The organism is Streptomyces fungicidicus (assembly GCF_003665435.1).
Lineage (GTDB): Bacteria > Actinomycetota > Actinomycetes > Streptomycetales > Streptomycetaceae > Streptomyces > Streptomyces fungicidicus.
The window spans coordinates 1,753,042-1,808,925 of sequence record NZ_CP023407.1; the positions used below are offsets into that span (position 1 = coordinate 1,753,042).

The window sequence follows — 55,884 nt, forward strand, 5'->3', positions numbered from 1 at the left end:
GCGAGAAGGGGTACGACCCCGAGCGGAACACCTTCACCCAGTCCTACGGCTCACGCGAACTGGACGCCGCGCTGCTGCTGATCCCCCGGGTGGGGTTCCTGCCGCCGGACGACCCGCGGGTGCTCGGCACCATCGAGGCGGTCCGCGCGGAGCTGGGGCAGGACGGCTTCGTGCGCCGTTACACCCCGGACGCCGCCACCCTCGACGGGCTGCCCGGCGCGGAGGGCACGTTCCTGGTGTGCTCGTTCTGGCTGGCGGACGCCCTGCACATGACGGGGAGGACCAAGGAGGCACGGGAGCTGTTCGAACGGCTGCTGGGCCTCACCAACGACGTGGGGCTGCTGGCGGAGGAGTACGACCCGGCGGCCGGGCGGCTGCTGGGCAACTTCCCGCAGGCGTTCAGCCACATCGGCCTGGTGAACACCGCTCTCGCCCTGTTCGGGGACGAGGAGGCAGGATAGGGCCATGGATCTTGGACTGAAGGACCGGGTGTACGTCGTGACCGGGGCGACCCGCGGGCTGGGCAACGCCTCGGCGCGGGAGCTCGTCGCGGACGGGGCGAAGGTGGTCGTCACGGGGCGGGAGGAGGAGTCCGTCGCGGAGGCGGCGGCCGCGCTGGGGCCGGACGCGGTCGGGGTGGCCGTCGACAACGCCGATCCCGGTGCGGCGGCGCGGCTGATCGCCACCGCGCGGGAGCGGTTCGGGCGCTTCGACGGCATTCTCGTCAGCGTGGGCGGGCCGCCGCCGGGGTTCGTCGCCGACACCACCGACGAGCAGTGGCAGGCCGCGTTCGAGTCGGTGTTCCTGGGTGCGGTGCGGATGGCGCGGGCGGCCGCGGCGGAGCTGGGCGAGGGGGGTGTCATCGGGTTCGTGCTGTCGGGGTCGGTGCACGAGCCGATTCCGGGGCTGACGATCTCGAACGGGCTGCGGCCGGGGCTGGCCGGGTTCGCCAAGTCGCTGGCGGACGAGCTGGGGCCGCGGGGCATCCGGGTGGTGGGGGTGCTGCCGGGGCGTATCGACACGGACCGGGTGCGGGAGCTGGACGCGTTGTCCGCCGATCCGGAGGCCACTCGGCGGGCGGCGGAGTCGCGGATTCCGTTGCGGCGGTACGGGACTCCTGCGGAGTTCGGGCGGGCGGCGGCGTTCTTGATGTCGCCGGCGGCGTCCTATGTGACGGGTGTGATGGTGCCGGTGGACGGTGGGGTGCGGCACGGGTTCTGATGCCGGTGCGGGGCCCTGCGGGGGCGGGTGCCGGTGCCGGTGCTGGTGCTGGGCGGGGGGTGTTGCGCGGCCCGGCGCTTGCGGGGTGCCGTCGCGCCCACCCGTGCCGCCCCAGCGGCACGACTGCCCGCGGAGTGCGGGGGCGGAGGCGTGGAGTGCGGGGGCGCGGAGTGCGTGGTGCGGGGGTGAGGTGGGTCAGGTGACTCGTTCTGGGGGGTGTTTTCGGGTGTGCAGGTGGAGGGTTGTGGGGAGGGCGGGGAGGGTCGCCGAGGTGCGGGCGTGGGTGAGGGGGCCCTCGGCGAAGGTGCGCAGGGCCGTCGCCGGGTCGATGTGAGGTTCCAGATGGAGGAGGATCCTCGCCTTCGGCGTGCCTCTGCGGCCGGTGAGCAGGACGCGGGCCCGGGCGACGCCGTCCAGGTGAGTCGCCTCGTCGGTGAGGGCCTGTTCCAGGGCCCGCCCGCGCAGTGACGCCTCCTCGTCGTCGCCGGTGTCCACCACCACCTCGGCCACTCGCCGCCGGCGGAGCACCGCGAGCAGCCACCACAGGCAGAGCAGCACCAGCACGGCGAGGAAGGCGATCACGGCCGGCCACCACCACCCCTGGTCCCGCCACCGGGTCCGCTCGGAGTCGCTCAGCAGCACGTCGTGCCGCCCGTCGTGCAGCCACCACGAGGGCGCCGGCGCGCCAAGACCGATCGCCAGCACCGACCCGCCGAGGGCGACGAGCACCAGCCCCACGATCCCGGTCAGCACCCGGTTGATGATGCCGAGCACCCCTACCGCCCCTTCCGGCCGGGCCGCCGTACCCGCAGCGACAGCTCGGGCGGCCGGGCCAGGCCCAGCCCCCTCACGGCCTCGTTGAGCACCGCGGCCAAGTCGGCCCGTACGTCGTCCAGTTCACGGAAGTGCGACACCGCGCGGACGTCCGCACGGGCGCGTTTCACCCTGACCCGCACCGCCCGCACGCCGGCCACCTCCATGGCCCGGTCCCGCAGCACCGACTCGGCGGCGTCCCGGTGCAGTCCCGCGCGGACGTCGGGGTCGGCGCGGCTCATGGGGAACACGGAGCGCAGACCGGGCGTGAGCGCGAGCGCCAGCAGCCAGAGTCCGAGCGCGGCCGCGACGCCGGCCCCGGTCAGCACCCAGGGGTCGTCCAGGGGCCGTTCGGCGAGTTGCCGGGCGAGATCCCGGCGCCAGCTCAGCGCGGTACGGCCGGCCCGCACCGCCACGACGTCGTACAGGAACGCGGCCGCGATCACCAGGATCACCAGCGCGACCAGGCCCGCGGGGACCCGGCGCGCCGACCAGAAGCGCCGCCGGCGGCCGGCCTCGCCGGGCACGGCGGTCGCGCCGTCCCCGGCCGGCGGCCTGCCCTCCAGGAGCGTGCCCTCGAGGTCGCTCATCGCGTCCTCCCCCGGGACTCCACCGGCCCGGCCGCCACGTGCAGCCGTTCGACCAGCACGACGACCTCCGGCACGTGCATGTCCGCCAGCGCGCGCACCCGTTCCACCACCCGGCGCCGCACCTGTGCGCACCGGCCGCCGATGTCGCCCGGATAACCGAGTTCGACGTGCACCCGGACGCGGGCGGCGTCGTGCCGTACGACGACGGTGGCGTGCGGTGGCGCCGCGTCCGGCGGCAGGGGGCCGACCGCCTCGCGTGCTGCCTGCGAGGCGATCTTCGCGACCACCCGGTCGGCGATCCTGGTCGCCCCGCGCTCGCCCGGCGCCACGGCGGCCGGACCCCGGCCTGGCTCGGTGACCGTGGTCAACGCCGTCACCGCCGCCGTTCGTCACGGGAGCGGAAGAAGTCGCCGAACTCCAGGTCCCCCTCGAGGAACCGGCCGACGACGAATCCGACCGCACCCAGGGCCGCCACCAGCAGAAATGCCCCGAATCCGCCGAAGTACCCGGCGAAGGCCAGGGCCATGCCGGCGATCATGCCGACCACGGCCATGTTCATGGTGCGCTCCGTTCGCTCGCCGGTTCCTCACTGAAGCCGGGTCTCCGGCTCCTCTTCCTCCTCGTCGGGCAGCTTCACGTCGCTGACCGCGATGTTGACCTCGACGACCTCCAGGCCGGTCATCCGCTCGACCGCCGCGACGACGTTCTCCCGCACGTCCCTGGCGACGTCTCCGATGGACACGCCGTAGTCGACGACGATCTCCAGGTCGAGCGCGGTCTGCAACTCGCCGACCTCGGCCTTCACACCGCGCGTCACCGCCTTGGAGCCACCGGGCACCCGGTCGCGGACGGCTCCGAAGGTCCGCGACAGCCCGCTGCCCATGGCATGCACGCCGAACACGTCCCGCGCGGCCATCCCCGCGATCTTCTCCACCACGCCGTCGGCGATGGTGGTACGGCCACGGGCCCCGGGGGCGCCCGTGCCGCGCCGGGCCTGCCGGCCCTTCTGCGAGGTGCTCTCCGAGAGGGTCTTCTCCGTGTCGGTGGCCCGCGGCGGGCCACCCTCGGTCATGTCGGTCATCGCCGTACATCCCTTCGGTCGTCCCCCAAGGACCACGTTATGCGCGGTTGCCCGGCTTCGCGCCTGAGATGCGTCAGGCTGGAGGAATGACGGCGGACCGGTTGACACGGGCGGTGCGGCAACAGGTGGGGCTGGGCAGGTTCCTGGCCCTCGGCGGACCACGCGACGGCGGGTGGATCGCGGAACGGGCGGCGGAGGTGGTGCTGCGGCGCGCGGTGACGCGGGACGCGCCGGGCGTACGCCTGGACGGGGTGCGGATCGGGCTCGCCGGGCCGGAGGCGGTGGGCCGGGCGGGTGAACCGGCCGTGTCGGTCTTGCCGGCCGTGCCGGCTCCGCCGGGTGCTCTGCCTCCGGAGCCGCTGCGGGTGACGGCGGAGTTCTCGGCCACGGCGGCCCGGCCGCTGCCGGAGACCGCGGAGCGTGTGCGCGCGGTGCTGGCGGAGGGGGCGGTGGAGCGGATCGGGCTGGACGTGGTGGAGGTGGATCTGCGGGTGGCGGAGCTGCTGGAGGTGGAGCCCGTGCCGTCCGCGGAGGGGGGTGGGGAGGCGGGTTCCGGGCCGCCGGAGTCCGGTGAGGGCGGTGTCGGCGGCGACGCGGAGGTGGAGCGGGTGGGGGTGGCGGCGCTTGCCGTGCCGGGGGTGAGTCGGCTCACGGGGGTGCTGGGGAGGTCGGTGCAGGTGAGCGAGCGGGCGTCCGTGGGGGCTCTGCCTCGGCGGCATGTGCGGGTGGATCTCGCGGTTGCGGGGGGTGTGCGTCCGCTGGATGTGGTGCGGGGGGTTCGGGTGGCGGTGGGGGCGGTGCTGCCGGACGGGCCGACGGTGGCGGTGCTGGTCACCGCGGTCGACTGAGCGGTGCCGGGGTGTGCTGGGGCGGGGGTGGGGTGCGCGGCCCGGCGCTTACGGGGTGCCGCTGCGCCCACCCGTGCCGCCCCAGCGGCACGACTGCCCGCAGCTGCGGAGGCTGGCGGGCGGGCGGGGTCAGTCGTCGAGGGTGGCGAGGTCTCGGAGGCGGCGGGTCTGGGCGGCGCGTTCCGCGGTGCGCTGTTCGTCGTAGGTGCGGTGCTGGGCGCCGCGGAGCAGGGACTTGGTCTCGATGACGGCGTCACGCGGGGCGGCCAGCAGCGCCGCGGCGAGGTCCTGGACCGCCGCGTCCAGCTCGGCCGCGGGCACGGCGAGGTTGGCCAGGCCGGTGCTGACGGACTCCTCTGCCGTGACGAAGCGGCCCGTCGCGCAGATCTCCAGCGCGCGGGCGTAGCCGACCAGCCCCACCAGGGGGTGCGTACCGGTCAGGTCGGGGACGAGACCGAGGCTGGTCTCGCGCATGGCAAACTGCACGTCGTCCGCGACGACGCGCAGGTCACAGGCGAGGGCCAGCTGGAAGCCCGCCCCGATGGCGTGTCCCTGGACGGCCGCGATGGACACCACGTCGTTGCGCCGCCACCAGGTGAACGCCTCCTGGTACTCGGCGATGGTCGCGTCCAGCGTGGCGTCGTCGCGGTGCGCGAGGTCGATGAACGACGGCTCGCCCTCGATTCCCTCGGGAGTGAACATCTGCCGGTCGAGACCGGCGGAGAAGGACTTGCCCTCCCCGCGCAGCACCACGACCCGGACGGAGCCGGGCAGCAGCCGGCCCGCCTCGGTCAGCGCCCGCCACAGAGCGGGGCTCTGCGCGTTGCGCTTGGCCGGGTTGGTCAGCGTCACCGTGGCGATCGCGTCGTCGACGGTGAGCCGTACGCCGTCCTTGTCGAGTACCGGACCGAGGTCCTGGGCGGACGAAGCCATGGGGCGCCTCCGATGGGTGCGGTCGTCTAAGTGACTGCACAGTAACCACCCGGCCGGTCAGTCGTCCGACCGGGTGGCCACCATCGGGATCGTGGCGCGCCCGGGTCAGGCCGAAGGGGCCTTTTTGCCCCGTGTCGCCCCGCCACGCCCTCGGAGCGTGACGCCCGACTCGCTGAGCATGCGGTGAACGAAGCCATACGAGCGGCCGGTCTCCTCGGCCAGCGCCCGGATGCTCGCACCGGCGTCGTACTTCTTCTTCAGGTCTGCCGCGAGCTTGTCGCGCGCGGCGCCGGTCACCCGGCTGCCCTTCTTCAGAGTCTCGGCCACCCGTGCCTCCTCATGGGAAGTGCGCTCTGGTCTCCTCATGATCACCCCTCCCGGCCCTCATGGCCACCCATTCGGCAAGGTCGATGAGACAAGGTTGTGACGACGGGAGCGCGTCCCCACATACGGAATGACAGATTCCGCGGGGTGCGAGCGGTACCTCCGAACGGGTTCCTCCGCGAAGTACCAGGTCAGAAAGGTGCGACGGCCGAGCCCCGGTCCACCGGGGACTCGGCCGCGAAATCCGTGTAGGACACACCTCGGGATGAGGAGATCTCACACGAATGATGGATCACCGATGGGCCGAATGATCCATACGCCGTGGATCACGCCTTCGGTCAACCGGTCAGGCGAGGGCGACCAGGTCCGCGTAGTCGGCGCCCCACAGGTCCTCGACGCCGTCCGGCAGCAGGATGATCCGCTCCGGCTGGAGCGCCTCGACGGCGCCCTCGTCGTGCGTGACGAGGACCACCGCGCCCTTGTACGTGCGCAGCGCGCCGAGGATCTCCTCGCGGCTGGCCGGGTCGAGGTTGTTGGTGGGCTCGTCGAGCAGCAGCACGTTCGCGGAGGAGACCACCAGGGTCGCCAGCGCGAGACGGGTCTTCTCACCGCCGGACAGGACACCGGCCGGCTTGTCGACGTCGTCGCCGGAGAACAGGAACGAGCCGAGCACCTTGCGGACCTCGACGAGGTCCAGGTCGGGCGCGGCGGAGCGCATGTTCTCCAGGACCGAGCGCTCGGGGTCGAGGGTCTCGTGCTCCTGCGCGTAGTAGCCGAGCTTGAGGCCGTGGCCGGGGACGACGGCGCCGGTGTCCGGCTGTTCGACGCCGCCCAGGAGCCGCAGCAGGGTCGTCTTGCCGGCGCCGTTGAGGCCGAGGATGACCACCCGGGAGCCCTTGTCGATGGCCAGGTCGACGTCGGTGAAGATCTCCAGGGAGCCGTACGACTTCGACAGGCCCTCGGCCATCAGCGGGGTCTTGCCGCAGGGCGAGGGCTCGGGGAAGCGCAGCTTGGCGACCTTGTCGGACTGGCGGACGTCCTCGAGGCCGGACAGCAGCTTCTCCGCGCGGCGGGCCATGTTCTGCGCGGCGACCGTCTTGGTGGCCTTGGCGCGCATCTTGTCGGCCTGGGCGTTGAGCGCGGCCGCCTTCTTCTCGGCGTTCTGCCGTTCGCGCCGGCGGCGCTTCTCGTCGGCCTCGCGCTGCTGCTGGTAGAGCTTCCAGCCCATGTTGTAGACGTCGATCTGGGCGCGGTTGGCGTCCAGGTAGAACACCTTGTTGACGACCGTCTCGACCAGGTCGACGTCGTGGGAGATCACGATGAAGCCGCCGCGGTAGGTCTTGAGGTAGTCGCGCAGCCAGACGATCGAGTCGGCGTCGAGGTGGTTGGTCGGCTCGTCGAGGAGCAGGGTGTCCGCGTCGGAGAACAGGATCCGCGCCAGCTCGACGCGGCGGCGCTGACCGCCGGAGAGGGTGTGCAGGGGCTGGCCGAGCACCCGGTCGGGCAGGTTCAGCGCGGCGGCGATGGTGGCGGCCTCGGCCTCGGCGGCGTATCCGCCCTTGGTGAGGAACTCCGTCTCCTGGCGCTCGTACTGCTTGAGGGCCTTCTCGCGGGTGGCGCCCTGTCCGTTGGCGATGCGCTGCTCGTTGTCGCGCATCTTGCGGATCAGCACGTCGAGGCCGCGCGCGGAGAGGATGCGGTCGCGGGCGAGCACGTCGAGGTCGCCGGTGCGGGGGTCCTGGGGCAGATAGCCGACCTCGCCGGAGCGGGTGACGGTGCCGCCGGCGGGGATGCCCTGGCCGGCGAGGACCTTGGTGAGGGTGGTCTTGCCCGCGCCGTTGCGGCCGACCAGGCCGATGCGGTCGCCCTTGGCGACGCGGAAGGTGGCGCTTTCGATGAGGACGCGGGCACCGGCGCGCAGCTCGATGCCGGAGGCGGAGATCACGGACAGACTCCAGGGCAGGTGTGGGTGGCGGTGGGCGGCTGAGGACGTTCCCGCCGTCTAATGCGCGAGGAGAATGGCCATGCGAGCCATTCTAACGGGGCGGTGCAAGCGCTTTTTTCTGCGTGCGGGTCCCCCGGCCGTCCTCGGCGGCCGGTGCCAAAATGGGCTACATCCGGACATACGGCTGAGGAGTGATCGCATGGCGGGTACGGGCGGCGGGCGTCCGAGCGTGGTTCCGACACTGCTGTACAGGGACGCGAAGGCGGCGATCCGGCAGCTCACGGAGGCCTTCGGGTTCACGGAGCTGTCGGTGTACGAGGGCGAGGACGGCACCGTGATGCACGCCGAGCTGGTGCAGGGAAACGGTGCGGTGATGCTGGGCACGAAGGGCCGCGGAGGGGTCTTCGACACGGCGATGGAGGGAGCGGGCCCTGCCGGGGTGTACGTCGTCGTGGACGACGCCGACGCACACCACCGGCGCGCGGTGGAGCAGGGCGCGGAGATCCTGATGCCCCCGACGGACCAGGACTACGGCTCCCGCGACTACCTGGCCCGCGACCTCGAGGGCAACGTCTGGAGCTTCGGCACCTACGCCCCGGAGACCGGGGGCTGAGGCCCGGAGCTCCCGTCCGGGTCCGGGAGGCCGGGCGGCGCCCCCGGGGGCCGGTGTCAGCCGCCGGTGTGGACCTGGAAGGCGGCGCGGCGGACCGCCTTGGCGAGGGCCGGATCGGGGTGGGCGGCGGCGAGCGCGACCAGTACCTGGACGGTGCGCGGGTGGCCGACGGCGCGCACCTCGGTGAGCAGCGCGGGGACGGTCGGCTGTATCGCGGACTCAAGATGCCTGACCAGCAGGGGGGCCTCGCCGTGGTCGGCGACGGCGGCCGCCGTGTCCACCCACAGCCAGGTGGCCTCCTCCCGGGTGAGGATCTCGTGGGCGTCCTCGGGATCGGCGCCGTCGTGCTCGGCGAGCCACAGCAGGGCGTAGGGGCGCAGCGTCGGCTCGTCGAGGGCGGCGCGGACCTCGGGCTCGGCGGGGGCGCCGACCACCCGCAGCGCCTCGAAGGCGAGGCCGCGCAGCAGGGCATCCTCGCCGCGTGCGGCGGCGATCAGTTCGGTGACGGCGCTGCCGACGGGGCGGGCGGCGAGCCAGGCGCGGTACTCGGCGCGGGCCGCGTTGGGGCGCAGCCGGCCGCAGCCGCGCAGCATGTCCTCGGCGCCCTGCTCGATGTTCCCGGCGGGACTCTGCGCGGCGACGCAGATCTGCTCCAGCTTGACCCACACCGCCCAGTTGCCGAGCGGGGTGAGCGTGGCCTGCCCGTCGCCGTAGGTGAGGGCGCCGACGGAGGCGAGTGCCCGCAGCGCCCAGTCGAGCAGCGGTGCGAGCGGGGCGTCGGCGGCCGGTGCGGCGAGCGCGGGGCGCGGCCGCTGCAGCGGGACCGCGGGTCTGAGGTCACGGCCGGGGCCGGGGGCCTCGGACGGCGGCGCGTAGTCGACCTCGCACCGCTCCGTGCGCAGTTCCGTCACGCGCTGCTCGAGGAGGTCGAGGAGCTGGGGCACGGGGACCGGGCCGGCGGAGAGCTGGAGGAAGGAGAGGACCTGCGGCATGGCCGTGACGACCTCGGCGACGGCGGCGGCCTCGTACTCCTCGGGCTCCGGGTGGGCGAGCGACCACGCGTCGCAGAGGGCGACCCAGCCGCGCAGTACGGCGCTGTCGTCGCGGTCCCAGGCGCGCAGCCGCCAGCCGGGGCGGGCGCTGTCGCCGTGCACCTCGATGAGACCGGCCAGCCGGGCGGTGTCCCAGTCGGCGCGGACCTGAGCGGAGGTCAGGCCCAGGGCACGGGCCGCCCGTTCGGCGGTCGCGTCGGAGAGGGTGGCCTTGCCGTCGGCGGTGGCGCTGTCCCCGCCGGGGCCGAGGGCGGCGTCGGCCCAGCGGGCGACGCGGGCCGCGGCGGCCAGACCGGAGCGCGCCATTCTGGCCAGCTCCGCCGGTGCCGGCGTGCCCTCCGGGGGGCGGGGCGCGGGGCGGCGCGACCGCCGCTGGTTCATCGCTCTGGGGGCGGCGGCCAGGGGTCGCGGTCGGACGAGTCGAAGCCTGGAGTCGCGCGGGATACGGGACGTCACGGGTGCAGTCTTCCGCGTGACGGTCCGAAAACCCAAACGGAATGTCGGCGGGGGCCGTGGAACGGCCCTCGCCCCGGGCCCGGATGCAGCCGGAGGGAAGGATTCAGGCCACTGGTTCGACGGTAAACGGAATCCCCGGCACCGCCTCCCCCGCCTCCGGGCCGCCGTCACATGAGGGGGGTGAGGAAGCGCCGCAGGATCTCCTCGTAGGAGTGCGGGTCCGCGTTCCACATCGCCGCGTGCGGGGCGCCCCTGACGGTGTGCAGGGTGATGGTGTTCGGGTGGGCGGCGGCCAGCCGGCGGGAGAACCGCCAGGGGGCCACCGTGTCGTCGGGGCCGTGGAAGATCTGGGTGGGCACCGTGATCCGGTTCGTGTGCGCGGCGCCGGGCCTGCGGTCGCCGTACAGGCCGGTGCGGCCCTGGGCGGCGCGCACCGCGAGCGGCAGCAGCGGGGCCGGGGTGCGCCGGGCCGCGGCGAGGGCGCGCAGGGTCGCCTCCCAGTTGAGCACCGGGGAGTCCAGGATCAGACCGGCGACGCGAGCGCGCACCTCGGAGCGGGCGGCGGCGCGCAGCGCCATGGCCGCGCCGGTGGACCAGCCGTAGAGGATCACCTGCCGGGCGCCGGAGTCCACGGCGTGGTGGAGCGCGGCGTCGAGATCGCGCCACTCGGTCTCGCCGAGGTGGTTGAGGCCGTCCGGGGAGCGGGGCGCGCCGGGGTCGCCCCGGTAGGCGGGGGCCAGCACCGGGATGCCGTGGCGGTGCAGGTACGCCATGAGGTTCATGGTGTGTTCCCGGGTGGCGCCGAGGCCGTGGACGGCGATCACCCAGGTGTCCCGGGCCCCGGGGACGAACCACGCGGGCAGCGGTCCGAGTTCGCCGGGGATGTCGAGGGCGGTGCTGTCCAGGCCGAGGGCGGTGCCCGGCTCGCCGGTGTACAGGTTCGGGACGAGCCAGGCGCGGTCGCCGGGCTCCACGGTGCCGTAGGTGACGCGTTCGAGACGGCGTGCCACGGTGTCGGCGGACTCCGGGGCGCCGGCCAGCACGGGTCCGACCACGGCGTGGAACGCGTCACCGGCGAGGCCGTAGGTGCCCGGGCGCAGCGCGGCGAAGTCCCGGGTGAGGCTGATCCGGCCGGCGGCGGTGGCGTGGACGGTGAGTCTGGGCTCGGTGGGGAGGGGGCCGCCCGGGGGCGTCCTGAGGGCGGCGTCGCTGGCGAACCGGCCGGCGGCGACCGCGGCGGCCCCGGCCCCCAGCACGGCGGTGACGGCAGCGGCCGTCGCTCTGACAGTGCGCACGCTCTCCAGTGTCATGTCGGAACGGGTACCCGGCCAGCGGGCGAACGTGCGGGGTGGCGGGCGGGCGGTCCGGGAGCTCAGCCCCGCTGGCCGTAGTCCCGCAGGCGTTCGCCCACCTCCGCCAGCTGCTCCGGGGTCAGCAGACTCGGGGACAGGGCCGGCAGCGAGGACGCGGTCAGCCAGAGGCGGCACATCCACTCCAGCTGGGCCGTGCGGTCGTAGGCCAGGTCGAGCGTGGTGCCGTGGGTGACGGTGCCGTGGTTCTGCAGGAGACAGCCGGTGCGGCCGTCGAGCGCGCGGAGCATGTTCTCGGCCAGCTCGTCGGTGCCGTACGTGGCGTAGCGGGCGACCCGGACGGGTCCGCCGAGCGCCGCGGCCATGTAGTGGATCAGCGGCAGTTCGTCGACGAGCGTGGAGACGGCCGTCGCGTGCACGGCGTGGGTGTGCACGACGGCGCGCGCCCCGGTCGTGCGGTAGACGGCCAGGTGCATGGGCAGCTCGCTGGTGGGGACGAGCGTGCCGAGGACCTGCCGGCCGGTGAGGTCGACACCGGTCACGTCGTCCGGCGTCAGCCGGTCGTACGGCACACCCGACGGCGTGACCAGGACGGTCTCGCCGACCCGCACCGAGACGTTGCCGGAGGTGCCGACCACGAGTCCGTCGGTGACCGTCCGGCGCGCGGCCCCGACGAGTTCCGCCCAGGCGCGCACCTCCTCCCCGCCCGCCCGCCTTCGCTCGGTCATGCCGCGATCCTGCCAGGCGCGGCACGCTTCCGGGTGACGGACGTCTCTTCTGCGGGCCCTCGGCCGGCCGGGAAAGATCCACCGGAGGCGGCCGGGCCCCCGGGCGCCGGGCCGCCCACGGGGACACGGCCCCGGCCCCGCCATCCGGCGGAGCGCCCACCCCCTCTTACGGTCACCACGATGCCCATTCCAGTTCATCTTCCGTTCACCCTGGTTACCTACGTTCGACCAGCCAATGACCTCGAACGATTGCCTGGGTAAATGGAAAGCTTCTCGCTGATCCTCGCGATTGTGGTGGTAACCGCTCTCGCGTTCGATTTCACGAACGGTTTCCACGACACCGCGAACGCGATGGCAACGACCATTTCGACCGGTGCGCTCAAGCCCAAGGTCGCGGTGGCCATGTCCGCCGTGCTGAACCTTGTGGGCGCCTTCCTCTCGGTGGAGGTCGCCAACACGATCTCCAAAGGCCTCGTAGACGAGGCCGGCATCCGTCCCGAGGTCATCTTCGCCGCCTTGGTCGGCGCGATCCTCTGGAACCTCCTGACCTGGCTGGTCGGCCTGCCGTCCAGCTCCTCGCACGCACTGATGGGCGGCCTGATCGGCGCCACCGTCGCCTCCGCCGGCTTCGGCGCGGTGCACGGCGACGTGCTCGTCACCAAGGTCCTGATCCCCGCCATCGCCGCCCCGCTGGTGGCCGGCCTCGCCGCGATGCTCGCGACCCGGCTGACCTACCGCATGGGCAAGAAGGCCAACGGCAAGGCCGCCGAGAAGGGCTACCGCGCCGGACAGATCGCCTCCGCCGGCCTGGTCTCCCTGGCCCACGGCACCAACGACGCCCAGAAGACGATGGGCATCATCACCCTCGCCCTGGTCGCCGGCGGCACCCTCGCCCCCGACTCCGACCCGCCGATGTGGGTCATCCTCTCCGCGGGCATCGCCATCGCGCTCGGCACCTACCTCGGCGGCTGGCGCATCATCCGCACCATGGGCAAGGGCCTCACCGACCTCCAGCCGCAGCAGGGCTTCGCCGCCCAGACCAGTGCCGCGACGGTCATCCTGGCCTCCTCGCACCTCGGCTTCTCCCTCTCCACCACGCATTCCGTTTCCGGTTCCGTGATGGGTGCGGGCCTGGGCCGCAAGGGCGGTGTCGTCCGCTGGTCGACGGCCACCCGGATGTTCGTCGCCTGGGGCCTGACGCTGCCGGCGGCGGCCCTGGTCGCGGCGCTCGCCGAATGGGTCTGCGGCTTCGGCAGCTGGGGCACCGCCGTCGTGGCCGTCTTCCTCGTCTCCTCCAGCGCGGCGATCTGGAAGATCTCCCGGCGCGAGGTCGTCGACCACACCAACGTCAACGACCACGACGTGCCGGGCGAGGAGCCGTCCGGCGTGGTGACGCAGGCGATGGCCGCCGTGAGCCCGCCCCCGGCGGGCGCCGTGACCGAGGAGTTCGCCACGATCCCGGCTCCCGCCGACACGGCACCGCCGGCCAAGACCACCGTCTGACCGCGACCCGGTAGACCCCGGCACGAAGGAAGAAGAGCACCATGAAGATCGACTGGGCGGCCCTCGGTTCCGTCTTCGGCGTCAGCCTCGTGGTCACCGTGGCCCTGGTGGCCCTGTTCACCCTCGGCATCAGCGGCCTGTCCCGCCGCGAGCGGGCCGCCGCGCAGGGCCAGTCCGCGGCCCTGGCGGTCACCGGCGCCTACGCCTGCTTCGCCGCGTGCGCGGCGGCGGTGGCGTACGGCATCTACCTGATCATGGCCTGATCCCTCCCCGGTCACCGCGACCGCGGAAGGTCTCCGTCCCACGGGCGGTGCGGGAGCCCCGGCTCCCGCACCGCCCTTCGGCGTGCGCGCGCCCCGCGGTTCCCCCACCGAAGCCCCTCTGTGGGCCTCGGCACACTTCAGCCTCGCAGGTCAACGGCAAGTTGACGGCCCTTCCGGAGCCGTGGTGGACTGCCTCAGCCAATACGGCGGCAGGAGAGGAAGCCGGTGCGATTCCGGCGCGGTCCCGCCACTGTCACCGGGGTGCAGATGCACCCCGGGAGCCAGGAACTCTCGCCGCCGGTCTCGTCGAACCAGGGCGTGGACACCCTGAGTGAGGACATATCGCCATGCGCGGCTGCCTGTTGAGGTCGACCAGCGAGACACCGCCCCGCTCCGGGGCCGTTCCCTCCGGATCCGTCACCGGCTGAACCCATGGGTGCCGATCGCGTGTTCGCGTACGGCGCCGCCGCCGGCCTCCTCGGCGACCTGCTCCTCGGCGATCCCCGCCGCGGTCATCCGGTCGCCGCTTTCGGACGGGCCGCGGCCGCCGTGGAACGGGTGCTGTGGCGGGACGACCGGGGCCGGGGCGCCGTGCACACCGCCGTGTGCGTCGGCGGGACCGTCGTCCTGGGAAGCCTCGCCGCCCGCTCCGTACGCTCCTCCCCCGCCGCCTCCGCCGCCCTGACCGGCGTCGCCACCTGGGCCGTCGTCGGCGGGACCTCGCTGGCCCGGGAGGCCCGCGCCATCGGGCGGGCGCTGGACGCCGGGGACGTCGAGGCGGCCCGGGCGTGGCTGCCGCACCTGTGCGGCCGCGACCCCCAGGCGCTGGACGCCGACGGGATCGCCCGCGCGGTGGTCGAGTCCGTCGCCGAGAACACCTCCGACGCCGTGGTGGGCGCGCTGGTGTGGGGCGCCGTCGCCGGGGTGCCGGGACTGCTCGGGTTCCGGGCCGTCAACACGCTCGACGCGATGGTCGGCCACAAGTCCCCGCGCCACCTCCGCTACGGCTGGGCCTCCGCCCGCCTCGACGACGTGGCCGGCTGGCCGGGGGCGCGGCTGACCGCCGTGCTCGCCGCGCTCGCGGGCCCCGACCCGCGCGGCGCCGTACGGGCGTGGCGCGCCGACGCCGCGAAGCACCCCAGCCCCAACGCCGGGCCCGTGGAGGCGTCGTTCGCCGGCGCGCTCGGCGTGCGGCTCGGCGGGACCCTCTCCTACGGCGGGCGGGTCGAACACCGGCCCGTCCTCAACGGCGGCGGACGTGCCGTGTCCGTGGCCGACATCGACCGGGCGGTACGGCTCTCGCGGCGGGTCGGCTGGCTCGCGCTCGCGGCCGGTGCCGCCGCGCGGAGGGTGACGAAGGGACGTGCATCGTGAACGGTGGGGGGCTGCTGGTCGCCGGGACCACCTCGGACGCCGGCAAGAGCGTGGTGACCGCCGGGATCTGCCGGTGGCTGGCGCGGCAGGGCGTCAAGGTCGCGCCGTTCAAGGCGCAGAACATGTCGCTGAACTCGTTCGTGACGCGGGAGGGCGCCGAGATCGGGCGGGCGCAGGCCATGCAGGCCCAGGCCTGCCGGGTGGAGCCCACCGCGCTGATGAACCCGGTGCTGCTGAAGCCGGGCGGCGAGCAGTCCAGCCAGGTGGTGCTGATGGGCAGGCCGGTCGGCGAGATGACCGCCCGCGGCTACCACGGCGGACGCCAGCAGCGGCTGCTGGGCACGGTGCTGGACTGTCTGGAGCAGTTGCGGGGCACGTATGACGCGGTGATCTGCGAGGGGGCCGGCAGCCCGGCCGAGATCAACCTGCGGCGCACCGACATCGTGAACATGGGGATCGCCCGGAGCGCCGGGCTTCCCGTCCTCGTCGTCGGCGACATCGACCGGGGCGGCGTCTTCGCCTCCTTCTTCGGTACCGTCGCCCTGCTCTCCCGCACGGACCAGGAGCTGGTCGCCGGGTTCCTGGTGAACAAGTTCCGGGGCGACGTGTCGCTGCTGGAGCCCGGACTGGAGATGCTGCACGGCCTCACCGGGCGCCGGACCTACGGCGTGCTGCCCTTCCGGCACGGGCTCGGCATCGACGAGGAGGACGGGCTCCGGGTGTCGCTGCGCGGCGCCGTCCGCGAGTCGGCGGTGGCCGCCCCGCTCGGCGAGGACGTGCTGCGGGTCGCCGTCTGCGCGGTGCCGCTGATGTCCAACTTCACCGACGTGGACGCGCTGGCCGCCGAACCCGGTGTGGTGGTGCGGTTCGTGGACCGGCCCGAGGAACTCGTCGACGCCGACCTCGTGGTCGTGCCCGGCACCCGCGGGACCGTCCGGGCCCTCGACTGGCTGCGGGAGCGCGGCCTCGCGGACGCCCTGCGGCGACGGGCGGCCGAGGGGCGGCCGGTGCTCGGCATCTGCGGGGGCTACCAGCTCCTCGGGGAGTCCGTCGAGGACGACGTCGAGAGCCGGCGGGGCCGCGTCGACGGGCTCGGCATCCTGCCGGTGCGGGTGCGGTTCGCCCGCGAGAAGACGCTCACCCGCCCCGTCGGCGAGGCGCTCGGCGAGCCCGTCGAGGGATACGAGATCCATTACGGCGTCGCCGAGGTGCTGGGCGGGGAAGTGTTCATCTCCGACGACCGGGGACGCGGCCTGGACGGCTGCCGGGTCGGGAAGACCTGGGGCACGCACTGGCACGGCTCGCTGGAGTCGGACCGCTTCCGGCGGGCCTTCCTGCGCAAGGTGGCCGCCGCCGCGGGACGCCGCTTCGTGCCGGCCCCCGACACCTCGTTCGCCGCGCTGCGCGAGGAGCAGCTCGACCGGCTCGGCGACCTGATCGAACAGCACGCGGACACGGACGCGCTGTGGCGGCTCATCGAGTCCGGCGCGCCGCAAGGACTGCCCTTCATTCCACCGGGAGCACCCGCATGAGCACTGTGTTGTTGTTGTCGACCGCCGACACGGACCTCCTGGCGGCCCGTGCCTCCGGGGCCTCCTACCGGATCGGCAACCCGGCCCGCGTCGACGTCGCGGACGAGCTGCCCGCGCTGCTCGACGGGGCGGACCTCGCCGTCGTACGGCTGCTGGGCGGCAAGCGTGCCTGGGAGGACGGGCTCGCGGCGCTCAGGGCGTCCGGGGTCCCGGCGGTGCTGCTCGGCGGCGAGACCGTGCCGGACGCGGAGCTGATGGCCGAGTCGACGGTGCCGGCCGGAGTGGTGGCGGAGGCGCTGCGCTACCTCGTCGAGGGCGGCCCGGAGAACCTGACCGAGCTGGCCCGGTTCCTCTCGGACACCGTGCTGCTGACCGGCGAGGGCTTCGAGGAGCCGCGGAGGATGCCGGAGTACGGCGTCCACGGCGCCCGCGCCGTGCGGGCCGGCCGCCCGACGGTCGGCGTGCTCTTCTACCGCGCGCACCACCTGAGCGGCAACACCGGCTTCGTGGACACCCTGTGCGACGCGATCGAGGCGCGGGGCGCCAACGCCCTTCCGGTGTACTGCGGTTCGCTGCGCGGCGCCGACGCAGGGCTGTACGAGCTGCTGGCGAAGGCGGACACCCTGGTCGCCACGGTGCTGGCGGCCGGCGGCACCCACGCCTCACAGGCCTCGGCGGGCGGTGACGAGGAGGCCTGGGACATCGGGGCGCTGGCCGACCTGGACGTGCCGGTGCTGCAGGGGCTCTGTCTCACCTCCTCGCGGGCCGCCTGGGAGGAGTCCGACGCCGCCCTGTCCCCCATGGACGCGGCGATGCAGGTCGCCATCCCGGAGTTCGACGGACGGCTGATCACGGTCCCCTTCTCCTTCAAGGAGCAGGGCCCGGACGACGTCCCGGTGTACGTCGCCGACCCGGAGCGGGCGGCCCGGGTGGCCGGCATCGCCGTGCGGCACGCGGTGCTCGGGCACCGGCCGAACGCGGAGAAGAAGCTCGCGCTGGTCTTCACCGCGTACCCGACCAAGCACTCGCGCGTCGGCAACGCGGTGGGCCTCGACACCCCGGCCTCCGCGGTGCGGGTGCTCGACGCGCTGCGCGACGCGGGGTACGGGGTGCACGGGTACCCCGACAACGGCGACGAGCTGATCCACCGGCTGATCGAGGCGGGCGGCCACGACGTGGAGTGGCTGACGGAGGACCAGCTGGCCGCCGCGCCCGCGCGGGTGCCGCTCGCGGACTACCGCGCCTGGTTCGAGAGGCTGGACCCGGCGCTGCGGGACGCCATGACCGAGGCGTGGGGGGAACCGCCGGGCTCGCTGTACGTCGACGGCGACGACATCGTGCTGGCCTCCCTCCGGTTCGGGAACGTCGTCGTGATGATCCAGCCGCCGCGCGGCTTCGGCGAGAACCCCATCGCCATCTACCACGACCCCGACATGCCGCCGTCGCACCACTACATGGCCGCCTACCGGTGGCTGGAGGCCGCGACGTCGGAGGGGGGCTTCGGCGCCGACGCGATCGTGCACATGGGCAAGCACGGCACCATGGAGTGGCTGCCGGGCAAGGGCCTCGGACTGGGCGCCGGCTGCGCACCGGACGCGGTGCTCGGCGACCTGCCGCTGATCTACCCGTTCATCGTCAACGACCCCGGTGAGGGCACCCAGGCCAAGCGGCGCGGGCACGCGACGGTGGTCGACCACCTCGTCCCGCCGATGGCGCGCGCCGACACGTACGGCGACCTCGCGAAGCTGGAGCAGCTCCTCGACGAGTACGCCCTGGTCTCCGACCTGGACCCGGACAAGGCCCCGGCGGTACGGGCGCAGATCTGGACGCTGGTCAAGGCGGCCGAGCTCCACCACGACCTGCACGTGGACGACCAGCCGGACGACGACGACTTCGACTCGTTCGTCATGCACATCGACGGCTATCTCTGCGAGATCAAGGACGTGCAGATCCGCGACGGGCTGCACGTGCTCGGCGGCGGTCCGGTCGGTGAGCCGCGCGTCAACCTGGTGCTCGCGGTGCTGCGCGCCTCGCAGGTGTGGGGCGGCCGGGCGAACGCGCTGCCGGGTCTGCGGGCCACCCTGGCCGCGCACTTCGGTCTGGTGGAGAAGGAGCTGCTGGCCGAGCCCGGCGCCCCGCTGAAGGTGCCGGCGGAGCTGACCGACCTGGTGGACGGTCCGGCCCGGTCTGCCTCCGACGCGGTCGACCTGCTGGAGCAGCTGTGCCGGCGGATCGCGGAGGGCATGGAGGAGCGCGGCTGGGCCGCCGGGGAGAGCGCGCCGCTGCTGCGGGAGGTGCTGGGCGCCGAACTCCCGGACGCGGTGGCCGTGGTGGAGTTCGCCTGCACCGAGGTGGTGCCCCGGCTCGCCCGGACCACGGACGAGATCGGCCACATCCTGCGGGCCCTGAACGGCGGTTACGTCCCGGCGGGCCCCTCGGGTTCACCGACGCGCGGGCTGGTCAACGTGCTGCCGACCGGCCGGAACTTCTACTCCGTCGACCCCAAGGCGATCCCGTCGAGGCTGAGCTGGGAGGTCGGGCAGTCACTGGCGGACTCGCTGGTGCAGCGCTATCTCCAAGACACCGGTGAGTACCCGAAGTCCGTGGGCCTGACGGTGTGGGGTACGTCCGCGATGCGCACCCAGGGCGACGACATCGCCGAGATCCTGGCGCTGCTGGGCTGCCGGCCGGTGTGGGACGACGCCTCGCGCCGGGTGACCGGCTTCGAGGTGGTCGGGCCCGAGGAGCTGGGCCGGCCGCGCATCGACGTCACGGTCCGCATCTCCGGCTTCTTCCGGGACGCGTTCCCGCACGTCGTGGGGCTGATCGACGACGCGGTGCGGGCGGTGGCGGAGCTGGACGAGCCGGCCGACGTGAACTACGTACGCGCCCACGCCGACGAGGACACCGCCGGGCACGGCGACCGGCGGCGGGCCACGGCCCGCATCTTCGGCTCCAAGCCGGGCGCGTACGGCGCCGGTCTGCTGCCGCTGATCGACGCCCGCAACTGGCGCTCCGACGCGGACCTCGCCGAGGTGTACGCGGTGTGGGGCGGCTACGCCTACGGGCGCGGGCTCGACGGGCGGGCCGCGCGGGGCGACATGGAGACGGCGTTCCGGCGGATCGCGGTGGCGGCGAAGAACGTCGACACCCGCGAGCACGACCTCGTCGACGCGGACGACTACTTCCAGTACCACGGCGGGATGGTCGCCATGGTGCGGCATCTGACGGGTGCGAGCCCGGAGGCGTACGTCGGGGACTCGGCGACTCCGGACCAGGTGAGGACGCGCACCCTGGGCGAGGAGACGCACCGGGTGTTCCGGGCGCGGGTGGTCAACCCCCGCTGGATGAGCGCCATGAGGAGGCACGGCTACAAGGGCGCCTTCGAGATGGCCGCGACCGTCGACTACCTCTTCGGGTACGACGCCACGGCCGGGGTCGTGGACGACTGGATGTACGAGAAGCTGAGCGCGGAGTACGTCTTCGACCAGGAGAACCGGGACTTCATGAAGAAGTCCAACCCGTGGGCGCTGCGCGGCATCACCGAGCGGCTGCTGGAGGCCGCCGACCGGGGCCTGTGGGCCGAGCCGGACGCGGACACCCTCGAGCGGCTGCGCGCCACCTATCTGGAACTCGAAGGCGATCTGGAGGGCGACGACAAGTGAGTACCCCGTTCCCGTTCACGGCCGTCGTCGGCCAGGACGACCTGCGGCTCGCGCTGCTCCTGAACGCCGTGTCCCCGGCGGTCGGCGGCGTGCTGGTGCGCGGCGAGAAGGGCACCGCGAAGTCGACGGCGGTGCGCGCCCTGTCGGCGCTGCTGCCGGAGGTCGATGTCGTCTCCGGGTGCCGGTTCTCCTGCGCCCCGGGCTCCCCCGACCCCGCCTGTCCGGACGGACCGCACGCGCCGGGGGCCTCCGGGTCCCGTCCGGCGCGGATGGTCGAACTGCCCGTCGGCGCCTCCGAGGACCGGCTGGTGGGTGCGCTGGACATCGAGCGGGCCCTGTCGGAGGGCGTGAAGGCGTTCGAGCCGGGTCTGCTCGCCGACGCGCACCGCGGGATCCTCTACGTCGACGAGGTCAATCTGCTCCACGACCATCTGGTCGACCTGCTGCTGGACGCCGCCGCGATGGGCGCCTCGTACGTGGAGCGCGAGGGGGTGTCCGTGCGGCACGCCTCGAGGTTCCTGCTCGTCGGCACGATGAACCCCGAGGAGGGCGAGCTGCGGCCGCAGTTGCTCGACCGGTTCGGGCTCACCGTCGAGGTCGCCGCCTCCCGCGAGCCCGACCAGCGGGTGGAGGTCGTACGGCGCAGGCTGGCGTACGACGACGACCCGGCCGGTTTCGCCGCCCGCTGGGCCGGCGAGGAGGCCGCCGTGCGGCAGCGCGTCGTGGCCGCCCGCGCGCTGCTGCCGTCGGTGCGGCTGGGCGACGGGGCGCTGCGGCAGATCGCGGCGACCTGTGCCGCCTTCGAGGTGGACGGCATGCGCGCCGACATCGTGATGGCGCGCACGGCGACCGCGCTGGCCGCGTGGGCCGGGCGGAGCGACGTGCTGGCGGAGGACGTGCGGCAGGCCGCGCTGCTGGCCCTCCCGCACCGGCGGCGGCGGAACCCGTTCGACGCTCCGGGTCTCGACGAGGACAAGCTCGACGAGACCCTGGAGGAGTTCGGCGGGCAGGACCCGGGCGACGGCGACGACGATCCGGAGGACCCGGGTCCCGGCGGTGGCCCCGGCGGGCAGCCGGAGCCGGGGGACGCGCCCGGCGGCGACGGTGACACCGCCGCGCGTCCCGAGGCCGGGGAGGGCGGGGAGCCGCGGCCCTCCGGCGCCGGCGAGCAGTCGCCCGTGCGGGCGGCCGAGCCGTTCCGGGCGAAGGTGCTGAGCGTGCCCGGACTCGGCGAGGGCGCCGCCGGGCGGCGCTCGCGGGCGCGGACCGAGCACGGGCGGACCACCGGGGCCCGGCGGCCCCGGGGAGCGCTGACCAAGCTGCACCTCGCGGCCACCGTCCGGGCCGCCGCCCCGCACCAGCGGGCGCGGGGGCGCAGCGGGCCCGGGCTGGTGGTGCGCCGGGACGATCTGCGGCAGGCGACCCGCGAGGGGCGCGAGGGGAACCTCGTGCTGTTCGTCGTGGACGCCTCGGGTTCGATGGCGGCGCGCCAGCGGATGGGCGCGGTGAAGGGCGCCGTGCTGTCGCTGCTGCTCGACGCCTATCAGCGGCGGGACAAGGTGGGGCTGGTGACCTTCCGCGGGTCGGCGGCCGAGGTGGCGCTGCCGCCGACGTCGTCGGTGGACGCGGCCGCCGCCCGGCTGGAGTCGCTGCCGACCGGTGGCCGTACGCCGCTGGCGGCCGGGCTGCTGAGGGCGCACGAGGTGCTGCGGGTGGAGCGGCTGCGGGACCCGGCGCGGCGGGCGCTGGTCGTGGTGGTGACGGACGGGCGGGCCACCGGTGGTCCCGAGCCGGTGGCGCTGGCCTCGCGGGCCGCGCGGCTGTTCGCGGCCGAGCAGGTCGCCTCCGTGGTCGTGGACTGCGAGTCGGGGCCGGTGCGGCTGGGGCTCGCCGGGCGGCTCGCGGATGAGCTGGGCGGTACGGCGGTGACGCTCGACGAGCTGCGGGCGGACTCGATCGCCGGGCTGGTGAAGGACGTGCAGAGGAGGGCCGCGTAATGCCCAAGGGGCAGCCGAGTGTGGTGCCGGACGACGGTCTGACGACACGTCAGCGGCGCAACCGTCCGCTGGTGGTGGTGCACACGGGCGTCGGGAAGGGCAAGTCGACGGCCGCCTTCGGGCTGGCGTTGCGGGCCTGGAACCAGGGGTGGCCGATCGGGGTGTTCCAGTTCGTCAAGTCGGCGAAGTGGAAGGTCGGCGAGGAGAACGCGCTGCGGGTGCTCGGCGCCTCCGGTGAGGGCGGGACCGTCGACTGGCACAAGATGGGCGAGGGCTGGTCGTGGGTCCAGCGGGACGCGCAGATGGACAACGAGGAGAAGGCCCGGGAGGGCTGGGAGCAGGTCAAGCGGGACCTCGCCGCCGAGACGTACCGGCTGTACGTGCTGGACGAGTTCGCCTACCCGATGCACTGGGGCTGGATCGACACCGATGAGGTGGTGTCCGTGCTGCGGGAGCGGCCGGGGACGCAGCATGTGGTGATCACGGGGCGCAACGCGCCCGGCGCGCTGGTGGAGTTCGCCGACCTGGTGACCGACATGTCCAAGGTCAAGCACCCCATGGACGCCGGGCAGAAGGGGCAGAGGGGCATCGAGTGGTGACCTCCGTTCCCCGGCTGGTGATCGCCGCGCCCTCTTCGGGCAGCGGCAAGACCACCGTCGCCACCGGGCTGATGGCCGCGCTCACCGCGCGGGGGCTCGCCGTGTCGCCGCACAAGGTCGGGCCGGACTACATCGACCCCGGCTACCACACGCTCGCCACCGGGCGGGTGGGGCGGAACCTCGACGCGTACCTGTGCGGACCGGAGCTGGTCGGGCCGCTGTTCGCACACGGCGCGCGGGGCTGTGACATCGCCGTGGTCGAGGGTGTGATGGGGCTGTACGACGGGGCGGCCGGTGAGGGGGAGCTGGCCTCCACCGCGCAGGTGGCGAAGCTGCTCCGGGCGCCGGTGGTGCTGGTCGTGGACGCGTCCTCGCAGTCCCGGTCGGTGGCGGCGCTGGTGCACGGGTTCGTGTCCTTCGATCCGGAGGTGCGGATCGGGGGCGTGATCCTGAACAAGGTCGGCTCGGACCGGCACGAGGCGTTGCTGCGGGAGGCGTTGGACTCCGTCGGGGTGCCGGTGCTGGGGGTGTTGCGGCGGGCCGCGCCGGTGGAGACGCCGTCCCGGCATCTGGGGCTGGTGCCGGTGGCCGAGCGGGGTGCCCTGGCGGTCGAGGCTGTCGCGGCGATGGCCGCGCAGGTCGCCGGCGGGTGTGATCTGGCGGCGTTGGTCGCGTTGGCGCGGAGTGCGGGTCCCTTGGCGGGTGCGGGGTGGGACGCGGGTGAGGCCTTGGTTTCCTCGCCCCCGCCGCCCCTTCCCTTGCCGTCCCCGGGGGCTCTGCCCCCGGACTCCCGTTCGGCCCTGGACGGGCCTCGTCCTCAAGCGCCGGACGGGCTGGTGGATGCCGGGCGGCCTGTCAGGGTGGCCGTTGCCGGTGGGGCCGCGTTCACGTTCTCGTACTCCGAGCACGCCGAGTTGCTGACGGCGGCCGGGGCCGAGGTCGTCGTCTTTGATCCGCTGCGGGACGAGGAGTTGCCCGAGGGGACCGCCGGGCTGGTCGTCGGCGGGGGGTTCCCTGAGGTGTACGCCTCCGAGCTGTCCGCCAACGAGGGGCTGCGGAAGTCCGTCGCCGAGCTGGCGCTGAGCGGGGCTCCCGTCGCCGCCGAGTGCGCCGGGCTGCTGTACCTGTGCCGGGACCTGGACGGGCTGCCCATGTGCGGGGTGCTGGACGCCTCCGCGCGGATGTCGGAGCGGCTGACCCTGGGGTACCGGGACGCCGTGGCGGTGAGCGACAGCGCGCTGGCCGGCGCCGGGACCCGGATGCGGGGGCACGAGTTCCACCGGACCGTCGTCGAGCCCGGCGCCGGAAGCGCTCCCGCCTGGGGGATGCGGGGGCCCGAGCGGCGTGTCGAGGGATTCGTGGAACGCGGTGTGCACGCGAGCTATCTGCACACGCACTGGGCGTCCGAGCCCGGTGTCGCCCGTCGGTTCGTGGAGAGGTGCCGGACGTCATGAGCAGCAGGCTGGTCGGGGTCGGGGTGGGGCCCGGGGACCCGGAGCTGGTGACCGTCAAGGGGGTCAACGCGCTGCGGGCCGCCGATGTCGTCGTCGTCCCCGTGCTGGACACCGGTGAACGCGGGCGGGCCGAGGCGACCGTGCTGCACTACGTGCCGGCCGCGAAGGTCGTCCGGGTGGTGTTCGCGCTGAACGAGCGGACCGACCGGGCGCGGCGCGAGGCCGCCTGGGACGCCGCCGGTGAGCGGGTCGCGGAGCTGCTGCGGGAGCACGGGGCCGTCGCCTTCGCGACCATCGGGGACCCCAATGTGTACTCGACGTTCACCTATCTCGCCCAGACCGTCGCCGAGTCGGTGCCGGAGCTGGTCGTCGAGACCGTTCCGGGGATCACGGCGATGCAGGACCTCGCGGCGCGGTCCGGGGCCGTGCTGACCGAGGGGACGGAACCGCTCACGCTGGTTCCGGTGACCGCCGGGGCGGCCGTGCTGAAGGACGCGCTTGCCGGGCCGGGGACCGTGGTGGCGTACAAGTTCGGGCGGCAGGCCGGTGAGGTCGCCGAGGCGCTGCGGGAGACCGGGCGGCTCGGTGACGCGGTGTGGGGGTCGGCGCTCGGGCTGGCCGAGGAGTCGGTACGGCCGGCCGCCGAGCTGGACGGGGCTCCGCTGCCGTATCTGTCGACGCTCATCGCGCCGCCGCGGCGTGACGGCGGGCGGGGCGGCAAGTTGTGAGCCGGGCAGGGTCGTCCTCAGTGCGCGACGCCCACCACCAGCCAGATGAACAGCACCCCCGCGATCGTGCACAGCAGTGTGGAGCGGGCCGGGTGCTCGTGGTGGGCCTCGGGCAGGATCTCGGCCGCCGCGAGGTAGAGCAGCGCGCCGCCGAACAGGCCCAGGTAGCCGCCGAGCAGCGGTTCCGGGAGGGTGAAGAACAGGGTCGACGCGGCGCCCACGACCGGTGCCGCCGCGTCCGCGAGGAGCATTCCCAGCGCGCGGCGGCGGGCGTTGCCGTAGACGCGCGTGAGCGTGTACGTGTTGAAGCCGTCCGCGAAGTCGTGGGCGATCACGGCCACCGCGACGGCGGCGCCCATGCCGCCGCCGACCTGGAAGGCGGCGCCGATCGCCACGCCGTCCATGGCGCTGTGGCCGACCATCGCTGCGGCGGCCGTCAGGCCCACCTCGGGGGTCCGGCCGTTCCTCTCCTCGGCGCCGTGCGCGGCCTGCCGGTGGGCCAGCAGGCGTTCCGCCAGGTGGGCCAGGAGGAACCCGGCGACGAAGAGCAGCAGCGCCGCGGGCACGCCGTACACCTCGTCACCGGCGGCCTTCAGGGACTCCGGGAGGAGTTCGAGGCCGACGACGCCGAGCATCAGACCGCCGGCCAGGCCCAGCACCAGGTGGCGGCGGTCGGTCACGCGGTGTGCCGACCAGCCGCCGGCCAGCGTCATCAGGAACGCGCCGAGCGCGACGAGGACCGCCATGCGTTCTTCGTATCCGATCGGCGGCCCGTCGCGCACGCGTGACAGCCGCTCACCGCCCACCGACTTTGACCACCCTCAGGAGAGGACCGATTTCCATGGCCGACGCCCCCACCGGCAAGGTGACCTTCGTCGGGGCCGGCCCCGGCGCCGCAGATCTGCTGACCTTCCGTGCCGCCCGCGCCATCGCCGAGGCCGATGTCGTCATCTGGGCCGCCAGCCTGGTGCAGGAGGAGGTCCTCCAGCACGCGCGCGAGGGCGCCGAGATCCTCGACTCGGCGACGATGTCCCTGGAGGACGTGGTGGCCGTCTACGAGCGGGCCCGTGCGCGGGGGCTCAGGGTCGCGCGGATCCACTCCGGTGACCCCGCGCTGTGGGGCGGCACCCAGGAGCAGGTCGACCGGTGCGCGGAGCTCGGCATCGCGACCGAGATCGTGCCCGGAGTGTCGTCCTTCTCCGCCGTCGCGGCGCTCGCGCAGCGCGAGCTGACCATTCCGGAGGTGGCGCAGTCGGTCGTGCTGACCCGGCTCGGCGGCGGCAAGACGCCGATGCCGCCGGGCGAGGAGGTCCGCGAGTTCGCGCGGCACGGCACCACCATGGCGGTCTTCCTGTCGGCCGCCCGCAGCGGGCAGCTGGTGCGGGAGCTGCTGGAGGGCGGCTACCCCACGTCCACGCCGGTCGTCGTGGCGTACCAGGCGACCTGGCCGGAGGAGCTGGTGGTCAGGTGCACCATCGGCACGCTGGAGGAGACCGTCAAGGAGCACAAGCTGTGGAAGCACACGCTGTTCCTGGTCGGCCCGGCGCTCGAGGCGCACGGCACCCGCTCGCACCTGTACCACCCCGGTCACTTCCACGGCTTCCGCAAGGCCGACCCCGAGGCGCGCAGGGCGTTGCGCTCGGGGGGCGCGCGCACATGATCACCGTGGTCGGGATGGGGGCCGGGGCGCCGGTCGACGAGCGGTGCGCGGACGGGGCGGAGCTGGTCGTCGGCGGGCGGCGGCACCTGGACGCCGTACGGGTGCCGGAGGGGGCCGAGCGGGTCGTGCTCGGGCCCCTCGCGCCCGCGCTCGACACCGTCGGGGAGTACGTCGCCGGGGAGCGGCCGGTGGTGGTGCTGGCGTCCGGGGACCCGGGGTTCTTCGGGATCGTGCGGGCGCTGGCCGAGCGGTTCGGGCCGGAGCGGCTCGACGTCCGGCCCGGTGTCTCCAGCGTGGCCGCCGCGTTCGCGCGGGCCGGGCTGACGTGGGACGACGCCGTGGTGGTCAGCGCGCACGGCCGGGACCCGCGCACGGCGGTGCATCTGTGCCGGGCGCATCCGAAGGTGGCCGTGCTGACGGGGCCGGGGGCCGGTCCCGCGGAGCTGGGGGCCGCGTTGCGCGACACCGCGCGGGTGCTGGTCGTCGCCTCCGCGCTCGGTTCCGCCGGGGAGCGGGTGGAGCGGGTGACGCCCGCCGAGGCCGCCGTGCGGGACTGGGGCACGGCGGTGAGCGTGGTGCTGTGCCTGGACGAGGCGCGGGCGCTCGGGCCGGTGCGGACGGTCGCGGGCGGGGTGGTGCGGCCCGCCGGATGGGCGCTGGACGAGGCGGAGTTCGAGCACCGCGACTCCATGATCACCAAGTTCGAGGTGCGGGCGCTGGCCCTGGCCCGGCTCGGGCCGCGCCCCGGTGAGCTGGTGTGGGACGTCGGCGCGGGCTCGGGTTCCGTGGCCGTGGAGTGCGCCCGGCTGGGCGCCGCCGTCACCGCCGTCGAGAAGGCGCCCGACGGGGTGGAGCGGATCCGTGCCAACGCCGCCGCCCACGGGGTGGACGTGCGCGTCGTGCACGGCACGGCGCCGGGGGCGCTGTCCGGCCTCGGCGAGGACCCGGACGCCGTGTTCGTCGGCGGGGGCGGCCGGGAGCTGCCCGCCGTCGTCGCCGCCTGCGCGCGGCGGGCCCGGCGGACGGTGGTCGTCGCCGTGGCCGCACTCGACCGGGTGCCGGCGGCCCGCGCGGCGCTGACGGACGCCGGGTTCACCTGCGACGGAGTGCTGCTGCAGTCGTCGCGGCTGGCGCCGCTGCCCGGGGACGTGACCCGGCTGGCCGCGGCCAATCCCGTTTTCCTGCTGTGGGGCGTGAGGCCCCCGGCGCTCGACGAAGGAGTTTCCCAGTGATCGGCCTCATCTCCGCCACCGCGGCGGGAGCGGCCGCGCGGGACCGGCTGGCCGCCGCGTGGCCGGACCGTACGCGCGTGTACGAGGGTTCCGTGCCGGACGCCGTCCGGGCCGCGTTCGCCGAGTGCGAGCGGCTCGTCTGCTTCCTCGCCACCGGGGCCGTGGTGCGGCTGGTGGCACCGCTGCTGCGCGACAAGGCGAGCGACCCGGGCGTGGTCTGCGTCGACGAGGGCGGGCGGTTCGCGGTGTCGCTGGTCGGCGGGCACGGCGGCGGGGCGAACGAGCTGGCCCGTGCGGTCGCCGAGGTGCTGGGCGCCGAACCGGTGGTGACGACGGCGACCGACGCGGCCGGCCTGCCGGGTCTCGACACCCTCGGCCTGCCGGTGGAGGGCGAGGTCGCCGCCGTGTCACGGGCCCTGCTGGACGGGGCGGCGGTGGCGTTGCGGGCCGAGGTGAGCTGGCCGCTGCCGCCGCTCCCGGTCACCGGCGAGGGCCCGTACACGCTCCGGGTCACGGACCGTCTGGTGGAGCCGGGCGAGCGGGAGGCGGTGCTCCGGCCGCCCACCCTCGTCGTCGGCGTGGGCGCCTCTAGGGGCGCCCCGGCGGACGAGGTGCTGGACCTGATCGAAGGCGCCCTGCGGGAGGCCGGGTTGTCGGCGGCGTCGCTCGCGGAGCTGGCCACCGTGGACGCCAAGGCCGGCGAGCCCGGCATCGTGGAGGCGGCCCGGCGGCTCGGGGTGCCGCTGGTGACGTACACCGCCGGGGAGCTGGCGCGCGTCGAGGTGCCGAACCCGTCCGAAGCGCCGCTGGCCGCCGTCGGCACACCGTCGGTCGCCGAGGCCGCCGCGCTGGTCGGCGGGGGCGAACTCCTGGTGCCCAAGCGGAAGTCGGCGGGCCGGCCGGCGACGGCGACCTGCGCGGTCGTACGGCGGCCGGGGCGGGGACGGCTCGCGGTCGTGGGTCTCGGCCCCGGCGCGCGGGATCTGCTCACCCCGCGCGCGAAGGACGAACTGCGGCGCGCCTCCGTGCTGGTGGGACTCGACCAGTACGTCGACCAGATCCGCGATCTGCTGCGGCCGGGCACGCGGGTGCTGGAGTCCGGTCTCGGCGCCGAGGAGGAACGGGCGCGCACGGCCGTCGCGGAGGCCCGGCGCGGGCAGGCGGTGGCGCTGATCGGCAGCGGGGACGCCGGCGTGTACGCGATGGCCTCGCCGGCGCTCGCGGAGGCGTCCGACGACATCGACGTGATCGGGGTGCCGGGTGTGACGGCGGCGCTGGCGGCCGGGGCGATCCTGGGCGCGCCGCTGGGGCACGACCATGTGTCGATCAGCCTGTCCGACCTGCACACGCCGTGGGAGGTCATCGAGCGGCGGGTGCGGGCGGCGGCCGAGGCGGACATCGTGGTGACGTTCTACAACCCGCGCAGCCGGGGCCGCGACTGGCAGCTGCCGAAGGCCCTCGCGATCCTCGCCGGGCACCGGGATCCGGCGACACCGGTCGGGGTGGTGCGCAACGCGTCCCGGCCCGACGAGTCGAGCCGGCTGACCACGCTTGCCGCGCTGGACCCGGCGACGGTCGACATGATGACGGTGGTGACCGTGGGCAACACGGCGACCCGTGAGATCGCGGGGCGCATGGTCACCCCGCGTGGCTACCGCTGGCAGGAGGAGACCCGGTGAACCGCGTGGTGCACCCCATCGAGCAGGAGTCCTACCGGCGGCTGCGCGCCCGGCTGGACACCTCGCACTTCCCGCCGCTGACCCGGGCCGTCGTGGAGCGGGTCGTCCACTCCGCGGCCGACCTGGAGTACGCCTCCGATCTCGTCATGGACGAGGGCGACCTGGTGGCCGCGCACGCCGCGCTGCACGCCGGGGCGCCGGTCGTGACGGACGTGGAGATGGTCGCGGCCGGGATCACCCGCCGCGAGACCGTGTGCCGGCTCGGGGACGCGAAGTCCGGTGCCGGCCTGACGCGTTCGGCGCACGCCGTGCGGCTGGCGTACGAGGAGGTCGGGCCCGGCGCCCTGTGGGTGATCGGCTGTGCGCCGACCGCCCTGGAGGAGCTGCTGGCCCTGGACGTCTCCCCGGCGCTGGTCGTCGGGCTGCCCGTCGGTTTCGTCGGGGCGGCCGAGTCGAAGGCCGCGTTGCGGGAGAGCGGACTGCCCGCCGTGAGCAACGTGTCCGAGAAGGGCGGGTCGGCGGTCGCCGCCGCCGCGCTCAACGCCCTGCTGTACCACCCTGTTCCCCCCGCATCCGAGGAGATCCTGTGACCACCCCGCCCGCCCTGCTCATCGCCGGTCACGGCACCCGGGACGACGCCGGAGCGGAGGCGTTCCGCGACTTCGTCCGGGAGCTCGGGCGCCGTCATCCCGAACTGCCCGTCGCCGGCGGCTTCATCGAGCTGTCCCCGCCGCCGCTGGGCGACGCGGTCGCCGAGCTGGTGGAGCGGGGGGTGCGGCGGTTCGCCGCGGTGCCGCTGATGCTGGTGTCCGCCGGGCACGCCAAGGGGGACATCCCGGCCGCGCTGGCCCGCGAGAAGGAACGCCACCCGGGGATCTCGTACACCTACGGCCGTCCGCTGGGCCCGCATCCGGCGCTGCTGAGCGTGCTGGAGCGGAGGCTGGCGGAGGCGGTGGACCCCGCCTGGGACCCCGCCGACGTGACCGTGCTCCTGGTGGGGCGCGGGTCGACGGACCCGGACGCCAACGCGGAGGTGCTGAAGGCGGCGCGGCTGCTGTGGGAGGGGCGCGGTTACGCGGGCGTGGAGACGGCGTTCGTGTCGCTGGCGGCGCCGGACGTGCCCGCCGGTCTGGACAGGTGCGCGCGGCTGGGGGCGCGGCACGTCGTCGTGCTGCCGTACTTCCTGTTCACGGGCATCCTGCCGGATCGGGTGCGGCTGCAGACGCGGGAGTGGGCGGCGGCGCACCCGGAGACCGGGGTGCGGTCGGCGGACGTGATCGGTCCGGAGCCGGAGCTGCTGGATCTGGTGTGGGAGCGGTACGAGGAGGCGGTCAAGGGCGATCTGCGGATGAACTGCGACTCGTGCGTGTACCGGATCGCGCTGCCGGGCTTCGAGGACAAGGTGGGGCTGCCGCAGCAGCCGCACTTCCACCCGGACGACGACGACCACCACCACGGACACGGCCACGGGCACGGCCACGCGCACTCCCATGCGCACTGATCCGGCGGCCGCCGGGCACGATCTGCGCCACCACGGGGACGCCGAGGTCCGCGACGACGGCTCCGCGCTGACCGACCTGGCGGTGAACGTCCGCGCGGACACCCCGCCGGGGTGGCTGCGGGACCACATCGCCGGGTCGCTGTCCGGCCTGGCCGCCTACCCGGACGGGCGGGCCGCCCGCGCGGCGGTCGCGGCGCGGCACGGGCTGCCGGTGGAGCGGGTGCTGCTGACGGCCGGGGCGGCGGAGGCGTTCGTGCTGCTGGCGCGTGCGCTGGAGGTGCGCAGGCCGGTGGTGGTGCATCCGCAGTTCACGGAGCCGGAGGCGGCGCTGCGGGACGCCGGGCACACGGTGGACCGGGTGCTGCTGCGGGAGGCGGACGGTTTCCGGCTGGACCCGGCGGCGGTGCCCGGGGACGCGGACCTGGTGGTGCTCGGCAACCCGACGAACCCGACGTCGGTGCTGCACCCGGCCGGGGTGGTCGCGGGGCTGGCCCGGCCCGGGCGGACGCTGGTGGTGGACGAGGCGTTCATGGACGCGGTGCCCGGCGAGCGCGAGGCGCTGGCAGGGCGTACGGACGTGCCGGGTCTGGTGGTCCTGCGCAGCCTCACCAAGACGTGGGGACTGGCGGGGCTGCGGATCGGCTACGTGCTGGCGGCCCCGGAGACCGTCGCGGAACTGGAGCGTGCGCAGCCGCTGTGGCCGGTGTCCACGCCGGCGCTGGCGGCGGCGGAGGCGTGCGTGGCGCCGCGGGCTCTCGCGGAGGCGGCGGACGCGGCTCGGGGCATCGCCGCGGACCGGGATCATCTGGTCGCGGGGCTGCGGGTGTTCGCGGGCCATGGTCTGCGGGTCGTGGCCCCTGCCGAGGGGCCCTTCGTGCTGATCCGGGTGGAGCGGGGGGCGGCGGTGCGGGGGTGTCTGCGGGGCCTCGGCTACGCGGTGCGGCGCGGGGACACGTTTCCGGGGCTGGACGAGGAGTGGCTGCGCGTGGCGGTGCGCGACCGTGGGACGACGGACGGCTTCCTGCACGCGCTGAGCCGGGCGCTGAACACCGTGTAGTTCGCCCCCGCCAGGGGCGCTGCCCCCGGACCGGAGGGGCTGATTCCAGCCCCTCCGGCGTTTGAGGAGCGGGGTCTGGGGCGGAGCCCCAGGTGGGACTGACCCCCTCAGTTCCGGTGGCCCCGGCGGGCCAGGGCCACCGCTGCGCCGCCCGCCGCGAGCAGGGCGACCGCGCCGCCCGCGACGTACGGGGTCTTCGAGGAGCCGCCCGTCTCGGCAAGGTTCGCCTCCTTCGGCTCGGCCTGCTCCGCCCTCGCCCCCTGGGGCCGGACATCGGCGGCTTCGTCAGGAGCGGCCGCAGGAGCCTCGCACCTGGCCTCGGCCAGGGTCACCGTGCCCTCCACCTCGGCCACGTTGAGCTTCAACGGGTTCACGGACACCGTCAGCCGCAGCGCCGTCGCGGCCGCCGTCCGCGAGGTGGTCTCGGTCTTCGACAGGTCCAGAGCGACCTCCCCGACGCCCGGCACCTCGACGCGGGTGGGACCGGCGGCGGTCAGCCCGACCCGCTTGCCGAGCACCGTCACCGAGGCGGGCAGGGTCGCCGAGGCGTGCGGGGTCTTCCCCGCCTCGCAGACCGCCTTGGACGCGACCGCCTCCAGCTCGACCACCGACAGCAGCGGCAGACCGGGCACGTGCAGCCGCGCCCCGGCGAGGGTCGTGGACGCCTCGGCCCGGTCGCCTTCCACCGTCGCCGTCGCGTCGGCGGCCTCCGCCCGCAGCACGCTGAAGGGCCTGCCGCCGTCGACGCCGTCGAGGCCGGCGGTCAGGGCCGTCTTCCGCGCGCTCCCCGGCGCCCGGACCTCGTTGAGGGAGAGGGCGAGCGGGGCGTGCACGGTCTTGTTGAGCAGGGACACGTCGAGCTCGGTGCGCAGCACGGCGGCGCTCGCGCCGCCGTGTCCCTCGGTGGCGTGCGCGGAGCCCGCTCCGGCCAGCGCGGCGGGACCCGCGGCGAGGGCGCCGGCCGCGGCGACTGCGGCCCAACGGCGTGCGGGCATGCGGAAGTCGGTGCTGTTCAAGGTGGTGGAACCCCCAGGAGACATGTGTGGGACCCCGAAAGAATGTCCGCGCCGGGAGCGGGCCGTCAGCGTTCCATGCCTTCTTCACCCCTTCGGGGCGTCTTGGCGCACACATACGATTTCCGGGGCACGGCTGTTCCCCGCCGTCACCCTCGTGCGCACGTACGGCGCACGGTTGTCACCCGACCACGCGCCCGTTCAGTACCACCCGGCGCGGATCCCTGAGCGTGCGGACGTCCGCGCGCGGGTCGGCCGCGTAGACCACCAGGTCCGCGGGGGCGCCTTCGTCGAGTCCCGGCCGGCCGAGCCACTCACGGGCCGCCCAGGTGCCGGCCGCGAGCGCCTCGGCCGGCGGGATGCCGGCCTTGGTCAGTTCGACGACCTCGTCGGCCGCCAGGCCGTGCGGAAGGGTGCCGCCGGCGTCCGTGCCGACGAAGACGGGGATGCCGGCGTCATGGGCCGAGCGCACGGTGTCGTAACGGCGCTCATGGAGCCGGCGCATATGGGCCGACCAGCGCGGGAACTTGGACTCGCCGCCGTCGGCGAGAGCGGGGAAGGTGGCGATGTTGACGAGGGTGGGGACGATCGCGACGCCCCGTTCGGCGAAGAGCGGGATGGTGTCGTCGGTGAGGCCGGTGGCGTGCTCGACGCAGTCGATGCCGGCCTCGACCAGGTCCCGCAGGGAGTCCTCGGCGAAACAGTGCGCGGTGACGCGGGCGCCCAGCCGGTGCGCCTCGGCGATCGCCGCCTCGACCGCGCCGCGCGGCCAGCAGGCCGACAGATCGCCCAGGTCGCGGTCGATCCAGTCGCCGACCAGCTTGACCCAGCCGTCGCCGCGCCGGGCCTCCTGGGCGACGTACGCGACGAGGTCGCCGGGCTCGACCTCCCAGGCGTAGCCGCGGATGTAGCGGCGGGTGCGGGCGATGTGCCGGCCGGCCCTGATGATCTTCGGGAGGTCGTCGCGGTCGTCGACCCAGCGGGTGTCGGACGGCGAGCCGGCGTCGCGCAGCAGCAGGGCCCCGGCGTCGCGGTCGGTGAGGGCCTGCTTCTCGGCGACGTCCTCGGGGACCGCGCCGTGCCGGTCGAGGCCCACATGGCAGTGGGCGTCGACCAGCCCGGGCAGCACCCAGCCGTCGACAGTGCGGATGTCGCGGGCGCCGGACGGACGGTCGTAGGAGATCCGGCCGCCGACCACCCACAGTTCGTCGCGGACCTCGTCCGGGCCGACGAGGATCCGCCCCTTCACGTGCAGCACCGCGCGTTCGCTCATACCCGGCACACTAGTCAGGCGCTACTCGGATCCGCCCACCTGGTCCGAGGTCTCCTCCTCCACGTCCGCCATGGCCGGGTCGAGGAGGCGGGAGAGGAAGTGGCGGGTGCGTTCGTGCCGGGGGGCGCCGATGACCTGCTCGGGGGCGCCGTCCTCGACGATCACTCCGCCGTCCATGAACACGACCCGGTCGGCGACCTCGCGGGCGAAGGTCATCTCATGGGTGACGACCATCATCGTCATGCCCTCGTCGGCCAGCATCCGCATGACCGCGAGGACGTCGCCGACCAGCTCGGGGTCGAGCGCCGAGGTCGGCTCGTCGAACAGCATCACCGCGGGGCCCATGGCCAGCGCGCGGGCGATGGCGACGCGCTGCTGCTGACCGCCGGAGAGGGAGGACGGGTAGGCGTCCGCCTTCTCGGCGAGGCCCACCCGCCGGAGGTTCTCGGCGGCGGCCTTCGCGGCCTCCGCCTTGGTCCTGCGCAGCACCCTGCGCTGCGGCAGCGTGAGGTTCTCGGTCACGGTGAGGTGCGGGAACAGGTTGAACTGCTGGAAGACCATGCCGATACGGCGGCGCGCGGCATCGATGTCGACGTCCGGGTCGGTGAGTTCCGTGCCGCCGACGAAGACCTGGCCCCGGGTGGGTTCCTCCAGCAGGTTCACGCACCGCAGCAGGGTCGACTTGCCCGACCCGGACGGGCCGATGACGCAGACGACCTCGCCCTGGCCGATCTCCAGGTCGATGCCGCGCAGCACCTCGTTGCTGCCGAAGGACTTGTGCAGTCCGCTGACGCGGATCTCCGGTCGGCTCATTTCACGGCCTCCTGGGCCTTGGCCTCCATACGGCGCACGACGAAGCCGAGCGGGACGGTGATGAGGAGGTAGCACAGGCCGGCCACCAGGATCGGCGTGGAGTTGGCGGTCTGGCTGGCCAGGTCGCGGCCGTACTTGGACAGCTCGCGCTCCTCCAGGGTGACGCCGAGGAACAGCACCAGCGAGGAGTCCTTGAACAGCAGGACGAGTTCGTTGGTGAGCGGGGGCAGGATGATCCGGAAGGCCTGCGGGATGATGATGGAGACCATGGCCCGGGCGGGCGAGAAGCCCAGGGAACGGGCCGCCTCCATCTGTCCCTTGGGCACCGCCTGGATGCCGGCCCGGATCGTCTCCGCCATGTAGGCCGCCGCCACCAGTCCGAGGGCGAGGGCGACCTTGCCGTAGGTGCCGCCGACGATCTCCGTGCCGGGGAAGGCGAGCGGCACCGCGACGCCGATGAAGATGAAGATCAGCAGGGCGGGCAGACCGCGGAAGATCTCGATGTAGATGCCCGCCAGCCAGCGGTACGGACCGACGGACGACAGCCGCATCAGCGCGATCAGCATGCCGAGGGCGAGGCCGACGGCGAAGCCGGTGACCGTGTAGAGCACGGTGTTCTTCAGCGCCAGCGTGATGACGTCGGGGAACATGCGCTCGGCGATGTCGGCCTGCGCGAACTGGTTCTTCAGCCGTCCCCAGTCGGCCGAGACCGCGAAGGCGATCACGGCCGCGACGAAGACGACGTACTGGGCGCCGCGCGACAGACCGCGCTTCTGGCGCCGCGTCAGGCCCTTCCTCCTGGGCTGGAGCTGCGGCTTCTCCGTGTCGGTCATCGGATCAGGACGCGGCCGGGGAGGCGGCGGACTCGTCGTAGGGGCCGATCCACTTCTCGTACAGCTTCTTGTACGTGCCGTCGGCCTCGGCGTCCGCGAGGGCCTTGTCGATGGCCTCGCGCAGCGCCGTGTTGCCCTTCTTCACCGTGAAGCCGTACTCCTCGCCGGTGTCGATCTGCTCGGCGACCCGGAAGGCGTCCGCGTTGGCCTTGTCCTTCAGCCAGCCCTGGACGACCGGGTAGTCGATGACGACGGCCTTGACCTGGCCGGTGCGCAGGCCGTTGAGGACGGCGTCGGAGGACTCGAAGGAGACCGGGTCGAAGCCCTGTCCCTTGGCGTAGTCCTCGCCGGTGGTCTGGGCCTGCGCGCCGAGCTTCACGTTCTTCGCCTTCACGTCGGCGAGGGAGCCGACGCCGCTGCCCTTGTCCACGAGGACGGCCTGGGTGGCGTTGAAGTACGGGTCGGAGAAGTCGACGTTCTTCTTCCGCTCGTCGGTGATGGTCATGCCTGCCGCGGCCAGGTCGCACTCGCCGGAGTTGAGGAAGGCGCCGGTCTTGAAGTTCTCGAACGGCGTGTCGAGGATCTGCTGCTTCACTCCGAGGTCGTCGGCGACCAGGTCGATCAGCGCGACGTCGAAGCCCTGCACCTTGCCGTCGATCTCCGACTGGAACGGCGGGTACGGGAGGTGGGTGCAGGTGGTGAGCTGCCCCGCCTTGACGAGCTCGACACCGCCGGCGGCGGTCTTGGAGCCACTGCCTCCGTCGTCGGTGGAGGTGCAGGCGGCCAGAAGGACCAGCCCGGCCGTCGCGGTGGTGGCGGCCAGGACACGGGTCCGGCGGCCGGGGAGCGTCTTCAAGGGAGCCTCCTGTCAGGGAACTGTGGGTTCTGATTATAAGGAGAGGTTTGAGCACCTCAAACCAAAACCTTGGTCACGGGGCCTCCGGACCTGAGAACCCTCCGGTCGAGCGGCGCCCGGAGGGACGGATACCCTCGACTGCGTCGTCCCCACGCAGCCGCGAAGCGAAGAGAGCACCGCCGTGACCCACCTCCTCCTCGATCTGCCCCCGCTGGGCGCCGCGCACTTCGCCTCGATCGAGGACCGGGTGGCACGGCTGCTGAGCACCGGCCAGGACGTCGTGATCATGCAGGGTGAGGCGCTGCTGCCGCTGGAGGGCGCGATCCGCGCGACCGCCGGGCCCGGCACGACCGCGCTGAACGTCATCACGGGCCCCTACGGGCAGACGTTCGGCGACTGGCTGCGCGACTGCGGCGCCACCGTGATCGACCTGACGGTGCCGTTCCACACGGCGGTGACGGCCGAGCAGGTCCGGGCCGCCTTCGTGGAGCACCCGGAGATCGACTTCGTGTCCCTGGTGCACGCGGAGGCGGCCACCGGGAACACCAACCCGGTCGCCGAGATCGGCGAGGTGGTCCGCGCGCACGGGGCGCTGTTCTACCTGGACGCGGTGGCGTCGATCGGGGCGGAGCCGGTGCTGCCGGACGCGTGGGGCGTGGACCTGTGCGTGATCGGGGCGCAGAAGGCGATGGGCGGCCCGGCCGGCGTGTCCGCGGTGTCGGTGAGCGCGCGCGCGTGGGCGCGGATGGCGGCGAACCCCCGGGCGCCGCGCCGGTCGTACCTGTCGCTCCTCGACTGGAAGGAGCGCTGGATCGACGGCGGGCGCAAGGCGCTGCTGCACGCCCCGGCGCAGCTGGAGATGCTGGCGCTGGAAGCGTGCGTGGAGCGGATCGAGGCGGCGGGGCTCGACGCGGTGATGGCGCGGCACGCGTCGGCCGCGGCGGCGACGCGTGCGGGCGCGGCCGCCATGGGCGGGGGTCTGGAGCCGTACGTGCGGGACGCGGGTGAGGCGGCCCCGGTCGCGACGACGCTGCGGGCGCCGGCCGGCACGGTGGCCTCGGAGCTGGTGGCCCGCGCCCTGGCCGTCGACCCCGCGCTTCCGCTGGCCGCGGGCGGGGGCGCCCTCGCCAAGGAGATGATCCGGGTCAACCACTACGGGCCCCAGGCGACGGCGGGTGCGGTGCGGGCGTGCCTGACGGCGCTGGGCACCGCTCTGACGGACGCGGGCGTGACCGTGAACACACAGGCCGCCCTGAAGGCGGCCGAGGAGGCCTGGCACTGACCGCCGGCCGGGGTCCGCGGTCCACCGCGCCCGGCACCACGCTCCTCCTCGCAGGCAGCGGGTTCGTTCGACGCCCGCCGGGGCTCCGTCCCCCGGCGGGCGTCGTGCTGTCCGCCCCCGCGCGGGGATGGGCGGCGGGACGGATTCACAGTGCGTGAATTCATGGGGCACATAGAGTTTCCGGAATCATTCGCACGCATTACCCTGCGAATATTCTCCCGCTTATTTCGATATTATCCGGCGAGCGGCTTCCCAGATTCTTCTGCCCGGTTTTCCGGACCCTAAACGCCACGGTTTCGCAAGCGTTTCAGGCACCGTCACCGGAGTTACATACTTGTGACCGGCTTCACACACTGACCGTTTCGCACCGTTTTATGCCGGGACAAATGGTACACCTCGTCGGCTCCTCGCGCAGCGCGCCCGCTCGCGCGATAACACAGAACAAGCCAGCGCGTAACCCCGCCACAAGATGCATTTTCGAATTTACCTCGGTAAGTTCAATTGCCATGACTGCCGCACAAGCAGACCTGCAAATCGACCGCCCCACCGTGGCGGACGGAGCCGTGCTGTGGCGGATAGCCAAAGACTCGAAGGTCCTCGACCTGAACTCGTCGTACAGCTATCTGCTGTGGTGCCGTGACTTCGCCGCCACCTCGGCCGTCGCTCGCGACGAGAGCGGCGAGCCGATCGGCTTCGTCAGCGGATACCTCCGGCCGGACAGCCCGCGCACCCTGCTCGTGTGGCAGGTCGCGGTCGACGCGTCGTACCGCGGACGCGGCATCGCCGCCGCCCTGCTCGACGGACTGGCCGCCCGGACCGCCGCGGAGCACGGCGTGGACACCGTGGAGACCACCATCACACCGGACAACACCGCGTCCGAGCGACTGTTCACCGCGTTCGCCGAGCGTCACGGCGCCCTGCTGGAGCGCGAGGTGCTGTTCGACGCGGGCCACTTCCCCGACGGACCGCACGACCCCGAGGTGCTGTACCGCATCGGCCCGCTCGTGCGCTGAGCGCGCGGCCCGGCCCCCTGATCTTCCGACTCCCTCTGACCTCCCACGCCACCGAGGAGCGATTCGTCGTGACCATCACCCAGCCCGACCTCAGCGTATTCGAAACCGTCGAGTCCGAGGTGCGCAGCTACTGCCGCGGCTGGCCCACCGTCTTCGACCGTGCGCACGGCAGCCGCATGTACGACGAGGACGGCCACGAGTACCTCGACTTCTTCGCCGGAGCCGGCTCGCTCAACTACGGGCACAACAACCCCGTGCTGAAACGGGCGCTGATCGACTACCTGGAGCGGGACGGCGTCACCCACGGCCTCGACATGTCGACGACCGCCAAGCGCGCCTTCCTGGAGTCCTTCCAGAACTGGATCCTGCGCCCGCGCGACCTGCCGTACAAGGTCATGTTCCCGGGCCCGACCGGCACCAACGCCGTGGAGGCCGCGCTGAAGCTGGCGCGGAAGGTGAAGGGGCGCGAGGCGATCGTGTCGTTCACCAACGCCTTCCACGGCATGTCGCTGGGCTCGCTCGCCGTGACCGGCAACGCCTTCAAGCGGGCCGGCGCCGGCATCCCGCTGGTGCACGGCACGCCGATGCCCTTCGACAACTACTTCGACGGCCAGGTCCCGGACTTCCTGTGGTTCGAGCGGCTCCTCGAGGACCAGGGCTCCGGCCTCAACAAGCCCGCCGCCGTGATCGTCGAGACGGTGCAGGGCGAGGGCGGCATCAACGTGGCCCGGCCCGAGTGGCTGCGCGCCCTGTCCGAGCTGTGCGCACGCCAGGACATGCTGCTGATCGTCGACGACATCCAGATGGGCTGCGGGCGCACCGGCGCGTTCTTCTCCTTCGAGGAGTCCGGCATCACGCCCGACATCGTCACCGTCTCCAAGTCGATCAGCGGCTACGGGCTGCCGATGGCCCTGACCCTGTTCAAGCCCGAGCTGGACGTCTGGGAGCCGGGCGAGCACAACGGCACCTTCCGCGGCAACAACCCCGCCTTCGTGACGGCCACCGCCGCCCTGGAGGCGTACTGGGCAGACGGGTCCGCGATGGAGAAGCAGACCCGCTCGCGCGGCGAGCAGATCGAGCAGGCGCTGATCGCCATCACCGAGGAGAACCTCGCCGACGTCCGGGAGTACCGCGGCCGCGGCCTGGTGTGGGGCATGGAGTTCCACGACAAGGACCGCGCGGGCCGGATCGCCCGGCGCGCCTTCGAACTCGGGCTGCTCATCGAGACGTCCGGGCCCGAGAGCGAGGTCGTCAAGCTGCTGCCGGCACTGACCATCACCCCGGACGAGCTGGACGAGGGTCTCACCACCCTGGCCCGCGCCGTCCGGGAAACCGCCTGACACACACACCCGAGCCGAGGAGGCATCGCAACACCGTGATCGTCCGTTCGTTCAAGGAGATCGAAGGCACCGACCGGCACGTGAAATCCGCGTCCGGCACCTGGGAGAGCAAGCGCATCGTCCTCGCCAAGGAGAAGGTCGGCTTCTCCGTCCACGAGACGATCCTGTACGCGGGTACGGAGACGGACATGTGGTACGCGAACCACATCGAGGCCGTCGTCTGCACCAAGGGCGACGCCGAGTTGACCGACCGCGAGACCGGGAAGACGTACCACATCACGCCCGGCACCATGTACCTCCTGGACGGCCACGAGCGGCACACGCTCAAGGTCAAGGAGGACTTCCACTGCATCTGTGTCTTCAACCCGCCCGTGACCGGACGGGAGGACCACGACGAGAACGGCGTCTACCCGCTGCTCACCGAGGAGGTGTGAGTCAACGTGACCACGACCACGCACGTCACCGACCTCTATCCGACCCGCGGTGCCACCGAGGTGGCAACCCCCCGGCAGGACCCGGTCGTCTGGGGATCCCCGGACACTCCCGGCCCCGTGACCGCGAGTGATCTGCAGTCCCTGGAGCGCGACGGCTTCCTCGCCGTCGACCAGCTCATCGGACCGGACGAGGTGGCCGAATACCGGCGCGAGCTGGAGCGGCTCACCTCCGACCCGGCGATCCGCGCGGACGAGCGCTCGATCGTCGAGCCGCAGTCCAAGGAGATCCGGTCGGTCTTCGAGGTCCACAGGATCAGCGAGGTGTTCGCGAGGCTGGTGCGCGACGAGCGGGTCGTGGGACGCGCCCGGCAGATCCTCGGCTCGGACGTGTACGTCCACCAGTCGCGGATCAACGTCAAGCCCGGTTTCGGCGCGAGCGGCTTCTACTGGCACTCGGACTTCGAGACCTGGCACGCCGAGGACGGCCTGCCGAACATGCGCACGATCTCGGTCTCGATCGCGCTCACCGAGAACTTCGACACCAACGGCGGTCTCATGATCATGCCGGGGTCGCACAAGACGTTCCTCGGGTGCGCGGGGGCCACGCCGAAGGACAACTACAAGAAGTCCCTGCAGATGCAGGACGCGGGGACACCGTCCGACGAGGCGCTGACGAAGATGGCGTCGGAGTACGGCATCAGGCTGTTCACCGGCAAGGCCGGCTCGGCGACCTGGTTCGACTGCAACGCCATGCACGGCTCCGGCGACAACATCACGCCGTTCCCGCGCAGCAACGTGTTCATCGTGTTCAACAGCGTGGAGAACACGGCGGTCGAACCGTTCGCGGCGCCGATCCGGCGCCCCGACTTCATCGGGGCGCGGGACTTCACTCCGGTGAAGTAGGCACATCACAGGACTGCGGGCCGGGCCTCCTCGTGTGGGACAGGGAGGCACCGGCCCGCTGCCGTGCGTTCAGCCGGACAGCGCCTCCAGCAGCCGGTCCACGTCGTCGGCCGTGTTGTACAGGTGGAAGGACGCGCGCAGGTTGCCCGCACGGTCCGACACCTGGATGCCGGCCTCGGCCAGCTCCGGCTGGAGGCGGCCGAGCCCGGGCACCGACACGATCGGCGAACCGGGAGCGGGCACGGGCGTGTGGCCCCGCTCCGCGAGCCCCGCGCGGAAGCGGTCGGCGAGGGCCAGGTCGTGGGCGCGGACAATGTCCACGCCGATCTCCTCGACGAGTTCGAGGGAGGCACGCAGCCCCGCGTAGCTGAACAGGGCGGGGCTGGAGTCGAACCGCCGGGCCGAGCCCGCCAGTTCGGCGACCGGTCCGTAGCAGCTGGCCCAGGGCTGCTCCGCCCCGACCCAGCTCGCCTGCACCGGCGGGAGGTCCCCGAGGTCCTCGGGCACCACGAGGAACGCCGCCCCGTGCGGGCCGAGCAGCCACTTGTAGGTGATGGAGACCGAGTAGTCGAACGCGCCCGCCTCCATCGGCAGCCAGCCGGCCGCCTGGGAGAAGTCGACGTAGGTGCGCGCCCCGTGCGTCCGGGCCGCCTCGCGCAGCGCGGGCAGGTCGGCGATCCGGCCGTCGGCGGACTGGGCGGCGCTGACCGCGACCAGCGCGGTGCCGGGCCGCACGGAGTCGGCGAGCCGCTCCAGCGGCACGGCCCGCACCTTGAGGTCGCCGCGGGTGTGGAACGCGTTGAGGACGGAGGTGAAGTCGTCCTCGGCGGTGAGGACTTCGGCGCCCGGCTGCAGCGAGGCGGCGATCAGCGAGGTGTGCAGGGCGGCCGTGGCCCCGGCCGCCACCCGCCCGGCGGGGACGCCGGCCAGCCGGGCGTACGCGCCGCGGCACGCCTCGACGTCGGCGAACAGCGGGTCGAGCGAGCGGCCCTCCGCGCGCAGCCGCACGGCGTTCTGGACGGCGGCCACCGCGCGGGCGGGCAGGAGGGCGTTGCTCGCGGTGTTCAGATAGGTGTTCTTCGGGGTGAACTCGGCACGGACGAGGTTCTCGAAGGTCTCCATGGCACCACTCTGCGGCCCCGGCACCTCCCCGTCCATTGCCGAATCCTGCGCGATATCGCAAAGGAACGCTTATGCGTACGCGCTGACCTGCGCGCTCTACTTCTGGGGCACCGCGCACCCGTCCGGGCCACAGGCCTGCGCGTCGCCGCCGACGGCCGTCAGCGGCGGGCGCTCGCCCCAGGCCTGGGTCAGCGCCTCGGTGAACACCTCGGCGGGCTGGGCGCCGGAGACACCGTACTTGCGGTCCAGCACGAAGAACGGCACACCGCTCGCGCCGAGCTCCGCGGCCTCGCGCTGGTCGGCGCGGACCTCGTCGGCGTACGCGGTGGGGTCGGCGAGGACCTCGCGCACGGCGTCGGCGTCGAGTCCGGCGGCGACGGCGAGCTCGACGAGCCGTCCGTCGTCGTCGAAGACGGACCGCTCCTCGGCGAAGTTCGCCCGGTACAGCAGGTCGAGCAGCTCCTCCTGGCGGCCCCGCGCACGGGCGAGGTGCAGCAGGCGGTGCATGTCGAAGGTGCTGCCGTGGTCGCGGCCGCGGGTGCGGTAGGGCAGGCCCTCGCCGGCGGCCTGGGCGCCCAGGTTGTCCTCGCCGGCCTCGGCCTGCGCCTCGCTCATGCCGTACTTCCTGGTGAGCATGGAGATGACCGGCTGGACGTCGCCCTTGGCGCGGCCCGGGTCCAGCTCGAAGGAGCGGTGCACGACCTCGACCTGCTCACGGTGCGGGAAGGCGGCCAGCGCCTTCTCGAAGCGGGCTTTTCCGACATAGCACCAGGGGCAGGCGATGTCGCTCCAGATCTCGACGCGCATGAGTCGGCTCTCTCCAGGGTCGTACGGCCGCGGAGACTCCCTCCGCAACTGGATGAACGTTCAAGCAGCCGTCTTCATTCCTCAGCTGCCGTCCCGCAGGTCGCGCGGCCACTCCGGCCGGAACGCGAGGTGGTCGAACGTGACCACACAGCCCTCCCCCATCGGCGACTGCGCCAGGAAGCCGACCAGCGCGGCCCCGGTCTCCTGCTCGTCGCCGAGGGTGAAGAGCCGGACGAAGGTCCAGCGCTCGCCGTCGCGGGAGGCGTGGAAGGCGAACGCGCGGCCGGTTCGGCTGACCCGGAGCCAGAAGGAACTGCCTTCGACGGTGAAGGAGTTGACATCGTCGGAGTGGCCCCGGGTGACCACCGTGCAGACGGTGGGCACGTCCGGGGAGTACTCCAGGCAGAGCTTGGCCCAGGCCCGCTCGCCGACATGGACGTAGAGCACCCCGGCGTCGAAGGCACCGGCGAACCCGACGGTGACCCGGGCGATCAGCTGGAAGTCCCCCTCGGGCGCGCCCAGCAGTCGCGGCGCGTCGGAGGCGGGGTCCAGTGCCTCGCCGGTGGGCGGCACGAAACGGTCCTGCCGGGGGCCGGCCCATCCGGTGAGGACGCCGTCCTCATAACCCCAGTGCCCGTCGGGGCCATAGGTGCGCAAGGGAAAGGGCAGTTCGGGGATCTTGATGTCCATGGCAGGATTCTCGCAGGCGGGGCACGGTTCCGGGGCCCGGACGGCGGTCCCGGTCAGCGGCCCTGGAAGGCGTCCAGGGCGACGGCCTGGGCGATGGCGAGGCGGGGGTCGAGACCGGGCCCGGCCAGGTCGACCACATAGCGGTCGCGCGGCCCGAACTTCTTGTCGACCCTCATCACCGGCTTGCCGTCCGTCTCGAAGTCGAAGTGGTACGGCCAGACGAACGGCACCAGGTCCAGCGGCAGGAAGTTCCAGACACGGCGGAGCAGGGCCACGAACCGGTTGCGCTCGCGGCCGACGACCGGGGGCGAGTCCTGCGGGCGCAGGACCCACGTCGAGCGCAGCAGGGAGGCGAGGAACCTCTCCTCGAACACGCCGAGGGAGCCGCCTTCCGCGTCCCGCACGGTGTAGCCGTCGCCGGCGTCGGCGCCGGTGGCGAGGAGGCTGCGTTCCCTGACGGTGAAGAGGACCCGTTTCCTGGACTCGTCGGTGTAGAAGGTCATCTCCTCGTCGAGCGAGAGCCGCCCGCGCTCGGCGAAGGCGAGGACCCTGCCGTCGGAGCCGTCCGGGAGCAGCTCGCTCACGGTGTACCGGTCGCTCTTGAGAGAGGTCTTCTGCCGGACGGTGAAACGTCCGCCCGTCCGCTGTGCCGCACTGTCCACCGTGTCGCTCCCCGAGGCCGTCGGTCCCTGCCGCCGCCCCTGTCGGCGTCCGGCGGAGCCATCCTCACCGCGCGCCCCCGCCCGGAGCAGTCTCCATAAGTCGCCGTCCGCAACGACCAAAGGTGACAGGGACGTTGGCGGCCGGTTGTTCACTTTCGTCGTACGCCGGCACACCGAAGGGGGGACGCGGGCGCCCGGGGGCCGCCCTCTATCGTCTGCGCGTGGACGCAGCACAGACCCCCCTTGCCCGCCGACCGCTCCGCTCCCGGCTCGCCGCCGCCTCCCCGTGGCCCCGCAAACGCATCGCCGGAGAGGTGGTGCTCACCGCGGTGCTCTCCGGGACGGCGGGGCTCCTCCACACCACGGAGAGCGGATCCGGGGCGCGGGGCGCCGCCATGGCGCTGGCGGTCGCCGTACTGTCACTGGCCCGGCGCGCGCTGCCGGCGACCGTGCTGATGGTCTCCTCCGCGCTGGCCGGTGCGGTGCTCGGCGCGAATCCGCTGCTGGTCTGCGCGAGCTGGTCGGCGGGCAGCCGCATCAAGCGCCCGTGGCGGGCTCTGGGCGCGTACGCGGCCGGGCTCGCGCTCTACTTCGTCGCAGCCTTCTCCGACACGGCCGGCGTCGAGGAGCTCGGACTGCCGGTGCTGCTGACGGCCGTGGGCGCGGGTTCCTACCTGGTGCTGGCGGTCGTGCCGGGGCTCGCCTCCCGGTACCGCGCCCAGCGCCACGCGCTGCTGGACGCGCTGCAGCGGCACAACGCCCAACTGGTGCGCGAGCGGGCGATGGTGGCGCGGCAGGCCCGGCTGCTGGAACGGCAGCGCATCGCCCAGGACATGCACGACAGCCTCGGACACCAGCTCGCCCTGATCGCCGTGCACACCGGGGCGCTGGAGGTGGACCCCGACCTGGGCGACCGCCAGCGCGAAGGGGTGGGCATCCTCCGGGAGGCCTCCAGGGCGGCGATGCGGGAGCTGCGCGAGGCCGTGGGCATCCTGCGGGACGGCGTGGCCGAGCCCGCGCCGGACACGGAGGAGTCCGGACCGGCGACGGCCCGGGTGGCGGCCTCCGTCGACGCGCTGGTCGAGTCCTCGCGGGCCGCGGGCGCGACGGTGGAGCTGCGCCGCACCGGCACCGAACGGCCCCTCGCGCCCGCGGCCGACCACGCGGTGTACCGCATCGCCCAGGAGGGTCTGACCAACGCCCACAAGCACGCGCCGGGCGCGCCGATCACCGTGGCGCTGCGCTACGAACCGGACAGCCTGGTGGTCGAGGTGGCCAACGGGCCGGTGCCGCCCGGCGCGCCGGCCGGGCCGCCCGCGGTCAGCGGCGGCCAGGGGCTGACCGGCCTCGAGGAGCGGGCCCGGCTGGTCGGCGGCATGGTGCACACCGGCCCCGCGCCCGGCGGGGGTTTCCGGCTCGCCGGGGTGCTGCCGTACGGCGGCGGGGGCCGGGCCCAGCCGGACGGTGCGACTTCCGTCGTCGCGGACGACGACTTCCGGGGGCAGACCGGCGCGGGCCCCGCGGGCGACGGTGGAGCGGTCAACGCACACCGTTCCGATCCGCAGAAGGAGTTCGCCTCCATCATGAGCAGCAAGAAGAACATCGCCCTCGGGTGCTCACTCACCGCCGTGGCCCTCGTCGTGGGCGCCGGCGCCCTCCTGTTCTGGGGGATGGGGAAGCTGATGGACGAGGTGGAGAAGGGCGTCATACCGGCGAGCGTGTACGAGTCGGCCGAGGTCGGCGACGCCGAGGCGGACCTCCGGAAGAAGTTCCCGGAGGGCGGCTCGCTGCTCACCGACGGCGTGGAGAAGAGCGGCCCGCCGCTGCCCGAGGACGCGGTCTGCGAGCACTTCGTGGACGAGGACGAGGACATCGTCTACCGGTTCTGCTTCCGCGACGGGAAGCTGTCCTCGAAGGAGTCCTACAAGCACGAGATCTGACCGGCAGTAGGTGGCGGCCGCCACCGGATCGGGCATGATGGGCGGGCTCCGCCGTTCACTTGTCCGACCGACACCGCGCAGGAGGCCGTGTGATCCGGGTCCTCGTCGCCGACGACGAGCCGCTCATCAGGGCCGGCATCAGGATGATCCTCACCTCGGCGGACGACATCGATGTCGTGGCCGAGGCGCGGGACGGCCGGGAGGCGGTGGAGACCGCCCGGAGCACCGCGGTCGACGTGGCGCTGCTGGACATCCAGATGCCGGTGATGGACGGGCTGACCGCGCTGGCCGAACTCGGCCGCGTCGCACCGGGGGTGCGCGTGCTGATCCTCACCACGTTCGGCGAACGCGACAACGTGCTGCGGGCGCTCGGCCACGGCAGCGCGGGCTTCCTGCTGAAGGACTCCGCGCCGCAGGAGCTGATCCACGCGGTCCGCGCGGCGGCGGCCGGCAACGCCTATCTGTCGCCGGCCGCCACCCGGCACGTCGTGGACACCCTCGCCTCGCCCGCCGCGACGGTGCGCGGCGAGGAGGCGCGGCGCCGGCTGGCCGGACTGACCGCACGCGAGAGCGAGGTGCTGGCCCTGCTCGGCGAGGGCCTGTCGAACGCGGACGCCGGTGCCCGGCTGCACATGAGCGAGGCCACGGTGAAGACGTACGTCAGCCGCATCCTGACCAAGCTCGACTGCGAGAACCGGGTCCAGGCGGCGCTCCTGGCCCGCGACGCGGGCCTGGAGCCGACCGCGGGGTGAGCGGACTCAGAGCTCCAGCCCGCCGTTGAACCTCCGGGGCAGCCCCAGCGGGTTGCCGTCCTTCAGCTCCGCGGGCAGCAGCGCCTCGGGCGTCCCCTGGTAGACGACCGGCCGCAGCCACCGCTCGATGGCCGTGCCGCCGACCGACGTGGACGTCGAGGTGGTCGCGGGGTACGGGCCGCCGTGGTGCTGGGCGGGGGCGACCGCGACGCCGGTGGGCCAGCCGTTCACCAGCACCCGGCCGGCCAGCGGCGTCAGCTCCTGGACGAGTTCGGCGCCGCGCCCCTCCCCCGCCGCCTCCGCGTCGGACAGCTGGACGGTCGCGGTGAGGTTGCCGGGCAGCCGCGACAGCACGGCCCGCACCTCGGCGTCGTCCTGGTAGCGGGCCACCACGGTGACCGGTCCGAAGCACTCCTCGAGGAGCAGGTCGTGCTCGCCCTCCTCGGCCAGCCGGCCCGCCGGGACGGTGAGGAACCCGGCGCTGACGGTGTGCTCGCCGCCCGCTCCGGGAGTCACCGGGGACTCCACGTCGGGCAGCTCGCCGCGCTCGGCGACCCCGGCGACGAAGTTGTCCCGCATGCGGTGGTCGAGCAGGACGCCCGCGTCGGTGTCGCTGACGGCGGCCGTCAGCGACTTGACCAGCGCGTCACCGGCCTCGCCGGCCGGCGCGAGGACGAGGCCCGGCTTCACGCAGAACTGGCCGACGCCCAGCGTCATGGAACCGGCGAGCCCCGCGCCGATCGCCTCGCCGCGCTCGGCGGCGGCGGCCTCGGTGACGACGACCGGGTTCAGGGAGCCCAGCTCCCCGTGGAACGGGATGGGGACGGGCCGGGCGGCGGCCGCGTCGAAGAGGGCACGGCCGCCGCGGACGGAGCCGGTGAAGCCGGCCGCCGCGACCAGCGGGTGCCTGATCAGCTCGAGGCCCGCCTCGAAGCCGTGCACCAGGCCGAGCACGCCCTCGGGAACGCCGTGGCGGGCGGCGGCACGGCGCAGCACCTTGGCGACCAGCTCGGACAGTCCGGGGTGGTCGGGGTGGGCCTTGACGACGACCGGGCAGCCGGCCGCGAGGGCGCTCGCGGTGTCGCCGCCGGCCACGGAGAAGGCGAAGGGGAAGTTGGAGGCCGAGTAGACGGCGACGACGCCCAGCGGGATCTTGTAGCGGCGCAGGTCCGGGACGGGCGGGGTCGCGGTGTCGTCGGGGTGGTCGATGACGACGTCGAGGAAGGCGCCCTCCTCGACGATGCCGGCGAAGGCGCGCAGCTGGTAACAGGTGCGGGCGAGTTCGCCGTTGAGCCGGACCGGACCGAGGGCGGTCTCCGCGTCGGCGGCCTCGACGAGCCGGTCCCTGGCGGCCTTGAGCTCGTCGGCGGCCGAGCGCAGGAAGGCGGCGCGGACGGTGCGGTCCGTCAGCGCGTCGCGCGCCTCGTGCGCGGCGCGGACGGCGGCGTCCACCTCCTGGGCTGTGGCCTCCACCGCAACCTGCTCACGCTGCTTCCCGGTTCGGGGGTCGACACTCCAGACTGGTGCTGCTGCCACCGCGGGTCCCTCCACTTGATTGCCGCATGCAATGCCGCAGTATGTACGCCACCCCGCAGCGGTGTTCGATATACTGAACGCCGTCTCTGTGGGTGAATGTGCTTCGGAGACTATTTCCAGGCCAACGAAGGGGTCAAGGGCGATGTCGGCTGGCGAGACGGGCGGCGGCGCCCAGGTCAAGTCCGCGGTGCGGACCGTTGAACTGCTCGAATACTTCGCCGGACGCCCCGGCATGCACTCCCTGGCGGCGGTCCAGGAGGCCGTGGGCTACCCCAAGTCGAGCCTCTACATGCTGCTGCGCACCCTCGTGGAGCTCGGCTGGGTGGAGACGGACGCGACCGGCACCCGGTACGGCATCGGCGTCCGGGCGCTGCTGGTGGGCACGTCCTACATCGACGGCGACGAGGTCGTCGCGGCGGCCCGGCCCACGCTGGACCGGCTCTCGGACGACACCACGGAGACCATCCACCTCGCCCGGCTGGACGGCACCAACGTGGTCTACCTCGCCACCCGCCAGTCGCAGCACTACCTGCGCCCCTTCACCCGGGTCGGCCGCCGGCTGCCCGCGCACTCGACGTCGCTGGGCAAGGCGCTGCTGAGCACCTACGCGGACGAGCAGGTGCGCAAGATGCTCCCGGAGACGCTGCCGGCGCTGACCGAGAACACCATCACCGACCGGGAGAAGCTCATCGAGGAGCTGCACCTGGTGCGCGAGCAGGGCTTCGCCGTGGACCGCGAGGAGAACACCCTGGGGCTGCGCTGCTTCGGCGTGGCGATCCCGTACCGGACCCCCGCACGGGACGCGATCAGCTGCTCGGTGCCGGTGGCGCGGCTCACGCCCGCGCACGAGCAGATGGTCAAGGACGCCCTGTTCGACGCACGCGACCGGCTGACCCTGGCCACCCGGAGGCTCTGACCCATGGACATCGCCCTGCGACCGGTGCACGACAGCGACCTGCCGGTCTTCTACCGGCAGCTGAACGACCCGGAGTCGCTGCACATGGCGGCCTTCACCCCCGAGGACCCGGCCGACCGGTCCCGTTTCGACGCCCACTGGGCGCACATCCGCAGCTCGCCGGGGATCGTGGTGCGCACGGTGCTGGCCGACGGCGACGTGGTGGGCCACGCGTCGGTGTACGGGGAGCCGGGCGAGCGCGAGGTGACGTACTGGGTCGACCGCGCCTACTGGGGCAAGGGCATCGCCACGGCCGCGCTGCGCGGGCTGCTGGCCGAGGTGTCCGATCGCCCGCTGTACGCGCGCGTGGCCGCCGACAACACGGGGTCGCGGCGGGTGCTGGAGCGGTGCGGCTTCGAGGTCTCCGCGCACGCCACGGGGTACGCCGCCGCGCGGGGCGCCGAGATCGACGAGCTGGTGCTCCACCTGGCCGCTTCATGAACGCCCGATGAGAAAACGGGCGTAAGGGAACGCATCGGCCCCTCCCGTTCGTCTGTCCGGACGGTATGAACAAGACGATCAGGCATGCCTCGGTCTTCATACTGCTCCTGGTGTTCGCCCTGCTGGTCAGGGCGACCTGGGTGCAGTTCCACGAGGGCCGGGCGCTCGCGGACGACAGTGACAACCGGCGCAACGCGATCGAGACGTACGCGGAGCCGCTCGGGGACATCATCGTGGCCGGCGAGCCGGTCACCGGCTCGGCGCGGACGGAAGGGGGCGACCTCGCCCACAAGCGCACCTACGAGAACGGCCCGCTGTACGCGGCGGTGACGGGCTACGCCTCGCAGGCCTACGCCCCGACGCAGCTGGAGGGCATCTACGAGGACGTGCTCAACGGCACGGACCCCCGGCTGAAGACGGTGACGGACACCGTCACCGACCGGCGCGCCGACCCCGGCGACGTGGTGACGACCGTCGACCCGGCGGTGCAGAAGGCGGCGTACGAGGCGCTCGGCGACAAGAAGGGCGCGGCGGTCGCCATCGACCCGAAGACCGGCCGGATCCTCGCGGCGGTGTCCACCCCCTCGTACGACCCGACGGCGCTGACCGACGCCAACACCGCGGGCGAGGCCTGGCAGAAGCTGACCGGGGATCCCGACAAGCCGCTCACCAACCGGGCGCTGCGCCAGCCGCTGCCGCCCGGCTCGACCTTCAAGCTGGTCGTCGCCGCGGCCGCGCTGGAGGACGGGCTGTACACGTCGGTGGACGCGCGGACCGACAGCCCCGACCCGTACACGCTGCCGGGCACGGTCACGGACCTCACCAACGAGAACCCCGACGCGCCCTGCGAGGACGCCTCGATCCGGGTCGCGCTCCAGTACTCCTGCAACAACGTCTTCGCGAAGATGGCCGTGGACCTGGGCCAGGACAAGGTGCGGGCGACGGCCGAGAAGTTCGGCTTCAACGACGAGAAGCAGGACGTGCCGGTGCGCGCCCACACCAGCGTCTACCCCTCGGACATGGTGCCGTCGCAGACCGCGCTCACCGGTATCGGCCAGTTCGACGTGACCGCGACCCCGCTGCAGATGGCGATGGTGACGGCGGCGCTGGCCAACGACGGGGAGCTGGTGTCGCCCCACATGGTGAGCCGGGTCACCGACGGCGACGGCGACGTGCTGGAGGACCACGACGACGGGGCCGCCACGAAGCGGATCGTCAGCTCCTCCACCGCCGAGCAGCTCCGGTCGGCGATGGAGACGGTGGTCGAGGAGGGCACCGGGTCGAACGCGCGGATGTCCGGCGCCACCGTGGGCGGCAAGACGGGCACCGCGCAGCACGGCGAGAACAACAGCAAGATGCCGTACGCCTGGTTCACCTCGTACGCCACCTCGGACTCCACGGGCGAGCAGGTCGCCGTGGCCGTCATGGTGGAGCAGTCCGACGCGGCCCGCTCGGAGATCAGCGGCAACGGTCTTGCGGCCCCGGTCGCCAGGGCCGCCATGGAAGCGGCGCTGCGGGACTGAACCCTTCCGGCCCCCGGGCCGTCTCTACGGACGGGCCGCCCCCATCCCCCCGGGGGCGGCCCGTCGCGCCGTGTCGCGATGTCTGCCGTCCCCGCACTTCTCCCGGACGTCGTTCCGTGCTTTCGTGTGACGGGATTCGCCTGCCGACCGGCCAGACAGCGTTCGACCCTCCGTACGAACCGGTCAATGATCACTGCTACGCTCCGGAACTCACTCCGGTCGGCTCCGGACTTTCACATGTCATCTACATGACACACACCGTCACCGGGTCCCCGTCGGGCCGCCCGGCACCGCTGCGAGGGGAGGTCGCCCGTGGGCACCGTCGTCGACGACGCCGCCTCCGTGGAGTTCCACGCGTTCTTCGAACGCCACTACGCCGAACTGTCCCGGCTGGCGCATCTGCTGACGGGTGAGGCGGACGCCGCCGACGATCTGGCGGCGGACGCGCTGCTGGCGCTGTGGCACCGCTGGGACCGGGTGCGGGCCGCCGACCATCCGGCGGCGTACGCCCGGGGCGTGGTGGCCAACCTGGCCCGTACCCGGATCCGCAGCGCGGTGCGGGAGCGGCGGCGGATCGCGCTGTTCTGGTCGCCGCGCGAGGAGCGGGCCGAGAACCCCGACGTGCCGGGCGTGGTGGACGTGCAGGAGGCGCTGCGCCGGCTGCCGTTCCGCAAGCGGGCCTGCGTGGTGCTGCGGCACGCGTTCGACCTGTCGGAGAAGGACACCGCGCTGGCGCTCGGCATCTCGGTCGGTACGGTGAAGAGCCAGACCTCGAAGGGGATGACCGAACTGCAGCGGCTGCTGGGCACGCGGGAGGTACCGCGCCGGGTGCACGAGGCGGTGGCGGCCACCGCGGGCGGGGAGGCGGCCGGGGGCGTGCGTCGACGTCCCGGCGGGGCCACGGGGAGGAACCGATGACGATGCGGCGGGACGTGCCCGAGGAGCTGCGCGCCCGGCTGCACGAGGCGGCCGGGGCGCACGAGCCCGACCGGGAGCGGATCCTGGCCCGGGTGGAACGCGGCATGGCCGGACCGGCCCGCCCGGAGCGCCGGGCCGCGCGTCCGCCGGTGTGGGGCTGGATCCGGGTGGCCGGCGCGACGGCCGCGGTGGCCGGCGTGCTGGCGGTGGGCGGGTACGCGGTCGCGTCCGCGGTGCAGGACGAGGAGGCTCCGCCGCAGCGGCAGGTGGCCGTCCCGCCGACGTCGACGCCCTCCCCCGGGGCCAGCCGGGCGCCCGCGACGCCGGTGAACCCCGCGCCGGACCCCCCGGAGGGGTCCCGGAACCCGGTCACCCCGCCCGCCGGGACGCCGGGCCCGACCGGTGGACCCTCCCGGCCGCCTGCCGGGGTGGAGGACGGGCCGCTGTGGTCGGACGGCTCGGTGGACCCGCACAGCAACGAGTTCTGGGCGCAGAGCAACGTCACCCTCAAGACGAAGGAGCGGCTGACCGCGCTCACGGTGGAACTGCGGATCGCGCAGACCGGCGGGGTGACCTCCACGGGCGCCTGGCGCTCGCTGCCCGAGGACGACTTCGCCCTCGCGGTGGAGGAGCGGGACGGCTTCCTCGTCTACACCTGGACGCTCAAGGAGGGCCGCGCGGTCGAAGCCGGCGAGTGGGTGTTCGCGGGGCAGTACGACCACGACCGGGGCGGCCGGGACGCCGGTGACGACACCTACGCGGCGACCGCCGGCACCGGGTCCCGGGAGGCGCGGGTGGGCGGCGGCTTCGCGGCGCGGGGCGCCGACGGCGGGGCGGACGGCGGGAGTTCGTAAAAAGATCACGGACCGCGGCAACCCTTCCCCTGGTGGCGGCGACCAGGAGACGCAACGTCTCTCCGCACGCAAGGAAAATTGCGCATGACTGCACGTCCCGAACAGCGCGTCTCCCACCGCCGCCGCACCACCGGACGGCGGGCCGTGATCGCCGGGCTCTCCGCGTTCGGCATCACCGGCGCGGCGATCGTCACCACCTCGATGCTCTCCACGGCCGGCGCGGCCACCTCCTGGCCCTCCGACACCGGCAGCAAGCCGGTGTCCAGCACCGTCGCGGTCTCCGGAACGTACGACGGCGGCCTGAAGAAGTTCTACGGCACGGGCGATCTGGGCGGCGACAGCCAGGACGAGGGCCAGGACCCGATCTTCGAGCTGGCCGACGGCGCCACGCTGAAGAACGTGATCATCGGCACCCCGGCCGCCGACGGCGTGCACTGCAAGGGCAGTTGCACGCTGCAGAACGTGTGGTGGCTGGACGTCGGCGAGGACGCCGCCAGCTTCAAGGGCACGTCCTCGTCGGCCCAGTACAAGGTGATCGGCGGCGGCGCGAGGAAGGCCGACGACAAGGTGCTGCAGTTCAACGGCGCCGGCAAGCTGACCGTGACCGGCTTCCAGGTCGAGGACTTCGGCAAGCTGGTGCGCTCCTGCGGCAACTGCAAGAAGCAGTACAAGCGCACCGTCGTGCTGAGCGACATCGACGTGACCGCACCCGGCAAGTCGATCGTCGGCATCAACACCAACTACGGCGACACCGCCACGCTGTCGAAGATCCGCGTCCACGGCGACAGCAAGAAGAAGATCAAGACCTGCACCCGCTACCAGGGCAACAGCTCGGGCAAGGAGCCGAAGGACCTCGGCTCCGGCGCCGACGGGACGTACTGCAAGTTCTCGGCGACGGACGTCACCTACGACTGATCCCGCCCGGCCCATGACTCCGGGCCGCCGCCAGGACGCCCCGCCGGTTCACCCCCGGCGGGGCGTCCGCCGTCCGTCCGAGGCTCCGAACAGCGAAAACACCCGAAAACTTTCGGCACCTCCCGCCCCGCTCCCCTCTGTTGACGCCCCGCACCCCGCTGGTGACACTCCGGTGAAACAACAGAATCCCCCGGACTCCGACAGGAAGTGTCATGCGCCGCCACACCGCACGCCGCACGCTTCTCGTCCCGTTCCTCGCCCTCCTCCTCGCACTGCTCGCCGCCCCGCCCGGCGCCGCACACCCCGGAGCACCGCCCGTGAAGAACCCCTCCCCGTACGCCGGTTACCTCTTCGCCTACTTCACCGGCGAGGGCACCGCCGACGGCGAGCAGATCCGCTACGCGCTCAGCCGCGGCAACGACGCCCTGCACTGGCGCGAACTGAACGCGGGCGCACCGGTGCTGACCTCCACGACCGGCGAGAGGGGACTGCGGGACCCGTTCGTGATCCGCTCCCCCGGGGGCGACAGGTTCTACATGATCGCCACCGATCTGCGGATGTACCGCGGCAGCAGCGGCAGCTGGGACGAGGTGCAGCGGCACGGCAGCAAGTCGATCATGGTGTGGGAGTCCACCGACCTGGTCCACTGGACCGACCGGCGCCTGGTGCGGGTGTCCCCGGACAACGCGGGCAACACCTGGGCCCCGGAGGCCTACTGGGACGACGAGCTGGACGCGTACGTCGTCTTCTGGGCGTCCAAGCTCTACGCCGGCGACGACCCGGACCACACCGGTTCGACCTACAACAGGATGCTGTACGCGACCACGAAGGACTTCCGCTCCTTCAGCGAA

At 73.4% G+C, this 55,884-nt stretch carries 55 protein-coding genes and 1 riboswitch (2 of these 56 cut by a window edge); of the genes, 33 read left to right on the forward strand and 22 right to left on the reverse strand.

Going from position 1 to position 55,884, the window contains the following annotated elements; all coding sequences use genetic code 11:
• Positions 1–461 carry the 3' end of a glycoside hydrolase family 15 protein gene (locus CNQ36_RS07925; protein WP_121545464.1) on the forward strand. Its footprint begins 1,321 nt before the window's first position, so only the last 461 of its 1,782 coding nucleotides appear in the window; its start codon lies beyond the left edge, outside the window; its stop codon occupies positions 459–461.
• 4 nt (positions 462–465) lie between these two features.
• Positions 466–1,221, forward strand: a complete 756-nt coding sequence (locus CNQ36_RS07930; protein WP_121545465.1) for an SDR family oxidoreductase — start codon at positions 466–468, stop codon at positions 1,219–1,221.
• 195 nt (positions 1,222–1,416) lie between these two features.
• Here CNQ36_RS07930 and amaP read toward each other — a convergent pair whose 3' ends face one another.
• The 5 genes from amaP to CNQ36_RS07955 are packed head-to-tail and all read right to left on the reverse strand — an operon-like array spanning position 1,417 to position 3,705.
• Entirely contained in the window at positions 1,417–1,995 is a 579-nt protein-coding gene (gene amaP, locus CNQ36_RS07935; protein ID WP_121545466.1) for an alkaline shock response membrane anchor protein AmaP, read from the reverse strand.
• A gap of 2 nt (positions 1,996–1,997) precedes the next feature.
• The gene (locus CNQ36_RS07940) at positions 1,998–2,624 is read right to left on the reverse strand and encodes a DUF6286 domain-containing protein (RefSeq protein ID WP_228312931.1); all 627 of its coding nucleotides are present in this window, start codon (positions 2,622–2,624) and stop codon (positions 1,998–2,000) included.
• Positions 2,621–3,001, reverse strand: a complete 381-nt coding sequence (locus CNQ36_RS07945; RefSeq protein ID WP_121545467.1) for a hypothetical protein — start codon at positions 2,999–3,001, stop codon at positions 2,621–2,623. Before CNQ36_RS07945 ends, CNQ36_RS07940 begins: the two co-directional genes overlap by 4 nt.
• Positions 2,998–3,183 (reverse strand): hypothetical protein, encoded by a 186-nt coding sequence (locus CNQ36_RS07950; RefSeq protein ID WP_121545468.1) that lies wholly within the window; start codon positions 3,181–3,183, stop codon positions 2,998–3,000. Before CNQ36_RS07950 ends, CNQ36_RS07945 begins: the two co-directional genes overlap by 4 nt.
• A 27-nt stretch (positions 3,184–3,210) precedes the next feature.
• The gene (locus tag CNQ36_RS07955) at positions 3,211–3,705 is read right to left on the reverse strand and encodes an Asp23/Gls24 family envelope stress response protein (protein ID WP_121545469.1); all 495 of its coding nucleotides are present in this window, start codon (positions 3,703–3,705) and stop codon (positions 3,211–3,213) included.
• Positions 3,706–3,791: 86 nt separating this feature from the next.
• Between CNQ36_RS07955 and CNQ36_RS07960 the strand changes: the two genes are divergently transcribed.
• Complete coding sequence (locus tag CNQ36_RS07960; RefSeq protein ID WP_121545470.1) at positions 3,792–4,553, forward strand: nucleopolyhedrovirus P10 family protein; 762 nt, start codon at positions 3,792–3,794, stop codon at positions 4,551–4,553.
• 129 nt (positions 4,554–4,682) lie between these two features.
• On the opposite strand, the gene CNQ36_RS07965 is transcribed toward CNQ36_RS07960, so the two are convergent.
• From CNQ36_RS07965 to CNQ36_RS07975, 3 genes are all read right to left on the reverse strand, one after another.
• Positions 4,683–5,486: an enoyl-CoA hydratase/isomerase family protein gene (locus CNQ36_RS07965; RefSeq protein ID WP_121545471.1), complete on the reverse strand. Its 804-nt coding sequence runs from the start codon at positions 5,484–5,486 to the stop codon at positions 4,683–4,685.
• 105 nt (positions 5,487–5,591) lie between these two features.
• Positions 5,592–5,813: a helix-turn-helix domain-containing protein gene (locus CNQ36_RS07970; RefSeq protein WP_029385158.1), complete on the reverse strand. Its 222-nt coding sequence runs from the start codon at positions 5,811–5,813 to the stop codon at positions 5,592–5,594.
• 343 nt (positions 5,814–6,156) lie between these two features.
• On the reverse strand, positions 6,157–7,755 hold the full coding sequence (locus tag CNQ36_RS07975) for an ABC-F family ATP-binding cassette domain-containing protein (protein WP_004933034.1): 1,599 nt from the start codon (positions 7,753–7,755) through the stop codon (positions 6,157–6,159).
• 199 nt (positions 7,756–7,954) lie between these two features.
• Here CNQ36_RS07975 and CNQ36_RS07980 point away from each other — a divergent pair, with 199 nt between their 5' ends.
• On the forward strand, positions 7,955–8,368 hold the full coding sequence (locus CNQ36_RS07980; protein ID WP_121545472.1) for a VOC family protein: 414 nt from the start codon (positions 7,955–7,957) through the stop codon (positions 8,366–8,368).
• 56 nt (positions 8,369–8,424) lie between these two features.
• On the opposite strand, the gene CNQ36_RS07985 is transcribed toward CNQ36_RS07980, so the two are convergent.
• The 3 genes from CNQ36_RS07985 to CNQ36_RS07995 all read right to left on the reverse strand — a co-directional run bounded on the left by CNQ36_RS07985 (position 8,425) and on the right by CNQ36_RS07995 (position 11,914).
• Positions 8,425–9,876 (reverse strand): hypothetical protein, encoded by a 1,452-nt coding sequence (locus CNQ36_RS07985; RefSeq protein ID WP_176116867.1) that lies wholly within the window; start codon positions 9,874–9,876, stop codon positions 8,425–8,427.
• A 167-nt stretch (positions 9,877–10,043) separates the two neighbouring features.
• On the reverse strand, positions 10,044–11,171 hold the full coding sequence (locus CNQ36_RS07990; protein ID WP_228312932.1) for an alpha/beta hydrolase: 1,128 nt from the start codon (positions 11,169–11,171) through the stop codon (positions 10,044–10,046).
• A gap of 77 nt (positions 11,172–11,248) precedes the next feature.
• Positions 11,249–11,914 carry a class II aldolase/adducin family protein gene (locus CNQ36_RS07995; RefSeq protein ID WP_121545475.1) on the reverse strand — a complete coding sequence of 222 codons (666 nt, stop codon included), beginning with the start codon at positions 11,912–11,914 and terminating at the stop codon, positions 11,249–11,251.
• A 261-nt stretch (positions 11,915–12,175) separates the two neighbouring features.
• Here CNQ36_RS07995 and CNQ36_RS08000 point away from each other — a divergent pair, with 261 nt between their 5' ends.
• The 9 genes from CNQ36_RS08000 (at position 12,176) to cobI (ending at position 25,029) form a co-directional block, all read left to right on the forward strand.
• Entirely contained in the window at positions 12,176–13,417 is a 1,242-nt protein-coding gene (locus CNQ36_RS08000; RefSeq protein ID WP_121545476.1) for an inorganic phosphate transporter, read from the forward strand.
• A gap of 41 nt (positions 13,418–13,458) precedes the next feature.
• On the forward strand, positions 13,459–13,680 hold the full coding sequence (locus tag CNQ36_RS08005) for a hypothetical protein (protein ID WP_121545477.1): 222 nt from the start codon (positions 13,459–13,461) through the stop codon (positions 13,678–13,680).
• 168 nt (positions 13,681–13,848) lie between these two features.
• A riboswitch (cobalamin riboswitch) is annotated at positions 13,849–13,990 on the forward strand.
• 122 nt (positions 13,991–14,112) lie between these two features.
• Positions 14,113–15,054 carry a cobalamin biosynthesis protein gene (locus CNQ36_RS08010; RefSeq protein WP_121545478.1) on the forward strand — a complete coding sequence of 314 codons (942 nt, stop codon included), beginning with the start codon at positions 14,113–14,115 and terminating at the stop codon, positions 15,052–15,054.
• Positions 15,051–16,586, forward strand: a complete 1,536-nt coding sequence (locus tag CNQ36_RS08015; RefSeq protein WP_121545479.1) for a cobyric acid synthase — start codon at positions 15,051–15,053, stop codon at positions 16,584–16,586. Before CNQ36_RS08010 ends, CNQ36_RS08015 begins: the two co-directional genes overlap by 4 nt.
• Positions 16,583–20,251, forward strand: a complete 3,669-nt coding sequence (cobN, locus tag CNQ36_RS08020) for a cobaltochelatase subunit CobN (RefSeq protein WP_121545480.1) — start codon at positions 16,583–16,585, stop codon at positions 20,249–20,251. Before CNQ36_RS08015 ends, cobN begins: the two co-directional genes overlap by 4 nt.
• On the forward strand, positions 20,248–22,248 hold the full coding sequence (locus CNQ36_RS08025) for a putative cobaltochelatase (protein WP_121545481.1): 2,001 nt from the start codon (positions 20,248–20,250) through the stop codon (positions 22,246–22,248). The genes cobN and CNQ36_RS08025 overlap by 4 nt, the downstream gene beginning before the upstream one ends.
• Positions 22,248–22,847: a cob(I)yrinic acid a,c-diamide adenosyltransferase gene (cobO, locus tag CNQ36_RS08030; protein ID WP_004933006.1), complete on the forward strand. Its 600-nt coding sequence runs from the start codon at positions 22,248–22,250 to the stop codon at positions 22,845–22,847. The genes CNQ36_RS08025 and cobO overlap by 1 nt, the downstream gene beginning before the upstream one ends.
• Positions 22,841–24,301: a cobyrinic acid a,c-diamide synthase CobB gene (locus tag CNQ36_RS08035; protein WP_121545482.1), complete on the forward strand. Its 1,461-nt coding sequence runs from the start codon at positions 22,841–22,843 to the stop codon at positions 24,299–24,301. Before cobO ends, CNQ36_RS08035 begins: the two co-directional genes overlap by 7 nt.
• Positions 24,298–25,029, forward strand: a complete 732-nt coding sequence (gene cobI / locus CNQ36_RS08040) for a precorrin-2 C(20)-methyltransferase (protein WP_086014773.1) — start codon at positions 24,298–24,300, stop codon at positions 25,027–25,029. The genes CNQ36_RS08035 and cobI overlap by 4 nt, the downstream gene beginning before the upstream one ends.
• 17 nt (positions 25,030–25,046) lie before the next feature.
• Here cobI and CNQ36_RS08045 read toward each other — a convergent pair whose 3' ends face one another.
• Positions 25,047–25,775 carry a ZIP family metal transporter gene (locus tag CNQ36_RS08045; protein ID WP_121548396.1) on the reverse strand — a complete coding sequence of 243 codons (729 nt, stop codon included), beginning with the start codon at positions 25,773–25,775 and terminating at the stop codon, positions 25,047–25,049.
• A gap of 95 nt (positions 25,776–25,870) precedes the next feature.
• On the opposite strand from CNQ36_RS08045, the gene cobM reads away from it, so the two are divergent.
• Genes cobM through cobC form a run of 6 tightly spaced genes read left to right on the forward strand, consistent with a single transcriptional unit; the run spans position 25,871 to position 32,158 of the window.
• On the forward strand, positions 25,871–26,689 hold the full coding sequence (gene cobM / locus CNQ36_RS08050) for a precorrin-4 C(11)-methyltransferase (RefSeq protein WP_040907523.1): 819 nt from the start codon (positions 25,871–25,873) through the stop codon (positions 26,687–26,689).
• Positions 26,686–27,921, forward strand: coding sequence for a precorrin-6y C5,15-methyltransferase (decarboxylating) subunit CbiE (gene cbiE / locus CNQ36_RS08055; protein ID WP_163013214.1), 1,236 nt, complete (start codon positions 26,686–26,688; stop codon positions 27,919–27,921). The genes cobM and cbiE overlap by 4 nt, the downstream gene beginning before the upstream one ends.
• A complete protein-coding gene (gene cobJ / locus CNQ36_RS08060) occupies positions 27,918–29,600 on the forward strand; it encodes a precorrin-3B C(17)-methyltransferase (RefSeq protein WP_121545483.1) in 1,683 nt (560 codons plus the stop codon). Before cbiE ends, cobJ begins: the two co-directional genes overlap by 4 nt.
• The gene (locus tag CNQ36_RS08065; RefSeq protein ID WP_121545484.1) at positions 29,597–30,190 is read left to right on the forward strand and encodes a precorrin-8X methylmutase; all 594 of its coding nucleotides are present in this window, start codon (positions 29,597–29,599) and stop codon (positions 30,188–30,190) included. Before cobJ ends, CNQ36_RS08065 begins: the two co-directional genes overlap by 4 nt.
• Positions 30,187–31,101, forward strand: a complete 915-nt coding sequence (locus CNQ36_RS08070) for a sirohydrochlorin chelatase (protein WP_004932983.1) — start codon at positions 30,187–30,189, stop codon at positions 31,099–31,101. The genes CNQ36_RS08065 and CNQ36_RS08070 overlap by 4 nt, the downstream gene beginning before the upstream one ends.
• Positions 31,091–32,158, forward strand: a complete 1,068-nt coding sequence (gene cobC / locus CNQ36_RS08075; RefSeq protein ID WP_121545485.1) for an Rv2231c family histidinol phosphate aminotransferase CobC — start codon at positions 31,091–31,093, stop codon at positions 32,156–32,158. The genes CNQ36_RS08070 and cobC overlap by 11 nt, the downstream gene beginning before the upstream one ends.
• 107 nt (positions 32,159–32,265) lie before the next feature.
• Here cobC and CNQ36_RS08080 read toward each other — a convergent pair whose 3' ends face one another.
• The 5 genes from CNQ36_RS08080 to CNQ36_RS08100 form a co-directional block, all read right to left on the reverse strand.
• Entirely contained in the window at positions 32,266–33,153 is an 888-nt protein-coding gene (locus CNQ36_RS08080; protein WP_163013215.1) for an SCO1860 family LAETG-anchored protein, read from the reverse strand.
• 199 nt (positions 33,154–33,352) lie between these two features.
• On the reverse strand, positions 33,353–34,444 hold the full coding sequence (locus tag CNQ36_RS08085) for an amidohydrolase family protein (RefSeq protein WP_121545487.1): 1,092 nt from the start codon (positions 34,442–34,444) through the stop codon (positions 33,353–33,355).
• A gap of 21 nt (positions 34,445–34,465) precedes the next feature.
• Entirely contained in the window at positions 34,466–35,257 is a 792-nt protein-coding gene (locus CNQ36_RS08090; protein ID WP_121545488.1) for an amino acid ABC transporter ATP-binding protein, read from the reverse strand.
• Complete coding sequence (locus tag CNQ36_RS08095; protein ID WP_121545489.1) at positions 35,254–36,090, reverse strand: amino acid ABC transporter permease; 837 nt, start codon at positions 36,088–36,090, stop codon at positions 35,254–35,256. Before CNQ36_RS08095 ends, CNQ36_RS08090 begins: the two co-directional genes overlap by 4 nt.
• A gap of 4 nt (positions 36,091–36,094) precedes the next feature.
• A complete protein-coding gene (locus CNQ36_RS08100) occupies positions 36,095–36,946 on the reverse strand; it encodes an ABC transporter substrate-binding protein (RefSeq protein WP_004932964.1) in 852 nt (283 codons plus the stop codon).
• A gap of 181 nt (positions 36,947–37,127) precedes the next feature.
• Between CNQ36_RS08100 and CNQ36_RS08105 the strand changes: the two genes are divergently transcribed.
• From CNQ36_RS08105 to thpD, 5 genes are all read left to right on the forward strand, one after another.
• Positions 37,128–38,228, forward strand: coding sequence for a pyridoxal-phosphate-dependent aminotransferase family protein (locus tag CNQ36_RS08105; protein ID WP_121545490.1), 1,101 nt, complete (start codon positions 37,128–37,130; stop codon positions 38,226–38,228).
• Between the two features lie 506 nt (positions 38,229–38,734).
• On the forward strand, positions 38,735–39,241 hold the full coding sequence (ectA, locus tag CNQ36_RS08110; RefSeq protein WP_004932958.1) for a diaminobutyrate acetyltransferase: 507 nt from the start codon (positions 38,735–38,737) through the stop codon (positions 39,239–39,241).
• Positions 39,242–39,309: 68 nt separating this feature from the next.
• Positions 39,310–40,581, forward strand: coding sequence for a diaminobutyrate--2-oxoglutarate transaminase (gene ectB / locus CNQ36_RS08115; protein WP_121545491.1), 1,272 nt, complete (start codon positions 39,310–39,312; stop codon positions 40,579–40,581).
• 35 nt (positions 40,582–40,616) lie between these two features.
• A complete protein-coding gene (locus tag CNQ36_RS08120) occupies positions 40,617–41,015 on the forward strand; it encodes an ectoine synthase (protein ID WP_004932953.1) in 399 nt (132 codons plus the stop codon).
• A 6-nt stretch (positions 41,016–41,021) separates the two neighbouring features.
• Entirely contained in the window at positions 41,022–41,918 is an 897-nt protein-coding gene (gene thpD / locus CNQ36_RS08125) for an ectoine hydroxylase (RefSeq protein ID WP_004932948.1), read from the forward strand.
• Between the two features lie 69 nt (positions 41,919–41,987).
• Here the strand turns inward: thpD and CNQ36_RS08130 are convergent, their stop codons facing one another.
• The 4 genes from CNQ36_RS08130 to CNQ36_RS08145 all read right to left on the reverse strand — a co-directional run bounded on the left by CNQ36_RS08130 (position 41,988) and on the right by CNQ36_RS08145 (position 45,199).
• Positions 41,988–43,040 (reverse strand): aminotransferase class V-fold PLP-dependent enzyme, encoded by a 1,053-nt coding sequence (locus tag CNQ36_RS08130; protein WP_121548398.1) that lies wholly within the window; start codon positions 43,038–43,040, stop codon positions 41,988–41,990.
• 96 nt (positions 43,041–43,136) lie between these two features.
• Positions 43,137–43,847 carry a DsbA family oxidoreductase gene (locus CNQ36_RS08135; protein ID WP_121545492.1) on the reverse strand — a complete coding sequence of 237 codons (711 nt, stop codon included), beginning with the start codon at positions 43,845–43,847 and terminating at the stop codon, positions 43,137–43,139.
• Positions 43,848–43,928: 81 nt separating this feature from the next.
• Positions 43,929–44,537 (reverse strand): DUF1349 domain-containing protein, encoded by a 609-nt coding sequence (locus tag CNQ36_RS08140; protein ID WP_121545493.1) that lies wholly within the window; start codon positions 44,535–44,537, stop codon positions 43,929–43,931.
• A gap of 53 nt (positions 44,538–44,590) precedes the next feature.
• Positions 44,591–45,199 (reverse strand): LURP-one-related family protein, encoded by a 609-nt coding sequence (locus CNQ36_RS08145; protein ID WP_121545494.1) that lies wholly within the window; start codon positions 45,197–45,199, stop codon positions 44,591–44,593.
• Positions 45,200–45,420: 221 nt separating this feature from the next.
• Between CNQ36_RS08145 and CNQ36_RS08150 the strand changes: the two genes are divergently transcribed.
• A complete protein-coding gene (locus CNQ36_RS08150; protein WP_121545495.1) occupies positions 45,421–47,139 on the forward strand; it encodes a sensor histidine kinase in 1,719 nt (572 codons plus the stop codon).
• A gap of 89 nt (positions 47,140–47,228) precedes the next feature.
• Positions 47,229–47,891, forward strand: coding sequence for a response regulator transcription factor (locus CNQ36_RS08155; protein ID WP_121545496.1), 663 nt, complete (start codon positions 47,229–47,231; stop codon positions 47,889–47,891).
• A 6-nt stretch (positions 47,892–47,897) separates the two neighbouring features.
• Here the strand turns inward: CNQ36_RS08155 and CNQ36_RS08160 are convergent, their stop codons facing one another.
• Entirely contained in the window at positions 47,898–49,427 is a 1,530-nt protein-coding gene (locus CNQ36_RS08160; protein WP_121545497.1) for an aldehyde dehydrogenase (NADP(+)), read from the reverse strand.
• A gap of 142 nt (positions 49,428–49,569) precedes the next feature.
• On the opposite strand from CNQ36_RS08160, the gene CNQ36_RS08165 reads away from it, so the two are divergent.
• The 7 genes from CNQ36_RS08165 to CNQ36_RS08195 form a co-directional block, all read left to right on the forward strand.
• Complete coding sequence (locus tag CNQ36_RS08165) at positions 49,570–50,343, forward strand: IclR family transcriptional regulator (RefSeq protein ID WP_004932927.1); 774 nt, start codon at positions 49,570–49,572, stop codon at positions 50,341–50,343.
• A gap of 3 nt (positions 50,344–50,346) precedes the next feature.
• A complete protein-coding gene (locus CNQ36_RS08170; RefSeq protein WP_004932924.1) occupies positions 50,347–50,823 on the forward strand; it encodes a GNAT family N-acetyltransferase in 477 nt (158 codons plus the stop codon).
• 65 nt (positions 50,824–50,888) lie between these two features.
• Entirely contained in the window at positions 50,889–52,346 is a 1,458-nt protein-coding gene (locus CNQ36_RS08175; RefSeq protein WP_121545498.1) for a peptidoglycan D,D-transpeptidase FtsI family protein, read from the forward strand.
• Positions 52,347–52,658: 312 nt separating this feature from the next.
• Positions 52,659–53,264 (forward strand): SigE family RNA polymerase sigma factor, encoded by a 606-nt coding sequence (locus CNQ36_RS08180; protein WP_004932918.1) that lies wholly within the window; start codon positions 52,659–52,661, stop codon positions 53,262–53,264.
• Entirely contained in the window at positions 53,261–54,118 is an 858-nt protein-coding gene (locus CNQ36_RS08185; protein WP_121545499.1) for a hypothetical protein, read from the forward strand. Before CNQ36_RS08180 ends, CNQ36_RS08185 begins: the two co-directional genes overlap by 4 nt.
• 84 nt (positions 54,119–54,202) lie before the next feature.
• Positions 54,203–55,033, forward strand: a complete 831-nt coding sequence (locus CNQ36_RS08190) for a pectate lyase (RefSeq protein WP_121545500.1) — start codon at positions 54,203–54,205, stop codon at positions 55,031–55,033.
• Between the two features lie 212 nt (positions 55,034–55,245).
• Positions 55,246–55,884, forward strand: the 5' end (the start) of a protein-coding gene (locus CNQ36_RS08195; RefSeq protein WP_121545501.1) for a glycoside hydrolase family 43 protein. It continues 1,572 nt past the right edge of the window; only the first 639 of its 2,211 coding nucleotides appear in the window; its start codon is at positions 55,246–55,248; its stop codon lies beyond the right edge, outside the window.

What these genes read in the sequence shown, in the direction of transcription:
- CNQ36_RS07930 (WP_121545465.1), top strand. Translation starts at nt 466, where the DNA reads ATGGATCTTGGACTGAAGGACCGGGTGTACGTCGTGACCGGGGCGACC.
- CNQ36_RS07940 (WP_228312931.1), bottom strand. Translation starts at nt 2,624, where the DNA reads ATGAGCGACCTCGAGGGCACGCTCCTGGAGGGCAGGCCGCCGGCCGGG.
- CNQ36_RS07950 (WP_121545468.1), bottom strand. Translation starts at nt 3,183, where the DNA reads ATGAACATGGCCGTGGTCGGCATGATCGCCGGCATGGCCCTGGCCTTC.
- CNQ36_RS07955 (WP_121545469.1), bottom strand. Translation starts at nt 3,705, where the DNA reads ATGACCGACATGACCGAGGGTGGCCCGCCGCGGGCCACCGACACGGAG.
- CNQ36_RS07960 (WP_121545470.1), top strand. Translation starts at nt 3,792, where the DNA reads ATGACGGCGGACCGGTTGACACGGGCGGTGCGGCAACAGGTGGGGCTG.
- CNQ36_RS07965 (WP_121545471.1), bottom strand. Translation starts at nt 5,486, where the DNA reads ATGGCTTCGTCCGCCCAGGACCTCGGTCCGGTACTCGACAAGGACGGC.
- CNQ36_RS07980 (WP_121545472.1), top strand. Translation starts at nt 7,955, where the DNA reads ATGGCGGGTACGGGCGGCGGGCGTCCGAGCGTGGTTCCGACACTGCTG.
- CNQ36_RS07995 (WP_121545475.1), bottom strand. Translation starts at nt 11,914, where the DNA reads ATGACCGAGCGAAGGCGGGCGGGCGGGGAGGAGGTGCGCGCCTGGGCG.
- CNQ36_RS08000 (WP_121545476.1), top strand. Translation starts at nt 12,176, where the DNA reads ATGGAAAGCTTCTCGCTGATCCTCGCGATTGTGGTGGTAACCGCTCTC.
- CNQ36_RS08005 (WP_121545477.1), top strand. Translation starts at nt 13,459, where the DNA reads ATGAAGATCGACTGGGCGGCCCTCGGTTCCGTCTTCGGCGTCAGCCTC.
- CNQ36_RS08010 (WP_121545478.1), top strand. Translation starts at nt 14,113, where the DNA reads ATGGGTGCCGATCGCGTGTTCGCGTACGGCGCCGCCGCCGGCCTCCTC.
- cobN (WP_121545480.1), top strand. Translation starts at nt 16,583, where the DNA reads ATGAGCACTGTGTTGTTGTTGTCGACCGCCGACACGGACCTCCTGGCG.
- cobO (WP_004933006.1), top strand. Translation starts at nt 22,248, where the DNA reads ATGCCCAAGGGGCAGCCGAGTGTGGTGCCGGACGACGGTCTGACGACA.
- cobI (WP_086014773.1), top strand. Translation starts at nt 24,298, where the DNA reads ATGAGCAGCAGGCTGGTCGGGGTCGGGGTGGGGCCCGGGGACCCGGAG.
- CNQ36_RS08045 (WP_121548396.1), bottom strand. Translation starts at nt 25,775, where the DNA reads ATGGCGGTCCTCGTCGCGCTCGGCGCGTTCCTGATGACGCTGGCCGGC.
- cobM (WP_040907523.1), top strand. Translation starts at nt 25,871, where the DNA reads ATGGCCGACGCCCCCACCGGCAAGGTGACCTTCGTCGGGGCCGGCCCC.
- cbiE (WP_163013214.1), top strand. Translation starts at nt 26,686, where the DNA reads ATGATCACCGTGGTCGGGATGGGGGCCGGGGCGCCGGTCGACGAGCGG.
- cobC (WP_121545485.1), top strand. Translation starts at nt 31,091, where the DNA reads ATGCGCACTGATCCGGCGGCCGCCGGGCACGATCTGCGCCACCACGGG.
- CNQ36_RS08080 (WP_163013215.1), bottom strand. Translation starts at nt 33,153, where the DNA reads ATGCCCGCACGCCGTTGGGCCGCAGTCGCCGCGGCCGGCGCCCTCGCC.
- CNQ36_RS08085 (WP_121545487.1), bottom strand. Translation starts at nt 34,444, where the DNA reads ATGAGCGAACGCGCGGTGCTGCACGTGAAGGGGCGGATCCTCGTCGGC.
- CNQ36_RS08090 (WP_121545488.1), bottom strand. Translation starts at nt 35,257, where the DNA reads ATGAGCCGACCGGAGATCCGCGTCAGCGGACTGCACAAGTCCTTCGGC.
- CNQ36_RS08095 (WP_121545489.1), bottom strand. Translation starts at nt 36,090, where the DNA reads ATGACCGACACGGAGAAGCCGCAGCTCCAGCCCAGGAGGAAGGGCCTG.
- ectA (WP_004932958.1), top strand. Translation starts at nt 38,735, where the DNA reads ATGACTGCCGCACAAGCAGACCTGCAAATCGACCGCCCCACCGTGGCG.
- CNQ36_RS08130 (WP_121548398.1), bottom strand. Translation starts at nt 43,040, where the DNA reads ATGGAGACCTTCGAGAACCTCGTCCGTGCCGAGTTCACCCCGAAGAAC.
- CNQ36_RS08135 (WP_121545492.1), bottom strand. Translation starts at nt 43,847, where the DNA reads ATGCGCGTCGAGATCTGGAGCGACATCGCCTGCCCCTGGTGCTATGTC.
- CNQ36_RS08140 (WP_121545493.1), bottom strand. Translation starts at nt 44,537, where the DNA reads ATGGACATCAAGATCCCCGAACTGCCCTTTCCCTTGCGCACCTATGGC.
- CNQ36_RS08165 (WP_004932927.1), top strand. Translation starts at nt 49,570, where the DNA reads ATGTCGGCTGGCGAGACGGGCGGCGGCGCCCAGGTCAAGTCCGCGGTG.
- CNQ36_RS08170 (WP_004932924.1), top strand. Translation starts at nt 50,347, where the DNA reads ATGGACATCGCCCTGCGACCGGTGCACGACAGCGACCTGCCGGTCTTC.
- CNQ36_RS08175 (WP_121545498.1), top strand. Translation starts at nt 50,889, where the DNA reads ATGAACAAGACGATCAGGCATGCCTCGGTCTTCATACTGCTCCTGGTG.
- CNQ36_RS08185 (WP_121545499.1), top strand. Translation starts at nt 53,261, where the DNA reads ATGACGATGCGGCGGGACGTGCCCGAGGAGCTGCGCGCCCGGCTGCAC.
- CNQ36_RS08190 (WP_121545500.1), top strand. Translation starts at nt 54,203, where the DNA reads ATGACTGCACGTCCCGAACAGCGCGTCTCCCACCGCCGCCGCACCACC.